Origin of the sequence: Paenibacillus cymbidii, assembly GCF_004764705.1 — a bacterium.
GTDB classification, from domain to species: Bacteria; Bacillota; Bacilli; order Paenibacillales; family NBRC-103111; genus Paenibacillus_AN; species Paenibacillus_AN cymbidii.
In genome coordinates this window covers 1-51145 of the sequence record NZ_SHLX01000051.1, presented here as the reverse complement: position 1 = coordinate 51145, position 51145 = coordinate 1, and the positions used below count along the sequence as shown (strand labels likewise).

The 51145-nt window shown below is 58.1% G+C and carries 47 protein-coding genes and 1 riboswitch; of the genes, 35 read left to right on the top strand and 12 right to left on the bottom strand.

All coding sequences use genetic code 11. The features are described 5' to 3' along the window. The 3 genes from EXY20_RS39625 to EXY20_RS36970 form a co-directional block, all read left to right on the top strand. Positions 1 to 187: hypothetical protein (locus EXY20_RS39625; RefSeq protein WP_207671399.1), on the top strand; the 187-nt coding region annotated here is incomplete at its 5' end. 347 nt (positions 188 to 534) lie between these two features. Then, the gene (gene rpoD, locus EXY20_RS36975; protein ID WP_135557461.1) at positions 535 to 1644 is read left to right on the top strand and encodes an RNA polymerase sigma factor RpoD; all 1110 of its coding nucleotides are present in this window, start codon (positions 535 to 537) and stop codon (positions 1642 to 1644) included. A gap of 130 nt (positions 1645 to 1774) precedes the next feature. Beyond that, positions 1775 to 2407 (top strand): nucleotidyltransferase family protein, encoded by a 633-nt coding sequence (locus tag EXY20_RS36970; RefSeq protein WP_135557460.1) that lies wholly within the window; start codon positions 1775 to 1777, stop codon positions 2405 to 2407. Here the strand turns inward: EXY20_RS36970 and EXY20_RS36965 are convergent. Continuing rightward, positions 2404 to 3411, bottom strand: a complete 1008-nt coding sequence (locus EXY20_RS36965) for a ParB/RepB/Spo0J family partition protein (RefSeq protein WP_135557463.1) — start codon at positions 3409 to 3411, stop codon at positions 2404 to 2406. The two genes, EXY20_RS36970 and EXY20_RS36965, sit on opposite strands and share 4 nt — an antisense overlap. Before the next feature lie 168 nt (positions 3412 to 3579). Next, on the bottom strand, positions 3580 to 4809 hold the full coding sequence (locus EXY20_RS36960; RefSeq protein ID WP_135557459.1) for a KamA family radical SAM protein: 1230 nt from the start codon (positions 4807 to 4809) through the stop codon (positions 3580 to 3582). 172 nt (positions 4810 to 4981) lie between these two features. Beyond that, a riboswitch (cyclic di-AMP (ydaO/yuaA leader) is annotated at positions 4982 to 5124 on the bottom strand. 110 nt (positions 5125 to 5234) lie between these two features. On the opposite strand from EXY20_RS36960, the gene EXY20_RS36955 reads away from it, so the two are divergent. The 5 genes from EXY20_RS36955 (at position 5235) to EXY20_RS36935 (ending at position 11098) form a co-directional block, all read left to right on the top strand. Beyond that, positions 5235 to 5924 (top strand): NAD-dependent epimerase/dehydratase family protein, encoded by a 690-nt coding sequence (locus EXY20_RS36955; protein ID WP_135557458.1) that lies wholly within the window; start codon positions 5235 to 5237, stop codon positions 5922 to 5924. 652 nt (positions 5925 to 6576) lie between these two features. Then, positions 6577 to 8319, top strand: coding sequence for an alkaline phosphatase (locus EXY20_RS36950; RefSeq protein ID WP_135557457.1), 1743 nt, complete (start codon positions 6577 to 6579; stop codon positions 8317 to 8319). 80 nt (positions 8320 to 8399) lie between these two features. After that, positions 8400 to 9113, top strand: a complete 714-nt coding sequence (locus EXY20_RS36945) for an ABC transporter ATP-binding protein (protein WP_135557456.1) — start codon at positions 8400 to 8402, stop codon at positions 9111 to 9113. Next, positions 9110 to 10309: an ABC transporter permease gene (locus EXY20_RS36940; protein ID WP_135557455.1), complete on the top strand. Its 1200-nt coding sequence runs from the start codon at positions 9110 to 9112 to the stop codon at positions 10307 to 10309. The genes EXY20_RS36945 and EXY20_RS36940 overlap by 4 nt, the downstream gene beginning before the upstream one ends. Positions 10310 to 10321: 12 nt before the next feature. Continuing rightward, on the top strand, positions 10322 to 11098 hold the full coding sequence (locus EXY20_RS36935; protein WP_135557454.1) for a hypothetical protein: 777 nt from the start codon (positions 10322 to 10324) through the stop codon (positions 11096 to 11098). Positions 11099 to 11147: 49 nt separating this feature from the next. On the opposite strand, the gene EXY20_RS36930 is transcribed toward EXY20_RS36935, so the two are convergent. The 3 genes from EXY20_RS36930 to EXY20_RS36920 are packed head-to-tail and all read right to left on the bottom strand — an operon-like array spanning position 11148 to position 14691. Then, on the bottom strand, positions 11148 to 12242 hold the full coding sequence (locus EXY20_RS36930) for a Ger(x)C family spore germination protein (RefSeq protein ID WP_135557453.1): 1095 nt from the start codon (positions 12240 to 12242) through the stop codon (positions 11148 to 11150). Continuing rightward, positions 12239 to 13351, bottom strand: coding sequence for a hypothetical protein (locus tag EXY20_RS36925; protein WP_135557452.1), 1113 nt, complete (start codon positions 13349 to 13351; stop codon positions 12239 to 12241). The genes EXY20_RS36930 and EXY20_RS36925 overlap by 4 nt, the downstream gene beginning before the upstream one ends. Next, positions 13351 to 14691 (bottom strand): spore germination protein, encoded by a 1341-nt coding sequence (locus EXY20_RS36920; protein WP_135557451.1) that lies wholly within the window; start codon positions 14689 to 14691, stop codon positions 13351 to 13353. Before EXY20_RS36920 ends, EXY20_RS36925 begins: the two co-directional genes overlap by 1 nt. Positions 14692 to 14841: 150 nt before the next feature. Between EXY20_RS36920 and EXY20_RS39390 the strand changes: the two genes are divergently transcribed. The 10 genes from EXY20_RS39390 (at position 14842) to EXY20_RS36875 (ending at position 25652) form a co-directional block, all read left to right on the top strand. After that, positions 14842 to 14982, top strand: coding sequence for a hypothetical protein (locus tag EXY20_RS39390; RefSeq protein WP_167859783.1), 141 nt, complete (start codon positions 14842 to 14844; stop codon positions 14980 to 14982). A 192-nt stretch (positions 14983 to 15174) separates the two neighbouring features. Beyond that, positions 15175 to 15552: a BlaI/MecI/CopY family transcriptional regulator gene (locus EXY20_RS36915; protein ID WP_135557450.1), complete on the top strand. Its 378-nt coding sequence runs from the start codon at positions 15175 to 15177 to the stop codon at positions 15550 to 15552. Between the two features lie 55 nt (positions 15553 to 15607). Then, complete coding sequence (locus EXY20_RS36910; RefSeq protein ID WP_135557449.1) at positions 15608 to 17104, top strand: M56 family metallopeptidase; 1497 nt, start codon at positions 15608 to 15610, stop codon at positions 17102 to 17104. 105 nt (positions 17105 to 17209) lie between these two features. Then, complete coding sequence (locus EXY20_RS36905; protein WP_135557448.1) at positions 17210 to 18211, top strand: phytanoyl-CoA dioxygenase family protein; 1002 nt, start codon at positions 17210 to 17212, stop codon at positions 18209 to 18211. 133 nt (positions 18212 to 18344) lie between these two features. After that, complete coding sequence (locus EXY20_RS36900) at positions 18345 to 19184, top strand: helix-turn-helix domain-containing protein (RefSeq protein ID WP_135557447.1); 840 nt, start codon at positions 18345 to 18347, stop codon at positions 19182 to 19184. Positions 19185 to 19365: 181 nt separating this feature from the next. Then, entirely contained in the window at positions 19366 to 20232 is an 867-nt protein-coding gene (locus EXY20_RS36895; protein WP_167859782.1) for a MurR/RpiR family transcriptional regulator, read from the top strand. An 18-nt stretch (positions 20233 to 20250) separates the two neighbouring features. Further along, positions 20251 to 21078: a GNAT family N-acetyltransferase gene (locus tag EXY20_RS36890; RefSeq protein ID WP_135557445.1), complete on the top strand. Its 828-nt coding sequence runs from the start codon at positions 20251 to 20253 to the stop codon at positions 21076 to 21078. 4 nt (positions 21079 to 21082) lie between these two features. Continuing rightward, positions 21083 to 22294, top strand: coding sequence for an amidohydrolase (locus EXY20_RS36885; RefSeq protein ID WP_135557444.1), 1212 nt, complete (start codon positions 21083 to 21085; stop codon positions 22292 to 22294). Then, positions 22284 to 23393 carry an o-succinylbenzoate synthase gene (gene menC, locus EXY20_RS36880; protein ID WP_135557443.1) on the top strand — a complete coding sequence of 370 codons (1110 nt, stop codon included), beginning with the start codon at positions 22284 to 22286 and terminating at the stop codon, positions 23391 to 23393. The genes EXY20_RS36885 and menC overlap by 11 nt, the downstream gene beginning before the upstream one ends. A gap of 39 nt (positions 23394 to 23432) precedes the next feature. Beyond that, positions 23433 to 25652, top strand: a complete 2220-nt coding sequence (locus EXY20_RS36875; protein ID WP_135557442.1) for an alpha/beta fold hydrolase — start codon at positions 23433 to 23435, stop codon at positions 25650 to 25652. A gap of 69 nt (positions 25653 to 25721) precedes the next feature. Here the strand turns inward: EXY20_RS36875 and EXY20_RS36870 are convergent, their stop codons facing one another. Next, positions 25722 to 26642 carry a DMT family transporter gene (locus EXY20_RS36870; RefSeq protein WP_135557441.1) on the bottom strand — a complete coding sequence of 307 codons (921 nt, stop codon included), beginning with the start codon at positions 26640 to 26642 and terminating at the stop codon, positions 25722 to 25724. A 198-nt stretch (positions 26643 to 26840) separates the two neighbouring features. On the opposite strand from EXY20_RS36870, the gene EXY20_RS36865 reads away from it, so the two are divergent. After that, a complete protein-coding gene (locus EXY20_RS36865; RefSeq protein WP_135557440.1) occupies positions 26841 to 27839 on the top strand; it encodes a cation diffusion facilitator family transporter in 999 nt (332 codons plus the stop codon). Between the two features lies 1 nt (position 27840). On the opposite strand, the gene EXY20_RS36860 is transcribed toward EXY20_RS36865, so the two are convergent. After that, positions 27841 to 28665 (bottom strand): helix-turn-helix transcriptional regulator, encoded by an 825-nt coding sequence (locus EXY20_RS36860; RefSeq protein WP_135557439.1) that lies wholly within the window; start codon positions 28663 to 28665, stop codon positions 27841 to 27843. A gap of 134 nt (positions 28666 to 28799) precedes the next feature. On the opposite strand from EXY20_RS36860, the gene EXY20_RS36855 reads away from it, so the two are divergent. From EXY20_RS36855 to EXY20_RS36830, 6 genes are all read left to right on the top strand, one after another. Then, positions 28800 to 29099 carry a hypothetical protein gene (locus EXY20_RS36855; protein WP_135557438.1) on the top strand — a complete coding sequence of 100 codons (300 nt, stop codon included), beginning with the start codon at positions 28800 to 28802 and terminating at the stop codon, positions 29097 to 29099. Beyond that, on the top strand, positions 29092 to 29904 hold the full coding sequence (locus tag EXY20_RS36850; RefSeq protein WP_167859781.1) for a phytanoyl-CoA dioxygenase family protein: 813 nt from the start codon (positions 29092 to 29094) through the stop codon (positions 29902 to 29904). Before EXY20_RS36855 ends, EXY20_RS36850 begins: the two co-directional genes overlap by 8 nt. A gap of 32 nt (positions 29905 to 29936) precedes the next feature. Then, complete coding sequence (locus EXY20_RS36845) at positions 29937 to 30902, top strand: MBL fold metallo-hydrolase (RefSeq protein WP_135557436.1); 966 nt, start codon at positions 29937 to 29939, stop codon at positions 30900 to 30902. A 642-nt stretch (positions 30903 to 31544) separates the two neighbouring features. Further along, positions 31545 to 32456 (top strand): helix-turn-helix domain-containing protein, encoded by a 912-nt coding sequence (locus EXY20_RS36840; protein WP_167859780.1) that lies wholly within the window; start codon positions 31545 to 31547, stop codon positions 32454 to 32456. A gap of 110 nt (positions 32457 to 32566) precedes the next feature. Then, the gene (locus tag EXY20_RS36835; protein WP_135557434.1) at positions 32567 to 33922 is read left to right on the top strand and encodes a DUF455 family protein; all 1356 of its coding nucleotides are present in this window, start codon (positions 32567 to 32569) and stop codon (positions 33920 to 33922) included. A 104-nt stretch (positions 33923 to 34026) separates the two neighbouring features. Further along, positions 34027 to 35703 (top strand): hypothetical protein, encoded by a 1677-nt coding sequence (locus EXY20_RS36830; RefSeq protein ID WP_135557433.1) that lies wholly within the window; start codon positions 34027 to 34029, stop codon positions 35701 to 35703. A gap of 272 nt (positions 35704 to 35975) precedes the next feature. Here EXY20_RS36830 and EXY20_RS36825 read toward each other — a convergent pair whose 3' ends face one another. Continuing rightward, positions 35976 to 36869, bottom strand: coding sequence for a LysR family transcriptional regulator (locus EXY20_RS36825; protein WP_135557462.1), 894 nt, complete (start codon positions 36867 to 36869; stop codon positions 35976 to 35978). Between the two features lie 219 nt (positions 36870 to 37088). On the opposite strand from EXY20_RS36825, the gene EXY20_RS36820 reads away from it, so the two are divergent. From EXY20_RS36820 to EXY20_RS36810, 3 genes are all read left to right on the top strand, one after another. Next, entirely contained in the window at positions 37089 to 38135 is a 1047-nt protein-coding gene (locus tag EXY20_RS36820; RefSeq protein WP_135557432.1) for a YeiH family protein, read from the top strand. A gap of 99 nt (positions 38136 to 38234) precedes the next feature. Next, the gene (locus EXY20_RS36815; RefSeq protein ID WP_135557431.1) at positions 38235 to 39245 is read left to right on the top strand and encodes a hypothetical protein; all 1011 of its coding nucleotides are present in this window, start codon (positions 38235 to 38237) and stop codon (positions 39243 to 39245) included. A 74-nt stretch (positions 39246 to 39319) separates the two neighbouring features. After that, the gene (locus tag EXY20_RS36810) at positions 39320 to 39562 is read left to right on the top strand and encodes an NHLP leader peptide family RiPP precursor (protein WP_135557430.1); all 243 of its coding nucleotides are present in this window, start codon (positions 39320 to 39322) and stop codon (positions 39560 to 39562) included. On the opposite strand, the gene EXY20_RS36805 is transcribed toward EXY20_RS36810, so the two are convergent. Beyond that, positions 39547 to 41418 carry a sensor histidine kinase gene (locus EXY20_RS36805; RefSeq protein WP_167859779.1) on the bottom strand — a complete coding sequence of 624 codons (1872 nt, stop codon included), beginning with the start codon at positions 41416 to 41418 and terminating at the stop codon, positions 39547 to 39549. The genes EXY20_RS36810 and EXY20_RS36805 overlap by 16 nt on opposite strands. Positions 41419 to 41587: 169 nt before the next feature. Further along, positions 41588 to 42937: a sensor histidine kinase gene (locus EXY20_RS36800; protein ID WP_135557428.1), complete on the bottom strand. Its 1350-nt coding sequence runs from the start codon at positions 42935 to 42937 to the stop codon at positions 41588 to 41590. Between EXY20_RS36800 and EXY20_RS39385 the strand changes: the two genes are divergently transcribed. Beyond that, positions 42936 to 43295, top strand: a complete 360-nt coding sequence (locus EXY20_RS39385; protein WP_167859778.1) for a hypothetical protein — start codon at positions 42936 to 42938, stop codon at positions 43293 to 43295. The genes EXY20_RS36800 and EXY20_RS39385 overlap by 2 nt on opposite strands. Positions 43296 to 43387: 92 nt before the next feature. Here the strand turns inward: EXY20_RS39385 and EXY20_RS36795 are convergent, their stop codons facing one another. After that, positions 43388 to 44023, bottom strand: coding sequence for a response regulator transcription factor (locus EXY20_RS36795; RefSeq protein ID WP_135557427.1), 636 nt, complete (start codon positions 44021 to 44023; stop codon positions 43388 to 43390). A gap of 212 nt (positions 44024 to 44235) precedes the next feature. Here EXY20_RS36795 and EXY20_RS36790 point away from each other — a divergent pair, with 212 nt between their 5' ends. The 5 genes from EXY20_RS36790 (at position 44236) to EXY20_RS36770 (ending at position 49112) form a co-directional block, all read left to right on the top strand. Next, positions 44236 to 44727 (top strand): Rrf2 family transcriptional regulator, encoded by a 492-nt coding sequence (locus EXY20_RS36790; RefSeq protein ID WP_135557426.1) that lies wholly within the window; start codon positions 44236 to 44238, stop codon positions 44725 to 44727. A 55-nt stretch (positions 44728 to 44782) separates the two neighbouring features. Then, positions 44783 to 45706, top strand: a complete 924-nt coding sequence (locus EXY20_RS36785; RefSeq protein WP_135557425.1) for an NAD(P)/FAD-dependent oxidoreductase — start codon at positions 44783 to 44785, stop codon at positions 45704 to 45706. 122 nt (positions 45707 to 45828) lie between these two features. Next, entirely contained in the window at positions 45829 to 47091 is a 1263-nt protein-coding gene (locus tag EXY20_RS36780; RefSeq protein ID WP_135557424.1) for a sulfurtransferase TusA family protein, read from the top strand. A 33-nt stretch (positions 47092 to 47124) separates the two neighbouring features. Continuing rightward, positions 47125 to 48252 (top strand): acyl-CoA dehydrogenase family protein, encoded by a 1128-nt coding sequence (locus EXY20_RS36775; RefSeq protein WP_135557423.1) that lies wholly within the window; start codon positions 47125 to 47127, stop codon positions 48250 to 48252. Between the two features lie 35 nt (positions 48253 to 48287). Beyond that, positions 48288 to 49112 carry a phosphate/phosphite/phosphonate ABC transporter substrate-binding protein gene (locus tag EXY20_RS36770; RefSeq protein WP_135557422.1) on the top strand — a complete coding sequence of 275 codons (825 nt, stop codon included), beginning with the start codon at positions 48288 to 48290 and terminating at the stop codon, positions 49110 to 49112. Positions 49113 to 49154: 42 nt separating this feature from the next. On the opposite strand, the gene EXY20_RS36765 is transcribed toward EXY20_RS36770, so the two are convergent. Beyond that, positions 49155 to 50036: an AraC family transcriptional regulator gene (locus EXY20_RS36765; protein ID WP_135557421.1), complete on the bottom strand. Its 882-nt coding sequence runs from the start codon at positions 50034 to 50036 to the stop codon at positions 49155 to 49157. A 164-nt stretch (positions 50037 to 50200) separates the two neighbouring features. Here EXY20_RS36765 and EXY20_RS36760 point away from each other — a divergent pair, with 164 nt between their 5' ends. Then, on the top strand, positions 50201 to 50905 hold the full coding sequence (locus EXY20_RS36760; RefSeq protein ID WP_135557420.1) for a phytanoyl-CoA dioxygenase family protein: 705 nt from the start codon (positions 50201 to 50203) through the stop codon (positions 50903 to 50905). Positions 50906 to 51145 lie beyond the last annotated feature (240 nt).

Sequence of the window (51145 nt, the reverse complement as noted above, 5' to 3'; positions counted from 1 at the left end):
TTTGATTACAATCGCACTCGCATCCATTCGTCAATTGGTTACCTCACCCCGCATTTATGCGAAAAAAGGTACTACGAGCAACAGCAGATCGCTTAAATTGTGTGTCTACTTTCTTGACAAAGGTACAGGACTGCCCGTTTTTGGAGAAATAGGCAATAAAACATGGCCTATTTTTCAGGACGTTTGATCGGAGCGGCACGAAAGCAAATTTGTAGTTGGCGGAGAGGAGAATGCGGCGCTTTGTGCAACGTTTCTGCTTTGCGATGTTGAAAACAGGCGATGGAGCGGGGGTGAAGTGAACGTATAATAAAGTAGAGATTCATAGATTTGGAAACGAAAAAAATCGCCCGAAGGCGATCGTTTAGGTTGAAAGTTATTCGACTGTGTGATACAATGATATGAGGTTCTTATCACTTATTGCTACCTCGTTCCCTTACTTCCATTATCGTATCACAACTAGGGCAGAATGTCAACGTTTACGCATAAGTTGGGCCGCATGGCGTCAGATCGTCAGGTTGAAGGGGGAGCCGGGTATTGAACAACGACCGACATACGGAGACAGATAAGCAGCAATCTCTGGAGCAAGTGAAACGGCACATTACGGATTCGGTGAAGGAAGGCTCCCTGCTGTCGTATAAAGAAATTGTCGAGAAGCTGGCCCCTTTTGATCAAGATCCCGAACAAGTCCACCAGTTTATCGAGCGGCTCGTTGCACTGGGTGCGGAATTGCGCACCGATCGCGCACCGGACGAGCCAAGCGAACATGAGCTGGAGACGACGCTGGTCGAAGACGATATCTCGCTGCCGGCGGGAATCAAGATGGATGATCCGGTACGCATGTACCTGAAAGAAATCGGCCGCGTCCAATTGCTGTCCGCGTCCGACGAGATGGATCTGGCGAAACGAATCGAGCAGGGCGACGAAGCGGCGCGCCGTAGACTGGCGGAAGCGAACCTGCGGCTTGTCGTCAGTATCGCCCGAAGATACGTCGGCCGCGGCATGCTGTTTCTCGATCTGATTCAGGAAGGCAATATGGGGCTGCTCAAGGCGGTCGAGAAATTCGACTACACCAAGGGGTTCAAATTCAGCACTTACGCCACATGGTGGATCCGGCAAGCGATCACGCGGGCGATTGCCGACCAGGCGCGGACGATTCGCATCCCGGTGCATATGGTCGAGACGATCAACAAGCTGGTGCGCATTTCCCGCCAGCTGCAGCAAGCGCAAGGACGCGAGCCGTCCGCCGAAGAAATTGCCGAGCTGATGGAGCTTAGCGTCGACAAGGTGCGGGAAGTGATGAAGATCGCCCAGGAGCCGGTATCGCTCGAAACGCCGATCGGGGAAGAGAACGACTCCAATCTCGGCGACTTCATCGAAGACCACGACGCGCTTGCTCCTGCCGACGCGGCGGCTTACGAACTGCTGAAGGAGCAGCTCGAAGATGTGCTCGACACGCTCACGGAACGCGAGGAGAATGTGCTGCGGCTGCGTTTCGGCCTGGACGACGGCAGAACGCGCACGCTGGAGGAAGTTGGCCAGGCATTCGGCGTCACCCGCGAGCGCATTCGCCAAATCGAAGCAAAAGCGCTGCGCAAGCTCCGTCATCCGAGCCGCAGCAAACGATTGAAGGATTTTCTGGAATAGAACGCCGGCCCGACGCACTCGTTCGGGAATAAGCGGTTCCTTTCGCGCATAAGCGATAAGGAGCCGCTTCTTTGCGTTCATTTGCAGGGTGCAGCGGATCGGAAACCGGTTGAAGGCAGGGAGGATACACATGTTGGCTGGTTTGTATGTAGCGGCGGGAGAATCGAAACCGATAGGGGAGCGAAAGATGGACCGCAAGCTGCCGTCCGGCGCCAGTCTGGGCAGCGTCGGTCTGGGAGTGCTGCTCGCAAGCGGTTGCGACCGGATCGCGGTTGCGGTTCGTTTCGGCGATCCGCTGCACTGGTTGACCGAAGGACAGCGGCTGGCCGCCATTACCGGCAAAATCAACATTGTCCCTTGTCCGGACACGGCAACCGGCTTGTCCCGTATCGTCAAGCGCGGCGTGCGGGCGTTGCTGCCGGACGTTCCCGACGCACTGCTGATCGTTTCGGCCGACCAACCGTTCATTACACCGGCATTGCTCGGCCAATTGCGCGCCGCCTTCGCCGCGAATCCGGGAATCGATTATTCGGTATGCGGCTGCGGCGATACGCTATGGACACCGGCTATTTTATCCGCTCCGATGTTCACTGCCATGTTCCGGTTCGAAGGGGAGATCGAGGCGAAACGACTGTTCCATTATCCGCAATTTCAGCGGACTGTCGTTCGTTTGCCAACGGCGGCGCCGTTAGCCGGCGTCGAAACGGAGGAAGATATGCTCGCTGCGGACCGGCACTCGGAAACATACGGAAAAATCGTTTAACGTTTCGCTTGCACCGCATCACGCAGCCGGACCCAGACGTCCGCTTGCCGCTGCATGTTGGCCAGCAACTGATTAATGTCGTTAACGAATTGCTCGCGCTCGACAATCGCGTCCGCTTCCAGCTCGGTCCACGTTTCGTCTGCCGGAGGGATCGCCGCGAGCAGCTTCTGCAAGGCGCGCTCGACCCGATTCGTCTCCGCTTGCGGCGGCTGTTCGGCAGCCGGCTGCTCGGCTTTACCCGTTGTTTTGGCCGGTTTTGCCGGCTTCGGCTCGGCCTGTGCTTTGGCCCGCTCCGCTTTGTTCAGCTCAAATACCGACCACGTTTCCAGCAGTTCCCGGCCCGATTTGAACAACAGCTTGTCTTTGGTGCTCGCGGAAATGCTCGCGTCTTTGAAGAGGCGGGCAATTTTTTTTACGTCGCTGACCGGCAGCTCGTCCTTCGCGGCGATGAGCGCGAGCGAATCGCGATGCTCCAGCGGCAAATCTTTAAGCGGCAGCAGTTGGTCTTCCGTCAGCTTGTCCTTGCGGATTTCCGCACCGGCGACGATGCGCTTCCGCACGGCGACGCCGAATTTGAGCAGCTCGCACTTGTTTTTGATATAGGATTCCGGTTTGCCGAGCTTGCTGGAAAGAAATTTGATCGAGCTGGCGAACCGCGGATCGTTCAGCAGCTTGTCGAACGCTTCGGCTTCTTCAATCGGGGAAAAACCTTCGCGGGTCAAATTTTCCGCGATTTGTTCCAGATAAATGTCCCGTTCGTCGGTCGCCGTCGACACGATACAAGGTATGGTCGGCCGACCCAGCGTTTTGCACGCTTTGTAGCGGCGGTTGCCGTAAATGATTTTGTACCGGCCGCCGGCAATTGTGCGGACCTTGATCGGGGAGAGCAGGCCAAGCTCCTCGATGCTGCGCATCAGCTCCTGCAGCGCCTCTTCGTCAAACTGGTAGCGCGGTTGATCGGTGTCCTCGTCGATCAGGTGGGTCGGAATATCGATCATGTCCATGTGCAACTTTCGATCGCTCCATTCTCGCAAGTTATCGCCACGCAATAGATTAGCCTCATTATACCTTACGGGCCGGGGCCATGGGAATGCCGGATTGCGCGCGGCGCATGTGGGCTTCGGGCAAAGGCCGGGCAAAAGAAAAGACGGCCTGCGCCGCCTTCTTCGCGATTAATCCGGAATAAAATGAGTGCGGATTCGTACATACTCGGCATCGTCGTCATGCGAGCCGAAGTCGATTTCAAAATCGATTTCGTCCAGGGCGTTTCGGTCGGTTTGGTCGAATAGCGCCCGTTCCCTGTCTCCGGGTTCGCCGTTGCCTGCCGGCAGCTCGTCAATCCACAGCTGGCCCGGGGCGCACGCCACAGAAACAAAGGACGGCAAATGCTGCTCCCGCGACTGGTGATACTTGAGGTAGGCGCGCCCGTTTTCAACGGCGAGCAGCTCCATCTTGCCCGAAGCGTGATACATCGACAAGCGGGCGCGTTTGCCGAGCCCGGTCGACTGCCGTTTGGCCTGTTCGGCCAAGCGGTACGCATCGGCAAGCGGCAGCGCAAAATGGTGTCTGTCCGGCTGCGGCTTGACGACGAACAAGGAATAAGGCAGCACGCCGGCGAGCGGCAGCCGATCGAGCAGTTCGCTCAGCAACCCGGCATCGTCGTTGACGCCTTTCCAGATGGGTGTTTGGCTGACGACTGTCGCACCCGCCTCGCGCAGCGAACGAATCGCCTGCAGCGCTTCCGGCGTCAGCTCGCGCGGGTGATGAATTTGCACGCTGATGTGAATTTTGCGTTCGGGAGACGAATACGACCGAATCAGCTCCAGCAGCGCTTCGTCTTCGTAAATGCGCATCGGCTGGAACACGGGCATCATCGAGCCGAAGCGAATCACTTTCACATGCGGCATGCTCCGCAACCGTTCGATCACGTGGCGCAGGGCTGACGTTTCCAGCATCAGGCCGTCGCCGCCGCCAAGCGTAACGTGGCTGATTTCCGGGTGGGCGGCGATATACGCGAGGCCCGGTTCCGTTTCGAGGCAAGATTCGCGGGCCCCGTCGCGAAACAACCGTTTGCCGAAGCAGTACCGGCAATAACAGGCGTTCGATACATACAGCGTTGCCGATGACGGATGGTGATGGCGGCAGCCGTCCGCCATGTCCGACGCATCGCCGTCCGACGCGTCCCAACGGACGTATTCGTGCGATTCTCCCGCAACGGGGAGGAGAAGCAGCCGGATCGGATCGTGCGGATCGTTCCATTGAATCAATCGAAGGTAATAATCGCTGGCATAAAGCGACGGAGCCGAGGCGGTGCGGGCGCGGCCGCGCGGTTGGTCAGGCCTCATGACGGGCGGCACGGCCGAACTGCGCTTATCCTGGTCGTGAAACGGTTGCTGCATCATTCGTATTCCCCCTTGTTCGGCACTCGAAACGCCGCCTTGCGGCGCCAGTTTGCGAGTTAGGCCGGAATGGTCCGAACGTTGCGCTATTCAGCAGTTGGAGGGTCGCAATCGGCGAAAAACAAAAAAGACCCCAAAATAATAGGGTCATTAGCGTACGCGAATAAGCGGGATGATGACCCATCTCCTGCTGACGAGGTTAGCTGACGGACTCGGGATAGATGGTTCCCTACGCTGCCAAGGCAGCGATTCGCCCCACAAATTGGTTCCCCCGCTTTCCGCTTGCAACAACAAACGGAAATTAAGCGTGCTTTTATTGTAGGAGAAATTGGGGAAGATGTCAAATCGAATGGCATCGACGCTTTTTGACAGATCTTTATTCATCCGATATCGTTACGAATATACAGTAGAAAAGGAGCGAGATGGCGATGCCAACAGGCGCCAAGGCCATACCATGCGTGCTTATTACGGGGACGACCGGCATGGTGGGGGAGGGAGTGCTTCATGAATGTTTGCTGCACCCGGAGATCGGACAGGTGATCGTGGTGAACCGCAAGCCTTGCGGCGTCACTCATCCGAAGCTGACGGAAATCATCCATGCCGACTTTTTCGACATTACCCCGCTCCACGAACGGTTAACCGGCGTTAACGCTTGCTTTTTTTGCCTCGGCGTTACGTCCGTCGGATTGAACGAAGCGCAGTATACGCGGCTGACCTACGAATTGACGCTGCATGTGGCCGGCAAACTGGCGGAGTGGAATCCGAGCCTGGTGCTCTGCTATGTGTCGGGGACAGGCACCGACAGCACGGAGAACGGCAGGAGCATGTGGGCAAGAGTCAAGGGACGTACGGAGAACGCCTTGCTCCGGCTGCCGCTGCACAAGGCGCACATGTTTCGCCCCGGCTACATCCACCCGACGAAGGGACTGCGCAATACGCACCGCTACTATCGCGCGCTGACCTGGCTGTATCCGCCGCTCAACAAGCTGTTTCCGCGTTACTTCGTGACGCTGCGGGAAGTGGGGCTGGCAATGATTCAGACGGCGATCGGAAACGTGGACGCAACGATTCTGGAAAGCCCGGACATCCGCCGAACGGCGCAGTTGGCGGTACGGTAGCGACAGCGAGACAGACGCCCGTTGACCGTCCCCGATAACGCCTATTGCCGCAGCCGATCCGCCATAGTGTGGGTCGGTTTTTCGCGTTTACTCCAATCCAGCATGATGCAGCTTATGCCCGGAAGGGCGGCCTGGTCGTAAGTTGGCATGTCAGCGAAGCAAGGATGAAACAGCCTTAACGCCTCCGGCTTAGACGCTTGCCAGGCGAATAACTGGGAAAACCTATCGCTATTTCTCGCCAAAATCAGGGATTTGCCAAAGTAACAGGAAAACCTCCCGTTAATTCTCGCTGTTTCGCCGAATTTCGGCAAAAGACGCCAAAATAACAGGAGGATTTCCTGTTATTTTCGATTTTTCTGGAGAAAGCGGAAAAATAACGGTAGATTTTCCTGCTACAACATCCTATTTAATACTAAAATTATAAAGTTAAGGAATTTAAGCTGTAAATTGACGGAATAGCAGCGAAATAAGGCTGATTTCAATGTTTTCAGCCTTATAGCGGCGTATTGGGGAGCGGCGGGTGAAACCGGTGTCTAAGGTTGTGTTGCCGCTTTTACAATTTCGATACCTCGGGATAACATGTCCCGCATCTTCCGCTGACAATCGCATAACAGTCGTCGGTTACGATGAGGGGGATGACAAACCATTTTGCATGGAGGGAAACGAATTGAACAAATCAGCCAAACGGGCGCTGGTATCCGGACTTGCCCTTTCCGTACTGCCGATCGCGCTGGCGGGAAATGTGATCGCAGCGGACACGAGCGTTTCGCCAACTTCCACTACGCAAGCGGCGCCTTCCAAAAATTTGATTGTGATGATCGGCGACGGCATGGGACCGGCGGAAGTGACCGCGGCACGCTATTATTCCAAAAAATTTCTCAACCAGGACCGGCTTGAACTGGATCATTATTATGTCGGCAAAGCGACGACTTATTCGCAGCAAGGCCCGTATTCGACCGAATCCGGCGCCGTTACCGACTCGGCCGCGGCAGCAACGGCGTTCGGCACCGGCAACAAAACTTATAACAACGCCATCTCGGTCTCGAACACCGATATCGCCAAACCGTTCGGTTCGGTAATCGAAGCGTCGATCAAATCGGGCAAAACGACCGGGCTCGTCACGACTGACAGCATCGTTGGCGCCACGCCTTCCGCCTTCGCTTCGCACGTACGTTTGCGCGGCAACCAAACGGCGATCGCTTCGCAATTTCTGACCAGCGGCGTCGACGTCTTTTTTGGCGGCGGCAAAGCGAGCTTCGTCACAAAGGAAGAAAAAGGGCAACGCACCGACAAAAACATCATTCCGGATTTCGAGGCGGCCGGCTACAAAACCGTGTTCGACGCTCAGGCGCTGGACGCGCTGCCGGCAACAAGCGGCAAGGCGCTCGGCCTGTTCGCCCCGATCGAAATTCCGTACAAGCTGGACCGCGACGCGTCGCAGCCGAGCTTGTCGCAAATGGCGCAGAAAGCGATCGACATTTTGTCGCAAAATAAAAACGGCTTTATGATGATGATCGAAGGCGGCCGCATCGACCATGCCGGGCATGCCAACGACCTGCCGGCCAACGTGCAGGAAATGCTCGATTTTGACGCCGCGGTCAAAACGGTGATGGATTTCGCCAAAAAGGACGGCAACACTTCCGTCGTCATTACGGCCGACCATGAAACCGGCGGCTTGTCGCTTGGCATCAACAACATTTACGAGCTGAACGTCGACTTGTTCAACAAGGAGAAGCATTCGTACGAATACTTGGACAGCTTGCTGAATGCGGCCAAAACGGCGGACGATATCCGCAAAATCGTCGCCGACAACATCGGTTTCATCGACTTGACGGATGAAGAAGTGAACCTGATTTTGGCCGGCGACGGCTCTTCGTACAAACGGGCGGGCGGCTATAACGCGGTTGTTTCGAAGCGCCTTGCCGTAGGCTGGACCGGCCACGGCCATACGGCTGTCGACGTAGGAGTGTGGGCTTACGGGCCGATTGCGGACCTGGTGAAAGGCGACGTCGACAACACCGATATCGCCAAGAGCGGAGCGAAAGTGATCGGCGTCGACCTGGCGGCGGCAACGCAAGAGCTGCAAGCGAAATACGCGTATCCGATGTTCAAAATAACCCGCGAAGGCACAGTCATGTACCCGGCCCGCGCAATGGCCGACTCGTTCGGCGCGGCGGTATCGTGGGACGAAGCGACACATCTGGCGACGCTGACGAAAGCCGGCGTTCAGGTGACCGTGGACGTAACGACAGCCGGCGTCAACGTAAACGGCGAAGCCGCATCGAAAGGCAACGTCGACAACGGCACGCTTTACCTGCCGCTGGACGTGCTGAATCAACTGCTCGGCACGAGCATGCGCTGGGATGCCCAGTCGGAACGGCTTGTTCTGAACTAATATCGGCCTTGCGAAAGACGGAAATGATGGACAGGGGGACGCGTGTTCCTCTGTCCGTTTCCCGTTGGAGGACAAACGACATGATTGAGATGAAGCAAGTGATCAAATCGTTCGTTGTGCAAGGCAGGCGGCTGCCGATCCTGAGCATTCCGCGATGGACTGTCGAAGCCGGCGAGCGCATTGCGCTGACCGGTCCGAGCGGCAGCGGCAAAAGCTCGCTGCTGCACCTGTTGAGCGGCGTTATGACCGCCGACAGCGGCGACATTTTTGTCGCGGGCCATGCATTGCACCGCTTTACCGAAGCGCAGCGGGACCGGTTTCGGGCGCGTCAGGTCGGCTATATTTTTCAGGACTTTCACTTGTTGCCCTCGTTGACGGCCAGACAGAACGTGGCGTTGACGATGCCTGGCAATTGGTCGAAGCGGGAGCGCAACGAGCAGGAGGAGGCGTGGTTCGAGCGCATCGGTCTGGCGGACCGCCGCCACCATCTGCCAGGGCAGCTGTCGCGCGGCCAGCAGCAGCGGGTCGCGATCGTCCGAGCGTTGATTGCGAAGCCGCCGCTTGTGCTGGCCGACGAGCCGACCGGCAGCCTCGATTGGGAAACGGCCCGCAGCATCATGGAGCTGCTGCTTGACTTGTGCGCGGCGGAGAAGCTGACGCTGGTGACCGTGACGCATGACCTCCATCTGGCGCAAATGTATCCGAAACAACTGCACATTGCCGATTTGAATGCCAAACGGAGGGGCGATGAAGCAACCGCCGGTTCCGGGCAGGAGGGGGAGCAGGCCGGATGAACGGATGGATGCTGTTGTGGCGCAACCTGTTGTACCGCAAAACGTTGTCGCTGTTGACGGTGCTGGCCGTCGCCGTAACGGTGGCGCTGCTCGTCTTTTTGCTGCTGTGCAGCGACGGGCTGGAGCAAGGGGCGGAGAAAGGCTACGGCCCGTTCGAAGTGACGATCGGCGCCCAGGGCAGCGAGTCACAGCTTGCGCTCAGCACGTATTACCACGTTGGCGCACCGACGGGCAATATCCCGTTCGACGTATATGAGCAAGTGCGCCGCGAGAACGACCTGGACGCCGCCTACGCCATGACGACCGGCGACAATTACAATGGGTTCCCGGTCGTCGGCATCGACACGGGTTATTTTCTGACCCGTTACGGCGATAAACAGCTGCAGGCCGGCAGACTATACGCCAAGCTGGGCGAAACGGTCGTTGGCGCCTATGTGGCCAAGTCGCTGCATCTGCGCGTAGGAGATAAGTTTTATGGCGCGCACGGGCTGGTGGAAGGGGCCGCGGACGAAGATGGCGACGAGGACGAGCACGCGTTGTTCGCCTATACGATCGTTGGCATTTTGCCGCCGCTGCGAACGCCGGACGACCGCGCCGTCTTTACGACGCTCGACTACGCCTGGGCAGTCCACCATGCCGAGCAGAGCGGCGCGGAGCGTCAGGTTACGGCGATCATGATCAAGCCGAAATCGCTGCTCGGCACGCAGGCGATCAAGCTGAAATACGACAAGCTGAACCAGGTACAGGCGATTTATTCCAGCAAAGCGGTCGCCGATGTGGTTAACGTTGTCGATAAAGGCGGGCAAGCCGTATCGGTTGTCACCGCGCTTTGCATCGTGCTGGCGGCCATCTCCGTCTTGCTGTCGCTGATCGCCGCCGTCAACGAGCGCCAAAAAGACGTCGGCTTGCTGCGGCTGCTCGGCAAGTCCGGAACGTTCATCTGGTTCGCCTTGCTCGGCGAAGGGCTGCTGCTGACCGGCATCGGCCTGGTGCTTGGCCTGATCGCCGGCCATGTCGGCGGTTACTTCAGCCGCGATGCGGTTTTCGCCTTCTCCGGCGTGCAAATCGACGCGTGGCGCGTCATGCGAGACGAATGGACAGTGGCGGCAAGTACGCTGATTGTGGGGGCGTTGTCTTCGCTCGGACCGGCGCTCAAAGCGTACCGCGTCGATCCGCTGCAACTATTTCGCGCATAAGGAGGGATTCCGATGCGGGTACTATTATCCGCCGCGTCCATATTGGCGCTGGGCGCCGTCCTGCTCGCCGGCTGCGGCCAGAAGCCGCGTGCGTATCCGGCGGCGTCGTTCGCGGCGGGCGAATCGGCGTCGACGGTAGGCGCGGAACTTGCCGCAGCGGCGACGCTGCCTGCGGCAAACGCGCCGGTCGCGTCGCCGTCGCCGGCAGTCGCTCCAGCCGCAAGCGTGCAGCTGGCGGCGGTTTCCCCGTCGCAGGCGGCGCAAGCGGCCGCTTCGCCCGCCGCGACGTCATCGCCGCTGCCGAGATCATCGCCGGCAGCCGCTCCAACCGCAAGCGCGCCGGCGAAGCCGGCTGCGGAGCAGCCGTCTCCGGCCGGGTCCGCCGCGCCAAGCACTCCGCCGGCAAACAAACCGGCCGGATCGTCCAACACGATCGACTGGTCGCAGTTTTTCGACGACGACAAGCAGGCAACGCCATCCAACCGGTTCTGGGACCTCAGCGGGCAGAAAGTGCAAATCAAAGGCTTCATGGGCGAAGTGCTTTCCTTCGAGAAGCATTGGTTTCTGCTCATTCCGTCGCCCGGCTCGGAATGCCCTTTCGATAACGGCGACGCCACATATTGGAACAAAATTATGATCGTTTTCGTCCCGGACGACGTAAAGCTGCGATATACGGAAGGTCCGCTGCTCATTACAGGCAGGCTCGATGTCGGCATCAAGCTTGACCAGTCCGGTTATAAAACGATGTTTCGTCTGTACGACGCATCCTTCGAGCGGATCAAGGAGTAACGGACGGACCGGAGCAAGCCGCTGCGGCGGCAGCCATGCGGCTTGCCGGTCAACGGATCAGTCCTGTACTTTCAATCGTGACATGCGCGTCCACCTCGAACTTGACTTGCGGATACACCTCCTGCCAATGCTGCCAATCCCGCTCACTGCCGAAATATTGCGCCAAATAATGCAAGCCGAATCCGTACGGATCGACGCCTGCATCGCGTATTTTTGTCAGCAGCGCCATCGTATTCTCATTAACGCTTTTTTCCAGCGCCCGCTGCGCTTCTTTTAATGTACTCGGGTTAAACGTGGTATCGCTTTGTTCGATCATTCCTGAAATGCGCAATTTCAGCTTGATCGTCGGGATATTCTCTTTCGTGATCGAGACGTTTCTTGAGGCGTGGGCCACGTAGAGCACAATACGTTTCCCCCTGAAGTCCGCCGGGATGCCGGATCGGGCGAAAGCATTGGCACTCAGGTTGTACAGCTTCGTTTCTTCCGCGTCCAGCTCTAGCCGCTCCGACTTCTTGTCGAGCAGAGACAAGCGCTCCACGACATAAGAATTGCCGTCGAACGTAACGATCGGCAAGATCGGATCGAGCCCCGTTTCCTTGAATCGACGCACGCTGTCGAACAAATATTCCGTCACCGTATAAGGCGATACGGTGCCTTCCTTGCCGAACATAAGCAAAAACGAGTTGCCCGCAATCCGCTCCGTCGTCGGGTTGTCTTTCAGCATTTTGTTGGCGCTTGGCCGGGCGACCGCCATGTAGCTAATCAGCTGGATATCGCGCCTGCGGCTAAGCCAGGACAACGGAACGAGCATCGAATGATTGACCATTTCGTCACCGAACAGAAATACTTTGCAGTGCCCGAAATCCAGCTCTTTGTCGACATGAGCTTTCAAATTGCGGACGGCTTCCGCTATGGTTGGCGCTTCCAACTGCTCGATTTGGCTCTCGGCCAACCCTTCGCCGAATTTGGTCGTCGGAACGGCGATTCGCAGCGTCACCAGATAAGGCGTGTCCGTTTTGCCTGTCCAATCGATGCCCATGGCAACGACAAAGAACCGTTTGTCGATGTCTTTGAAGCTGCATCCTGCGACCATGGCGCATATGCCGATCAACAGTACCGCAAGCAGCGGTTTTCTCATTCTCATGGCGTCGCCTTCTCCGAACTCATCTTTTTCCTCGCGCAATAAATCATCACGAACGAAAACACAATTTCCGTAAAGAAACGGATGTATATCCACCACTCGGAAACTTTCTGGTTCCGCTCCGTATTGGTGAAATACATATAAACGAAAGCAATAACGCCAAGAGCGATCGCCACCCAGGCGTTGAAACCGGAATTTTGCGTTTCTTCGACATCGGTAAACCGTGTCAGCGTATGGCGGAACAGCATAATTGCGATATGCCACGTGTTCATCACAAAGAGCAGCGACAGCCCGACGAACAGCAGCAGAAAAAAGTAAAGCACCCGATCAATGAACCCGTATTGCAGCGCCATCGAATCGGCCGTCATGGACCACAAATAAACGTAATCCTGTACGGCAACCGTACCGTGAAAGCCGATCGGCACGAAAAAAGTAATCGCCAAAAAACAGAGGCCGAACATCGGTACAATCCATTTGAAACGGAAACGAAACCCCTTGACATGCAAGCGGTTGAACACAACAAGGCTCAAGTAGCCGGAAAACAAAAAGGTAGCCGCCGCGATCGAAACGAACGAAGGCGGCTTTCGCACGTAACCGGCGACATAACGAATGGCATGCCAATCCATGTGTTCGTTGAACACCGCTTTGAACAAAAACAGCAAAAGAAGCGGTGCGCTCGTCAAAATCACAATTTCTTGAATGAATTGCACCGTTCGCGTCGAACGACTGCTCGCCCAGACAGCGGCACCGACGAGCAGCAGCAAATTGAGGAATTTGTTCATATCGGGATAAAAAAACATTCGCGCCGTTTCGGCGTACGAATAAATGACGATCACGCCAGCCGGGACCCATACGAACAGGGCGGCATAACAGTTGAGCACGTTGGTCAGCCAACGCGGCATGAAACAGTCGCAAATTTCCGGAAAGCCCAGTCCGGGAAAACGCTCGAAACATACAATGGCCGTCAGCGACAGCGCCGAAGCGACAACGACCGCTACCAGCATGCCCGATACGGCGCCGTTGAACCGGTCGCGAATGAGCAGGTACGGAACGAACATCATGATGTTGATCATGCCGACATAAAGTACATGGTAATACGTATAGCGGGACATCAGCCCGTTCCTCCATTGCCTTGATGATGAGCCGTCGCCTCGCGCTTCGGGATGAACAGGGCAAGATAAGGTTGGCCGAAGCTGCGCATGCTGCACCAATAGACGATCAAGCTGTGGAACAGCACCACGACGCCCATCAGTCCGAAAAAGATCGAAACGAACACGAATATGTATTTGACGAACCGGATCGAATAGCCGAAGCCGTTGTTCGGGATGACAAAATTCGAAATGGCGACAACGGAGGTGACGATAATCATGATGCTGCTGACGAGTCCCGCTTGCTGGATCGATTGGCCGAGGATCAAACCGCCGACCGTTGTGGCAGTGGAACCGATCGAACGAGGCAGCCGCAAGCTTGCCTCGTTAAGCGCTTCAATCATGAACAGCATCAGAATGACTTCGATAAACGACGGGTATGGCACCACGACTCTGCTGCCGGCAATCGACAGCGTGAGCTGTACGCGCAGCACCTCCGGGTTATAGGAAACGATGGAAATGTAGGCGGCAGGCAGCGTAATCGTCAGCACCATGGCCAAATAACGCAGGACGAGCAGAAACCGGCTCATCCAGTGCGACTCGTAGTCGTCGTCCATCGCATGCATGAAATCGAACAGGCGTACCGGCAATATCAGCCCGAAGCGGCTGCCGTCGAGCAGGATCGCAATTTTGCCGCGCTTCAGCATGACGGCGATCCGGTCGGGTCTTTCCGTTTGCAGGATGATCGGGAACATTTTGTGCTTGCGGCCCGAAAGCACCTTCAGCAGCTGCCCGGTGGCGCTGAGCAATTTTAATTGCACCTCAGCGATCTTGTCGTTCACTCGCTTCAGCACATCCTGGTTCACCAGCTCGCGATCGTATATCATCATAATGCGAGTTTTGGAAGCTTCGCCGAGTACGTGTTGAACCACGTTTAGCGACGGCTCGTTGTAACGCAGACGCACGAGGCTGACGTTCATGTCCAGATCTTCCGTCAACGCCGATTGCGGACCTTGCAGCGAGTTCTCGATTTGCACCTCGTCCGGCTTGTCGAACAGCTTCCGCTGCACGTCGAACTTGTACACTTGATCTTCGATGCGAAAGAGCAGCGAACCTTTGAGCAATTGTTTCGTCCATTCGTCGGGATTATCCGCCGGACTGAACTTGGGGTTCGTATGGATCAGGCGATCGAACTCTTCCGGGATAAAGCGATAGGAATAAGGAATCAACAGCCCGTCTTTGATGATGGCCGGGTCGCACAGCGAAGGGAAGTAACCGATCTCCATCTGCATGTACCCGTTGTCGAGCAGTTCGGTCACCAAATCGGAAGGATGCTGCAATTCCTCAAGAATGCGATCGATCATTAGAATCCCCCCGGCTCCTTGATTTGCAAGTAAGTTTGCCCAGGAAACCAGGGAAGCATACCCAATTGTTCGGCGGGGAATATTCCGGCGGCCGGTCAGTCAAACTATACCGCAGACACAATCTCGAGCGATAAGGAGTCGGTGCCGGCAATGGCCAAGAAGAGGAAGCAGAACGAAGGCAACAAATACAGTACGAACCCGAACTACGCGGCGAAGGTGCTGAAAAATCACGAGACGCATCCGGCGCAAAACAGTCCCCGCGAAGGCGACGACTCGCCGCGGCATACGTAACGCGAAAGGAGCATGGCCAATGGCCGTGCTTCTTTTTGCTTCCATAAGGAACGTCGGGGCGAAGCCCGGCACGTTTACTGGATGGCGGAGCGGATAGCGGCCAAAAAAGAACGGTATTTGACTTTGCTGGATTACATGTGTAATATGGAATATGTATTACACGTGTAATCCGAGATTCGAGGAGGCAAAGCTGTGGCCACAGTTCCCCAAATATCCGATGCCGAATGGGAAGTCATGAAAGTGCTTTGGGCAAAGCAGACCCCCACCACGGCGAATGAGGTGATCGAGGTGCTGGCGGAGCGGACGGATTGGAATCCGAAGACGGTCCGCACGCTGCTCAACCGGCTGGTGCAGAAGCAGGCCGCCGCCTACCGGCAGGACAACAAGCTGTATGCGTATTACCCGCTGGTCACCGAAAACGAATGCGTGCTGTCCGAAACCGAAACGTTCCTGAAGCGAATTTATGGCGGCGCGTTCAAGCCGCTGCTCGCCCACTTTTTGAACAACGACCGACTATCCGCGGAAGAGATCAAGGAATTGAAGCATCTCCTCGACGACAAAACGAAATGAAAACGCCCCGTACCGTTTCGCATCGACAGTCGAAAGGAACAGGAGGGGAGAGAGGATGATGCGATTGGCTCACCTCGGTTTGCTGTTCGACCGGGTTTGTGGCGTTTCGCTCAAGGCCGGCATTCTCGTAGGGCTGATTGTCGCCTTGCACCTGCTTTTGCGGCAGCGCCTGCAGCCGAAATGGCTTTATTGGTTATGGCTGCTCGTTTTTGCCCGGTTGGCGCTGCCCTGGGGACCGGAGAGCGAGTTCAGCCTGTATCGGTGGCTCGGCTTTGCGGGGGACTCTTCGCTGGAAGCCGTTCAGGCTTCGCCCGATCCCATGGCGGCGCTGGCTGCCGCCCCGGCGTCGCCGCACCAGCTATGGAATCGGGTGCTGCCGATCGTTTGGCTTATCGGCGCTTGTACGCTGGGCGTGAACACGCTCCGCATCAACCTCAGCTTCGCCCGGCGCATCCGGCGCCATTCGACTGTAGTCGCGGATGCGCGCATTCTGAACTTGTTGCGGCGCTGTCAAGAGACGATCGGCGTCCGGCGGTCGGTAACGCTGGTAGAAACCCGCGCGGTAGCGACGCCGACGCTGTTCGGCCTGGCGAAGCCGCGGCTGCTGATGCCAAACGGGCTGCTGGACCGCCTCGGCGACGACGAACTGCGGCACGTGTTTCTGCACGAGCTGGCGCATTGCAAACGTCGCGATATCGGCGTCAATTGGATCATGCAGGCGCTGCTGATCGTTCATTGGTTCAACCCGCTTCTTTGGTATGCGGCTCGCCGCATGCGCGAAGACCAGGAGCTCTCTTGCGATGCGCTGGCGCTTCGATGCTTGCCGGAAGGCTCAAGCCGTGAGTATGGCCATACCCTGATCAAGCTGCTGGAGCAGCTGTCGCTGCCTGCCCCGATCGCGGGAAATGTGCAGCTGGCGGGTCACAAATCCCATTTGCAACGGAGAATTCAGATGATTAAACAATACCAATCAAGGTCGTACCTCTGGTCGATTATCGGCATTACGCTCCTGCTCGTCTTGGGCGGTTGCGTGCTGACAAACCCGAAGTCGGACGACCGTGCTTCGCAAGCATCCCAGTCGCCTTCGGCGTCGCCGACACCAACGGGAAGCGGCTCGTCGGCCAGTCCGACGCCCAGTCCGTCGTCGAGCCCGACGCCGACGCCATCGTCAAACGCATCCGCCGGCGGAGCGCCGGTTTCGCCTGCGGACAACCCATCGCCGGCGATTACCGGCGAACGTTCGGCCGCTTCCGGGCAATCGCCGGCACCGGCGCAGTTGACCGCCGACAATGAAACGGTTCGGCCGTTGCCAACCGCAGCTCCGCGCGCCGACACGGAGCAATCGTCGGTGTCATTGCGCCGCGAAGCGGCTGCTGCAGCCATGACGGAATCGGCGGCCGCAACCGACGCCAGCGTTCGCGCTCCCTCCGCACAGCCGGTCCCGTCTTCGCGGAGGGACGCAGCCGTTTCGCAGCAGGCGCCGAAGCCAGAACCTCTTGCGCCCGAAGCGACAAGTGCACCGGAGGCGCCTCGCCTCGAGGAGCGGAAGTAGCCGCGATATTCGTTTCGCGACATCCGCTTCGCGACTTGCGCCATTGGCCGGCCAGCCGCCTCTTGGTAAGATGAACTTATCCGATCAGGAGGTGGCACACGGAACATGACAACGGTAAAAGGTATGATACAAGGCTTCGAAGGCGACCGCATGAAAGTGGTGAGCGATTACAATGTATGGTACGAGTTTCCGGTACCGGACAAACCGCCGGTTGTGGGCGAGCGGGTCAACATTGTCCTTCGTTCGGGAGAGGAACCGGAGCTCCAGTTAACGGGGGCGAATCCGTTGTCTCAGCAGGAGGCGGCGGCGAAGCTGTACCGGTACGACCAAATCGAGTCGGAACGGCATGCGACTGCGGCGGATGTGGACGATGCCGCTATTGCCCGGTTCTGGGAGCGCGGCTACATGGTCGTCGACAAGCTGCTGGGCGAGGACGAAGTGGCTGCCGCTCTTGCCGGCGTCACTGACATCGTGCAGGGCCGGATCGTCGGACCGCGGGTGCAGCGGATGAAAAACGCGGCTTGGCAGACGGAAGAGGAAAGGGAACTCGTTACGCGCAAACTGCACAAGTTTGTTGATTTTTCGCCGGCGCTTCATCACGCTTGTTTCCATCCGGACAGCATGTCGCTTCTCGCGCGCGTATTTGGCGAATCCGCCAAATTCCTCGAAGACCAGGCGATTTTGAAACCGCCGTCACCCGATGCGGGGCTCGAGAAGCCGTGGCACCAGGACATGGCGTATGGCAATTTGTCGCAGTCCAAGATGGTGTGCGGCATTTGGATCGCCCTCGACGAGGCGCGGCTCGACAACGGCTGCATGCACGTCATTCCGGGCAGCCACAAGGATGGCCCGCTGCCTCACTTTGCCATTCGCGACTGGCAGCTGTGCGATTCGCACGTTCATGTCGAGCAGGATGTTGCCGTGCCGCTCAAGCCGGGCGGGGCGCTGTTTTTCGCCGGCTTGCTGCATCACGGGACGCCGCCGAATTTTTCGACCGCACGCCGTCGTGCGCTGCAGTTCCATTATTGCCCCGAGTCGTCACAGAAACTGACGCCGCAGCAGTTCAAGGAAATGTTCACCTGCGAGCTGTCGGGCGCCGAATGCTGAACCGGCCAGCTCGGAAAAAAGCAAAGGAAGAGGCGCGCTAATCGCGCCTCTTTTTTTAACGCCCGGCAGCAGGAAGCGCAGATCAGGTCGCGAATCATACAGGGATAACCGATCGTATGGCGAGAAGGGGAAGATGCTTGTGGAGACTGGCGATTTGCGCGATATTGCCGATGTTGTCCGGACGGTTCGATTTTGCAGCTCATTCGGAAGCGGCAAGGTAGCCTGTGTTCCCGGCTGGCGATGGGATCATCCGGTGTCGTTTATCGATTTCGATCTGTGGTATGTCGTATCGGGAGAAGGAACGATGACGCTGCAGGGAACCGCATACGCCGTCAGTCCGGGCAGCCTGATCGTCATGCGGCCGGGCGATCGTCCGGTTGCGAGGCAGAACGAAAACGATCGACTGACCATCATTTTCGCCCATTTTCATATCAACGGCGCAACGGATTGCTGCTTGCTGCCTCCTCGTCATACGAAGTTCGACAAACGCAGCGAAGTCGAGTGGATGCTGCACCGCATCCTGGAGGCGGACGAACGCGGAGACAGTCTGGCCGAGGTCCGGTTCGACGCCTGGATGAGACTGCTGCTGCTGGAGCTGTTTGCAAACGCCGAACAGACGGAGCCAAACGGGCTCAATCCGGATCAGAAGGCAGCGATGCAGCGTGCGGAGCGGTATGTGCGCGCGTGCTGCGGTCAAACGACCGTTCACGAGGTGGCAGCCGAGCTGGAGTTGTCGCCGGCCTATTTGGCGCGGCTGTTCAAGCGCCACGCGTCGATTTCGCTCAAGGAATATTTGGTGCGAATCAAGCTGGAGCAAGCCCGGCTGCTGCTGACCGAATCGTCGATGTCGCCGACCCAGGTCGCCTTGTCGCTTCATTATGCCGACGTATATGTGTTCAGCAAGCTGTTTCGCAAGTATTACGGCCTGCCGCCGACGCAATACGTCCGGGCATTCCGGCTGTCGCGCGGTTGACAGGCTTATTCAGTTTATAGGCAGCCATTTTGGGGATGGCTGTCTTTTTGCTATGCAATCTTTCGCCGGAATCGTGCTTGCCAGTTGCGCCGTGCCGGGCTATACTGGGAATGAAGTTTACACACCATTTATCCATTGTAATTGACGCATTTCCTTCATGACGAAAAGAAAGGGGATTCCCGTGCACTCGATCAATGAGCGGATTCGCAGCCGTTATCAGGCGCTGACGTCCGGCCAGAAGGCTGTCGCCGCATTGGCGCTGAAGGAACCGCAGCAGCTTGCCATACATACGGCGAAGGAAATCGGCGCCGCCACGGGAACGAGTGAAGCGACGGTCATCCGTTTCTGTTCGGCGATCGGTTACGCCGGATACAGCGCCCTGCAGGACGCGGTGCGCAAGAGCCTGCTCGCCGCGAAGCGCACGGACCACACGCTCCGTTCGATCGCCGAACTGCCGCAATCGACCGATCAGCGGCAATTGCCGCTCCAGATCGCGAAACAGGATGCCGGCTATATGGAGCTGACGGCCAAGGAACTCGATCACGAATCGTTGTCCCGGGCGGTCGAGTTGATCGGCGCCGCCGCACAAATCGTCGTCGTCGGCTTGCGAGCCGCCTATGCTCCGGCCCACTGGCTGGCGTACTCGCTGAATGTCCTGCGCGGGAATACGACGCTGTATCGCGGCGAAATGGAGGATGCATACGCGCTCATCTCGCAAATGAACGAATCGACGCTCGTCATCGCCTTGTCGTTTCCGCGTTACACGAGCGAGACGGTTCATTTTGTCGAAGCGGCGCGCCGCATGAAGGCGCATGTGCTGGCCATTACCGACAACGAGCTGTCGCCGATCGGGCGCCATGCCGACGCGCTGCTAAAAGTGGTCGCTCCGCCGCCGGTGACGCTGAGCGGGATCACCGTCGTTTTTTCGCTGCTGCATATGCTGATCGGCAGTTTGATCGCCCGCGACGGCGAGCGGGTGCAGCGCCGTATTGACGATTACGAAGCGGCCGGCCAACATTTTTATTCCTTTTACAAGGAACCCGAGTAGGGCGGAGGATGATAACGGATGCAAGAAGCGAAGGAAATCAAGTATCGCTCCCTCGAGCAAGCGGAGGAATTGCGGGAAGCGGTTGCGCTGCAGCTGACCGCCTGGCCGCAGGAAAGCGTCACGTCGATGCCGCAGATGGCGGCGGCGATTCTGAACGGCGGCATGGTGATGGGCGCTTACGACGACGGCCGGCTGGTCGGCTTCAACTACGCTTTCCCTGGCTATGACGGCAAAGAAACGTACCTGGCCTCGCACATGATGGCGATTCATCCGGACTACCGCGATCACGGCATCGGCAGGCGGCTGAAGCTGGAGCAGAGGCTGTGGGCTTTGCAAGCGGGGTATGGCACCATCGTGTGGACGTTCGATCCTTTCGAGCCGCGCAACGGCTATTTGAATGTGGTCAAGCTTGGCGGCATCGTGCGCCGGTATATTCCGTCCTTCTACGGGAACGGCGCGCTGAACATTCCGTCGGATCGTTTTTTGGTCGAATGGTTGCTTCGATCGGATCGGGTGCAGGGAGCGCTGGAGGGCAATACGCCTGAGTACGACGGTTGGTCCGGTTGCCCCTGCTTGTTTGTAGTCGAAACTCGGGATGGCGCGCCTGTTGCCGTTCGTGTCGACGAGTCGGTGGCCGACTCGCTTGCAACGGAGCCAGCGGGCGTTCTGCTGCCGGTTCCGTGCCGTCCCGGGGAGATGAAGACGACGGACCTGGCGTTGTTTCTGAGTTGGCAGGAGCTGCTGCGGCAATGGTGCGCGGCGCTGTTCGCGCGCGGCTACCGTGTCGTGTCGCTGCTGCGCGGCGACGGGCCGGTGAATTATTATGTGCTGGAGCCGGAGGAGTGAGCCGATGAAAACGCAAATTGTCGAATGGCTCGATAGTCAGAAGGAAACGATCGAAACGACTTACCGCACGTTGCACGCGATGGCGGAAACAAGCTGGAACGAGCGCAACACGACCGCTTTTGTCCTGCGGGAGCTGGAGCAGGCGGGCATCGATTGTGCGCCTTTCGAGCGGCATACGGGGCTGACGGCCGAATGGACGCACGCGCCCGAAGCGGCTGCAGCGAATGCGCCGGTACAACCGCAAGCCGGCGTTGTCGCCCTGCGCGCCGACCTCGATGCGCTGTGGCAGCGCGTGGACGGCGAGTGGAAAGCGAACCATTCCTGCGGGCACGATGCGCACGCGACGATGGTGCTGTACGCGCTGAAATGTTTGCAGGCGATCGGCTACCGTCCGCCCGCCGGGGGCAAGCTGCTGGCCGTCTTCCAGCCGGCCGAGGAGACGGGCGAGGGAGCCCGGGCCGTCATCGACACCGGAGCGCTGGCCGAAGCCGATTATTTGCTCGGCATTCACCTGCGCCCCGCGAAGGAAATGCCGTTCGGCCGAGCTTCGAGCGGCATTTACCATGGGGCGACCGCCTTTCTGCGCGGCGAACTGACCGGGCGTCAAGCCCACGCATCGCGGCCGAATGAAGGCATCAACGTCATCGACGCGCTTGCCGCTATTGTTGCGGCCATTAATGCAATCAAGCTCGATCCCACCGTGCCTTCCTCCTGCAAAGTGACTCGGGCCGAGGTGCCGAATGCGCAGGTGAACGTGATTCCGGACACGGCAACGTTCGACGTCGATGTAAGAGCGCAGACGAACGCGGCGATGGAAGAGCTGCTGGTCCGCGTCGAAACGGCGATTCGCGCGGCAGGTTGCGCGAACGGCGCGGAAGTGGCGGTAGCGCGCGGAGCGCAGATGGCGGCGGCGACGCCCAATCCGGAGATGGAACGAATCGTCGGCAAGGCGATTCGAAGCCTGCTCGGGAACGAGGGCTTCGCTTTGCCGCCGGTCACGCCGGGAGGCGAAGATTTTCATTTTTATCCGCTGTTCATTCCGGGCGTTCAGGCGACCATGGTCGGCCTCGGGGCCGGGTTGGCGCCGGGCCTGCATCATCCGAATATGACGTTCAACACGGATTGCCTGCGCACCGGCAGCGCCATACTTGCGCTGGCCGCCGTCGAATGTTTTGCAGCGCATCTAGCTAAAGGAGAACTGCCTCATGCGAATTAAAAAGGTGATTTTGCGGCAGATGTGTATGCCGTTGCTCCGGCCGTTTACGACCAGCTTCGGTACGATGCGGGACAAACGGTTCGTGCTCGTCGAAGCGATTGACGCGAACGGCGCTTCCGGCTGGGCGGAGTCGACCGCGTTCCCGGAGCCGTCTTACAACGAAGAAACCGCCGCCACCAACTGGCACATTCTGAAAGATTATTTGATCCCGCTCGTGCTGGAACGGGACTTCTCGCATCCGGAGGAAATCGGCGACTGGTTCCGCCGCATCCGCGGCAACCGGATGGCCAAGTCCGCGTTCGAAGGCGCCTGCTGGGATTTGTATGCCCAGTCGCAAGGCGTATCGCTGGCGAAGGCGATCGGCGGCACCAAACAGGCAATCGAGGTCGGCGTGAGCATCGGAATCAAAGATTCGGTCGGCGAGTTGCTGGCAACGATAGAGGACAATATCGGCAAAGGGTATAAACGGATCAAGCTGAAAATTCAGCCGGGTTGGGACGTCGCCGTGATAGCGGCCGTACGGGAACGTTTCCCGGACGTTGCCCTGATGGTCGACGCCAATTCGGCGTATACGCTTGCGGACGCGGAGCATTTGCGGCAACTGGACGCCTATGCGCTGACGATGATCGAGCAGCCGCTCGCCCACGACGATTTGGTCGATCACCGGCTGCTTCAGCAGCGGCTGGCGACGCCGATCTGCCTGGACGAAAGCATCCATTCCGCCGAGGACGCGCGCAAAGCGATCGAGCTGGGCAGCTGCCGCATCGTCAACCTCAAAATCGGCCGCGTCGGCGGCATCGCGGAAGCGATCCGGGTGCATGAAACGTGCCGGGCCGGCGGCATTCCGGTCTGGTGCGGCGGCATGCTGGAATCGGGCGTCGGGCGCGCGCACAACATCGCGATTTCCAGTCTGCCGCAATTTACGCTTCCCGGCGACACCGCCGCATCGGCCAACTATTGGGAGGAAGACATCATCGATCCCGAAGTGACCGTAACGGACGGCAACATCGCCGTGCCGAGCTCACCGGGCCTTGGCTTCGAGCCGAACCGGCGCAAAATCGACGCCCGCACCACCTATATGGAAGCATTCGCAAAATAAAGCGGCGCAAACCAAATAGAATCGAAAGAGGCGAACAACATGAAAAACGGTATGATGCCTTACACGATCCCGCCGAGCGAAGCGTTCGACAATTGGCTGGCCGAAACGGGGGAGACGGCGCCGGATATGGCGTCGCTGCGCGCGTTCCCCGATCTGCCGCCGCTGCTGTCGTTCTACGACGGCACGCCGGTCGCGTCGGCCGACGACTGGGAGCGGCGCAAGGCAGAAATCAAACAGCTGCTTTGCCATTACTTTCTGGGGACGTTCCCGGAAACGGTGCCGGCCCTGATCGAACTTGAGACGTTGGCGGAGGGGGAAGAGAGGGGCGCCGTCAGACGGGAACTGCGATTGACCTTCGATACGGTCAATCGGGCGTCATTCCGGATCGAGTTGTGGATTCCGGAAGGGGAGGGACCGTTCCCGGTGTTCCTGACGCAAGCGAATCATCGTCGCTGGGCGTTGTCGCTGCTGAGCCGGGGCTACATCGTTTGCGTGTATCCCGGCGCCGATGCCGACGACCAGACGGCGGCGTTCGCCGAGGCGTATCCTGCATGCGACTGGCGGCTCATCGCCCGCCGGGCGTGGCTGGCCAGCCGGGCGCTTGACTACGTGCTGACGCTGCCGGAAGCGGATGGCGACAAGGTCGCCATCGCCGGTCATTCCCGCAACGGCAAACAGTCGCTGATCGCGGCGGCGTTCGACGAGCGTATCCGCGCTGTCGTTTCCGGCAGTTCCGGTTCGGCCGGCATCTGCCCGTACCGGTTCGTGTCGGAGTCTACCTTCCAGGAAAGCCTCGAGTTTACGACGCGCGTCTGTCCGACCTGGTTCCATCCGCGGCTGCGCTGGTTTACCGGCCGCGAGCATTATTTGCCGATCGACATTCACGGCTTGCTCGGCCTGATCGCGCCGCGAAGCTGCCTGCTGTCGGTCGCCTTGAACGACGGCTGCGAAAGCCCGTACGCCGTCGAACGCAGCTATGCGGCCGGGAAGGAAGTATACGCGTATCTGGGCGAGCCGGACGCGCTGCGTATGTTGTGGCGTACCGGCGGCCACGAAATATCCGGCGAAGACGTGCAGAAGTACGCCGATTGGTTCGATCGCGCATTCGCCAGGGGAGCCGCCGATTTTCCGGAGCGTTGGTTGTACCGGTTCGATTGGAGTCGGTGGCGGTCGTCGCCTGCCGGCCAGGCATCGTTGCCCGCGTCGGCAGGCGGAGACGATGCGTCGGCGGGCAAGGACGACCGGGAACGCCGCAGGGAGCGGGTCCGCTGGGGGCTCGGGCAAGCGCCTCCCGGCGGTTTCGAAAGAGGCGGCCGGTTTCATGGGTCGGCGTTCTGCAGCGAACCGGCGCACAAGCATCTGCTGCTGCGCCATGACGAAGGCTGCCCGGATAGCGTAGCCCGCCTGTCGGTCAACTTCGGCGACAGCATCGGCGGCAATTTGTACTTCCGCCGCGACCGAACGGCACCGGCGCCTGTCGTCATCTGGCTGCATCCGTATTCGCACGCGACCGGTTATTTCGGCGCTTACCTGGACCAGCCGCGCGTGTTTCATTTTCTTGCGGAGCAAGGGTGTGTCGTATTGGCGTTCGACCAGATCGGCTTCGGCGGCAGGTGGGAAGAAGGGGAGCGTTTCTACGAGCGTTACCCGAACTGGTCGCGGCTGGGCAAGATGGTGCGCGACGTGCAGGAAGCGGTCGATTTCCTGACGGCGGAGCCGACGTTCGGCAGCATGCAGCGGCAGTTCGGAGTGGAGGTGCCGGCGATCGACCCGCAGCGCATTTATTGCCTCGGCTATTCGCTCGGCGGTGCGATCGGCCTGCATGCCGCCGCCCTCGACGAGCGGATCGCCGGTGTCGCTTCCTTCAGCGGCTTTACGCCTATGCGAACCGATACGGACGTCAAGCCGACCGGCGGTATCCGCCGGCTGTGGGAATGGCATTCGCTGCAGCCGCGGCTCGGCTTGTATCATGGCCGCGAAAGCGAGCTGCCTTACGACTACGACGATCTCCTGACGCTGGTGGCGCCGCGCCCATGTTTGCTCGTATCGCCGCTCCATGACCGCGAGGCCGATACGGCCGATGTTACGGCATGTGTCGAACGCGTGCGGCCGGCTTGGGAACAAGCGGGGGCGAACCCGTCGCTGACGCACGTCGTTCCGAACGATTACAACCGCTTCACACTCGAGCAGCAGCAGCAGTTCCTGCACTGGCTGCGCGGCGTAGACGCTGCGGCTGGAGCGGACAAGCCGGGAAAATAGGGACCGTTCTCAAACAGGAGGGGATTCGAAACAGCCGATCAACAGGGCTGATTTCGAATCCCCTCCGTGTTATCTTGCCAATCGGCTTGCGCCGCCATTTTTGACCGCTGCGGTTGCCTGTTTGCTTCTGCGGTTGACCATAAACACGCTGCCGCCGATGCAAACGATGCCCGCCAGCAAATTCACTGTAAAAGGTTCATGCAGCAGGACCGTTCCGCTGCAAACGGCGATCAGCGGCACGAGGAACGTATACGAGGCCACTTCGCTGGCGCTGCGCCACTCGACGAGCACAAAATAAACGATCCAGGAAACGGCAATGCCGATCGTCGTTCCGAACGCCAGCCCGGTAATGGAAGCGGCGTTCCACACAATGGCCGGCCACGATTCGGCGACCGATCCGGCGCTGGTGAGCACGATGCCGCCCAGCAACGATTGCAGCGCGGCCAGCCAAACCGGATCGACACGATGGCCGACGCGTTTGATGTAGACGGCGCCGAACGCCCAACTGAGCGCGGTGATGAGCGCCAGCGCGATCCCGGCGGCGGACGCATGGCCGTGCAAACCGCCGGCGCTGACGACAAGCACTCCGCAGAAGCCGAGCGCGAAGCCGATCAATTTGACCGCCGACATCGACTCCTTCAGCCAGATCCAGGCCAGAATGCCGACAAGCACCGGCTGGACGTACGTGATGACGGAGAACAGCCCCGAAGGCATCAGCGTCAGTCCGATCGTCTGCAGTCCGTAGAACAGCGCGATGTTCAACAGCGCGGAGTTGATGTAGATGAATTTGTTCTCCCGCCAGCGGATGAGCGAACGACGGCGCCAGAACAGCGCGGTCAGGAGCGCCCCGCCGAACAGGGTGCGCATGCCGGCGAACAGCAGCGGAGGAACGTAAGGAATAGCGTTTTTGTAGATGGGCCAGGAAATGCCCCACATGATGACCAGAGCGGCCATCAACAAACCGACGCGCCATGGCGGTTGCGATTGCATGCGAATCCCTCCGAAGCAAGAAACATAGATGATCGCAATCAATCCTACGCCACTTGCTTTCGTTTGGCAAATGATTCGCGCGAGAATATTTTTTGAAACGCAACCCGGAGTTTTTCGTATGAAATCGTTAATGCCGGTAACTAATCGCCAGGCGGCGAACCGCGCATAATACCAGGATCGATAACCTGAGGAGGAACAATGGACCCCGAACCGGAACGAGAGAGCATCATCGATTTGATCAAAAAAGGCAATAAATCTTCTGCGCTGGCGATGATCGGCAACGCCTTCATTGCCGTCGCCAAAGGAGCGGGAGCCGCCATGAGCGGGAGCGGCGCGATGTTCGCGTCCGCGATGCACTCGCTTGCAGACAGCATCAACCAGGGCTTCGTGTTCGTCGGCAGCGTGCTGGCCGAAAAGCAGCCGACCCGCCGGTTTCCGACCGGATTCGGCCGGGTGATCAACATTTTCTGCATGGTTGCGGTCATCGTCGTCAGCATCATGGCCTATGAAACGGTGCGCGAAGGCTGGCATTTGCTTCACCATCCGGCCCAGGCGGGTCACGCGTTCTGGCTGAACATGGCGGCATTGATTTTCAACCTGGCCGTCGATGGCGCCATTCTGGTCAAAGCGATGAAAGAGATTGCAAAAGAAGCCCGCGTGCAAACGAAGGGTTGGGGCTTCATCCCCGCTTCCTTCAAACACGTCGGACGTTCGGCCCCGCCGACCCGGCTCGTGTTTTACGAGGACTTGGTCGCGGTTACCGGCGCCTTGCTGGCGATGATCGCCGTGTTGTTAACCTCGTTAATGGCTTTCGATGCACTTGACGGCGTCGTTACCATATTGATCGGTTTGCTGATGGTGGCGGTTGCGTTCCGGGTGGGCTACGACAACATGGTCGGTTTGATCGGCGTGGCGGCGCCGCGGGACGTCGCGGAGAAAGTGTCGATGATGATCCTTGCTGACAAAGACGTGACCGACATCAACAAGCTGCGTATTACGCAGGAAGGGCGCTATTACCATGTGGACGCGATGATCGAATTGCGCAAAGGCCTGACCTTGGCCGATGCCGACGACATCAAGTTCCGTGTGCAGGATAAATTGATGGCCGACCCGGACATTACGGACGTGGTGCTCGGCATCATCGAAGATAACGGCGTCCGGAACTGGACGCCGGAAGTATTGAACGAATACACGTAAGTTAGCGGATTCCCGCATGCGAACGGTAGTCGCTTGGGCTGTAGCCGGTGTAGCTTTTGAAGCTCTTCGAGAACGGATACAAGGAGCTGCCGACTCGTTCCGCAATTTCCGACACGGACAGGCCCGACTCGATCAACAGCTGCTTGGCCGTCTCCATTCGTTTGCGCTTCACGTATTGCATCGGCGTCAGCCCGAACAGCGACTTGAAATACGGAATGAAATAACCCGGATGAAAATGCAGCAATTTCGCCAAATCGTCCAATCGAATATCGTCCGCCAGATGCTCGTCCAGGTACGCCAGGACGAGCTTCGTTTTTTCCATGGCCGCCGAAGCTTTCCAGTTCAAACGCACTGTATCGTTATGCTCGATGAAATAACACAGCAGCTCCTGAAGCGCCAGCTTCGCCCGCAGCGCCGAAGTGATGCCGCTGCCGTTCGCGTGCTGCGTCAATTCGGCGAAACGGGAGGCGACCGCATCGAGATCGTGCGCCATCACGGCATCGTTCATCGTCAGCAGCTTGAACAGGTTCATTTCGCCGACGGTGGCAGTGAAGTGGCAATAGTATTTGTAGAAGGTCCGGTCATCGAGCGCAAGCACGGTCAGCTTCGTTGCGGCCGGCAGCACGACAAGATGACCGGCGGCAGGGTACAGCTCGCGGTCGCCGATGCGCAAATACGCCCCTTCGCCCAGAAAATAATAAAGCCGGTTGTAATCCGAAATAAAATTCGGATGCCGCCAATTGGAGGTGCAATAGTAATATTGCGCCGTTGTAATATCGATTTGCATATGGGCCAAATAACTGCCCGCCGCATCGCGCTGTGCCACCGTGTTTCCTCCGTCCGCTTCACAATCTGCTGAATTTCGGATAAATGCGCCTTAGCTTTATCCATCCCGCGATTTGCTTTTCTTTCTTACAATAGAGCCGAGAACAGACATTTTGCAAGCAGGAGGAACAAAAAATGTGCGTCCAATCCCATGCGCAGCGCCAGCAAATCCTGATTTTGTGCCTGGCCATGCCCGACCTGAAATCGAAAACGATCGCCTGGTCGCTCTACGATGCAACCAAACCGGAGGAAGAGCAGATGAACGCGGGGGACGAGTCGACGCCGCCGTACCATTCCGTATTCGCCGCCATGCGGGACGGATGGAACGTCATCCAGTTTGCGCCGCTGCCGCAGGTGATTCCCGGTCACGAGCACGACACCGGCCATTTGGCTTATGAATACATGTTGGAAAGGAAGGTGGCTGTCCATGGCTAACGGAGAAACGGTTGTGCTGCAGGAAGCGGCGCAAGAGCATTTGCTGGATGCCAAACAGATGGCGCGGTTCGTGACGGACGGCTACTTGACGTTCGACGAAATCGTTCCGCGGGAAATCAACGAAGCGGTGCTGGCGGAACAAATCGCCTTCGGTTCGGGTTCGGATTTCTGGAACCATTCGAAGCACATTCGCCGGATGGTCGAGTTGCCCGAAGTGCGCGGCATCATTCAAAGCCTGGTCGGCCGCAGCCCCGGATACGACCACTCGCACCAGCATATCGTCGGCCCGCACAATTACGCCGCGCAAGACTGGCATGCCGATTCGATCATCGATACGCGTCCGTACGGGTTTGATGTCCAGCTGTTTTATTTTACTCACGATGCGCCGACGGAGATGGGGCCGACGCTCATTTTGCCCGGCTCGCATCTGCGCAAGGTGAATACGTTCAGCATCGCCCGCTATAAAAACATCGTCGGCCAAAAGCAGCTCGCCTGCAAAGCCGGCACGCTTGCAGTGCTGCATCATGGCATGTGGCATTGCGCGCAGCCGAACCGCACGGATCGCACCCGCTACGTGTTCAAGCTGCGGCTTCGTCCCGGCCAGGAGCAGCGAGGTCTGTTCCGCACGGAAGGCAGCGATTCGCCGGAAGTGGCGCGCATCTTGAGCGGCGGCTACCAGCCGTGGCAGGGCAACGAAGCGCGGCTCGACCACGTGCAGCGCGCCAAGCTGTGGCGTTATGTAACGGGCGATGACAGCATCGACTTTTCTTTCGAAGGCGCGCTTACCCGCATGGGCATTTCATAAGCCGGGGTTTGCCGGCAAAAGGAGCGATTGCGATGGCTTCGCGTTTTCCCGCGCGCATCGAAACGATCGAATGCCCGTTTGCGGGCGCGCCGCTGTATTTGTACCTGATTCGCGGCGACACCGGCCGGATGGCGCTGATCGACTCCGGCATTGCCGACACGCCGTCGCGTTATGTGCTGCCTTATTTGGCCGGCAGGGGCCGGTCGGTGTCCGATCTGCATACGGTCATCGTCACCCATGCCCATCACGACCATTTCGGCGGCAACGGCGAATTGTTCCGGGCGAACCCGAACATCGCCTTTATGGCGCCCGCGGCCGAGATGGAGTGGGTGGAGGACGGCAGGCGCCATTTCAACGAAATGTATCGTTCGTTTCCGGGAGAATGGGAGCCGGACGACGCCTACGAGCAGACCGTGATCGCCTGGTGCGGCGAAGGAGTGCCGGTCGCCCGCGGGCTCAGCGGGGGCGATACCGCTATTCTCGACGATTCGGTGTCGCTGGCTGTGCATGATATCCCGGCCCACTCCAAAGGGCATCTGATGCTTGCCCTGGAGCAGGAGGGCGTCATCTTCGTCGGCGATGCGCTGCAAGGCGAAGGAACGAGGTTGAGCTCGGGAACCACCGTGTTTCCGTTGTATGACGATGTAGCGAATTATTTGCATTCGCTTGAGCTTGTTCGCCGCTCGAACGCCGAATGGGTCTGCACCGGCCATCACGGCGTGCTTGACCGGCAAGCGGCCGAAGCGCTGCTGTGCCAATCGGAGCGGCATGCGCTCCGCCACGGCGAATACGTGTTGCGGCAGCTGCAAGACGCGTCCGGCGCGCTTTCGCTGCGCGAGCTGGTCGGGCGGCTGCATGAGGCGCATTATCCCGAATACGAAAGCGCGTATCAACTGCACGCAACGACGTATGCGTTTTGCCGCCACCTGCAGCGGCAAGGCCAAGCGAAGCGTATCGCCGAAGGCGGCAGGCTGCTGTGGGCGGCTGCGGCGAATTGACCGTCGCGCGATGAGGTTTTCACAACAATCGGAGGTTGCCCTGAACGAGGCGGCCTCCGATTTTTTCAGCCTGTTATGCCGGCTGGATAACAAAATAGCCCATGAAAAATGGCTTATTTGACTGAATTGAGGTTCCTCGTCGGAAATAGCCTGTGAAAACATGGTTTATTTGCTCCGCCTGGCCCCAAATCAGGCCTTTTGGCCGAAATAGTCAGTGATTTCACTGGTTATTTTGGAGCAGATACCTGTTTTTGGTGAAATAAGCAATAAAACATGGCCTCTTTTTCAAGACGCTTGATCGGAATGGCACGAAAGTAAATTTGTTAGTTGGCGGAGGGGAGATTGTCGCGCTTTGAGCAACAGTGTCTGCTAGGCGAGGGAGTTGGTTTCGAGCTTTTCTTAATGCGCAGCGAAGGAGGCTTCGTTCTTTTTCCCAGTCGCCTCTTGGAAGATTTGTATGGTAATATGGGATCGACGCAGCTTCATTTTACGCGACCATATTCACCGGCATCCCCGGGAAGACCTTTCCCTGCTGGCGCTGAGCGGCTTGACCCGATTCACGCCTTCTCATTTTTACCGGCTGTTTAAACAGACCCGATGGCAATCGGTTTCATGTATGCACGTTCTAGAGGTGATAGGAAGATGGAGGAGCGGCTGCAGCAGCGGGTCGACGACGCGTTCAACCGGTCGTTGACCGAATTTCCCGTTTACTGCAAGACGAAGCAGGACACCGACAACATGCAGTTCATGCATGCGCATGACGGATACGAATTCCACTTTTCTTATTCGTCCGGCGGCACTTGTCTGGTGGAGGAGCAGGAATATGCGTTCCATCCCGGCAAAGTGACGATCATCCGTCCGCACACGTTTCACTTCATCCGACCGGCGCGCGTGGATGCGTACAAACGCGTCATTTTGTCGGTGGAGGAGGCGTATCTGGCTGCGCTTATCCGGCAGGAGCCGGAGCTGGCGGCCCTGTTCGGCGGCTGGTTTCGCGCGGACGGCGACGGTGCCGAAGATGATCGCCAGCCTGCCGCGCTCATGCAATTGGCCTTTCGCAGCCGGGAGGACGCGGCGGCGATGGAGTTTATTTTGCAGCAGATCGAAAAGGAACTGGGTTTGCGCAAAGCCAATTACGAGCTGATGGTCAAGTCGGCGCTGATTGGGCTGCTGGTTGCGCTCGGCAGGCAAAATGACGAGGCGGAGGCCGTTCCTTCGCTGCCCGAGACGCATCGCGAAGCGATGGAGCAAGCGGCCGCTCATATTACCGCCTATTGCGGCGAAAATTTGTCGGTTGCGGAATTGGCGCGGCGGTTTCACCTGTCCGTGTCGTATTTCAACAAGCTGTTCAAGCTGCATTCCGGCTGCACGCCGCATCAATTCCAGACGCTGCAGCGGATCAATGCGGCGAAGGAGCTGCTCGGCGAAGGGACGTTGCCGATTACGGAAATTTCGCTGCGGCTCGGCTACGGCGAACTGGCCACGTTCAGCCGAACGTTCCGCTCCGTCGCCGGCGTGTCGCCGAGCGCTTACCGGGCCGGCCAACGCCCCTGAACAATTGAATCGTTTTCCCCAACATTTGAAGTGAAACGAACAAGCGCGGACGTCGCTTCGCAAGCTATGCTAGTGCCATGGCATGCAAAAAGCGACCGAGGTGAAGGCATATGGCGTCGAAGCAAGACGAGCCGATTATGGTGGATGCGAACGATTTTGGATTTCTCGACAACGAGCTGGATACGAAAGGAAACTGGTTGCGGCCGCTCGATACGGCCAAGCTGCTCAAAGGGTTGTTCTGGATCGAGTTCGAGCTGTCGCGCATGGCGATGGGCTGGATGTCCGCGGCCGACGATTGGGACGTCAAAGGCGAACTGGTGCGATTGGCGTACTTGCACACGGAACATATGAAGCAGCTGCAGGAACGCATCGAGGAGCTGCCGGGCGGAGGACTGAACGAGAAAGCGTGGACGCCGCAGGCGGTGCAGGAAACGTTCCTGAGGCTCGCGATGGCGCCGTCGTTTGCGTCGTTTGCGGCTTCGTACCGGCTTGCCGTCGGCAAGCTGTACGACCGGTATGCGTCGCTTCGCGAAACGCTCGACCCGATTCTCGAAGCGCCTACGCTCGACAAGCTGAATTACGTCTGGATGCATCGCGAGCAGATGACGGCCTGGGGATCGCCGCATGCCCGTTATGCGCATGCCGAAGACGCGGCCGAGCAGGATCTGTTGGGCGAATGGGGCCGTTACATCAAGCGGTTGTGGCACGTGGCCTTCGAGCAGGCGGATGCCAGGCCGGAAGAATGGCCGGAGCATCCGGCTTCGCAACCCGCCGGCCCCGTGCCGGAGCAGCCGGGACACGATCCGCGCTACCCGCACGTCGATTTGACCCGGTACAAAAGCGCGATGTTCGATCCGAAATCGCCGACGCACAACAGCGTCAAGCATATGATCTTCATCAATGCCAGCGAAATGTCCGCCGCCGAAAGCCTGACGTATCTGTACTACGGCGTGCAGCGGATGCCGCTTGAGTTCTACTATGACATCGCCCGCCATACGTGGGACGAAGTGCGCCACAGCCAGATGGGCGTTCGCCGCTTGCGGCAGATGGGCTATCGTACCGAGGATTTCTCCTGGCAGCCGTCCAAAGGCTTGACGCCGGACCAACTGGCGACGACGTTTCCCGAATTTTACGCCAGCCTGACGATGGTTATGGAGCCGTGCTCCTTCATCAAGAAGCGCAAGTCGATCGACGCGTTCAAGCGGCACGGGGACATGCTTTCTTCGCTCCAGTCGGAATACGACATCGCGGACGAGCGGCTGCACATCGGCTTCGGCAAAAAGTGGGGCGCCAAGCTGTTCGAGCACATCAACGATTTTGTTTCGGCAGGCGTCGTGGCGGAGAAGGCCAAACGGATGCATTTGCAAAAAATGGGCTACGCGCAGGAGGAAATCGACCGGGTGCTGGGCAGCTTCCCCGAATTTTGCGGCTTTGCGACGATGGATTTGACGTACGACAAGTACTGACGTCAAAATAACGCTCATAATGTAAAAATCGTGCCGTACGAAACCGTTTGCGCAGCCAGTATACTATTCCTATGCATGCAGCAGGAGAGGGGAATGGGAACGGAATGAAGACAATGCCGCACGATACGCTCCAGTCTGTCGTTCACCTGCAGGAGACGAGCTTGCGGGACTATTTGGCCAAACGGGAAACGGAATTGCGCGAGGGAATCGCTCCGGCTCCGCTCGGTCTCGGTTCGCTCGCGCTGATGGTGCCGCTGTTTTGTCAGCCGCAATCGGTGTATTACGAAAGCGCCGCGTTGACGCCGCTGCTGGACGAGGGGGTAGCCGGGCTGCTTGCGACACAGCTTGCAAGCGGTTGCATCTCGCTGGTCAACTGCAACATCGATTCGCCGCCAGACACGGCGTTTACTTCGCACCTGGTTGCCTTGTTGTACCAGGTTGCCGAACGATCGGAGCTGGCTTCGATTCAAGCGGTCCAAGCGGGCTTGCGCACGTTCCTCGAACGCGCGCGGCCGTGCTTGTTGACCGGCGGCATCCATACGCCGAACCATCGCTGGGTTATGTCGGGCGCTCTGGCCAAATGTTATGAAATTTTCGGCGACGAAGCGTACAAACGGCGGGCGTTTCAATTTCTCGACGAAGGCTTCGATCTGACCGACGACGGGGAATGGACGGAGCGCAGCAACGCGATCTACAACGGCGCTTGCGCCATTCACCTCTACGACGTGGGCATCGCGTTCGGTTATGAGCCTGCATTGGATGCCGTTCGCAAAAACCTGACGATGATGCAGTACATGCTGCATCCGGGCGATACGGTGGCGACCGAATATTCCGGCCGACAGGATCTGGGCCAGACGCTTCCGATGAACGATTGGTATTACGTGAGTTATCATCTGATGGCTTCCCTGGACCGCAATCCGCTGTTTGTGTCGATGGCGCAAATAACGGAGCAAACGTCGCCCAAAGGATCCAGCGTGCTGATCCACTGGATGCTGTATCCGGATGCGATGCCGCTGCCCGCCGAAGTGGAGCCGCTGCCGGACCGCTATACCGCCATGCTCGGGGAACATCACGAGGCTGTTGTCCCCAAGACGGTTCCTTATCTCGGCGCGCTGGCGAAACATCCGCACGGCGCAACGGTTGTGCGCCATCGCAGCGGCAAGCTGAGCGTCACCTTGATGGCCGCCCAGCATCATGCGATGTACTTGCAATACGGCAAAGCCCGGATGTTCGGCTTCAAATTGGCCGCCGGCTGGTTCGGTGTGGCCGGCGTTGCGTTCCCGACGATTCGGCGGCTTTCCGAGCAGTCGTTTGCGATGGACATCGCCTTGGAGGGCTGCTATTTTAACCCGCTGCCAAAAGACGCGGTTGCCGCGTACAACGGCCGGTATGTCGATTTTCCGAACCGGGAGCGCGAGAAGACCCATGTGCAGCACTTGCCGCTGCGGGTTACGTTTACTTTGCTGGAGGATGGCGTCGATGTTCGTCTGGAATCGCAGGCGATCCCCAACATCTATTTGCAAACGATCTGTGTGTTTGATCCCGAAGGCGAGTTGACCGGCGACGGGCTTGACGAGCGTTGTGCCTATCACAGCCAGCTCAAGAGCGGGGATGCGACGTATTCGTATGAAGGGGACACGATCCGGATCTCGTCCGGCGCTCATGAGCACCACGATCCGACAATGCGCAACGATGTGTTGAATCGCGATTTGCAGACCATGACGATGAACTACGTGACGCCAACCGATGTAACGATTCGGTTCCGCGTTTCGGAGCAATAGCACCAAAAACAGAGGCGACCGCATCATGCCGGGTCAGGTAACCAGAATAGCCAATGAAAAATGGCTTATTTGCCCGATTTGTTCCGCCTCGTCGTAAATAGCCAGTGAAAACACTGGTTATTTGGGCCAAACTGACGCAATCCAGGCAGATTGACTCGAATAGCCAGCGAAAACACTGGCTATTTTGTGGCGACTGCCCATTTTTAGTGAAATAGGCAATAAAAAATGGCCTATTTGGCGCTGCACCCTGCTGCAGCCCTCCGCTTAGCCCGTCAAAACGACGGGAACCCCCGTTTTTCCCGCAATTGCGCAATGAACAACGTCGCCGCTTTCGTATGAAACGGGTCGGCATGAGCAACAAGCGAAAAGCGGCGGATAATCGGGAATCCTTCCACATGCAATCGCTGCAGTGTGCCGAGTTTCAACTCCTTGCGCACCGTCCAGTGCGACAGCAGCGTGACGCCGAGACCCGCTTCGACCGCCTCCTTGATAAGTTGCGTGCTCCCGAACTCCATCACGGATTCCGGACGGCCGCCATGGCGGGCGAACATCAGCTCCGCGGCTTCTCGCGTGCCGGATCCCGATTCGCGCACAATCCAGGGTTCCTTCCACAGCTCCCGTATGGCAACGGCGTCATCCACCCGGTGGCGATAAGCGGCCGCCGCCATAATATACAGGCTGTCCTCGGCAATCGTTTCGACGGTTATTTTCTCCTGGCTGACCCCGCCTTCCACAACCCCGACATCAAGCTCGCGAGCGGCGACCCGCGCGGCGATTTCGGCGGTATTGCCGATGGTGATCGCCGGCTTGATAAGCGGATAACGAGCCTGAAGATCCGCGACGACATGGGGCAAAATATACTCGCCGAACGTATAGCTGGCGCCGATCGCCAATTCGCCGCCGGCCGAATGGGTCAAATCGTCGAGCGCCGCCTGCATGTGCCCGTACAGCGCGCGAATTTCCTTGGCATGGCGGTAAACGATCCGGCCCGCTTTACTCAGCCGGACTTGTTTGTTGTTTCGCTCCAGCAACTTTGCTCCCAAAGAAAGCTCCAACGCCCGAATATGCTGGCTCACCGCGGGCTGGGTCATATGCAGCGCCTCCCCCGCGCGGGTGAAGCTCAATTTATCGGCAACGGTCATAAAGACATGCAGCATCGGTTCCAACCCGATCCCTCTTTCCGCCAGTAGTTTGGCATTAAAGCGGCCGTTCATCCTCGGAAGCCGCCACAGCCTCGACAGCGTTTTCTAATCATAAGCAATCACTAATGATATTCATTCTAATGATTTATTTTACTTATTTCAACAACGGCAGTAAGCTGAGGGCAACAACATGAGCGAATCGGCGGCGATCCGCTCGATTCCCGGTACTGGAGATGAACGATCATGCACCCAAACCACCATCGCAGCAATATCCGCCCAAGGGGAGTTGGCAAAAGCGTTGCCGATCGCGACGCTGTACGCAAGTTGACCGGCATCCTGTTTACCGGCGTCATCGCGTTGCTCGGATATGGCGTCTCCGCGTTGCCCGGCTTGAACCGGCTGGCGCCGCTTGCTTGCGCCATCTTGCTTGCCGCCGTTTACCGGCAGCTCTTCGGATACCCGGAGCCGCTCCGCGAAGGCATTCAATTCGCCGCACGCAAGCTCCTGCGGTTCGGCATCGTCCTGTTCGGCCTGAAGCTGAACATCGATGTTGTGCTGCATCAAGGTTTGGGGCTGCTCGTCCGCGACGCAGGTACGATCGTGGCGGCGATCGGGCTCACGCTCGTGCTGGCCAAATGGCTGAAAGCCGACGCTTCGCTTTCGCTGCTGCTCGGCATCGGCACCGGCGTATGCGGCGCGGCGGCGATCGCCGCTGTTTCGCCGATTCTGCGTGCGCGCGACGAGGATACCGCGGCCGGAGCCGGCATGATCGCCTTGCTCGGCACAGGATTTGCCGTCGGCTACACGCTGCTTCGCCCCTGGCTGCCGATCGACAACGCGGCATACGGGCTGTGGTCCGGCGTCAGCTTGCACGAAATCGCGCACGTTGCGCTCGCCGCCGCGCCGGCCGGGCAAGACGCGCTGGCCGTCGGGCTGCTGGCCAAGCTGGGCCGGGTGTTTCTGCTGCTGCCGCTCAGCTTGCTGCTGCTCGTTGTCATGAAGCGGAAAGGGAAAACGGCGGGGGAGAGGAGAGTGGAAATGCCGTGGTTTCTCGCCGGCTTTCTGGTCATGAGCTTGCTCGGCAGCTACGTATTGGGCAGCCGTATCGTACTGCCCGAATCGTGGATGAACGGTTTTTCGGCGCTGGCTTCGTTTCTGTTGACGATGGCCATGGTCGGCCTCGGCCTGTGCGTTGACTTTCGTCTGCTGCGCGCGAAGGCGCTGCGCCCCTTCGCCGTACTGACAGTCGTTTCCATCCTGCTTTCGGTAGGGACCTATGGCGCGTTGTGAGCAGCAGGGAAAAACAGCATCCCTTTTAATGGCACGTTTTCCTTGCTATGATGAGAATGGAATGGATCAGGGGAGACGGAAAGAGGGGGGCGGTCCACAATGGAGAAGCCGGATACGCAGGTTATGCAGGAGATGCAGGCCAATAACGATTTGCCGGCCGATGGCCTGGAGCTTTACCGGGATGAAATCGATCGCGTTTTCGCCGAGGCGCTGCGGGAGATCCAGGAGCTGCCTGAACCGATGCGTGCCGTCGGACATACATTGCTGTCGCGCAGCCATCCGCATCGGAACGGCGGCGGAACGAATGCTGTTTGCTTCTTGCTGCCGTATTGGCTGCGGGAAACGTCGGGAGTACCGATCGAACTTTGCCGGGATATGGCGGTCGGCAACCTGTATGCGATGCTTCATTATTTTGTGCTGGACGATGCGATGGACGCAGGTACGGACCGGATGCCCGCAGGCTTGCGGCGATCGCTGGCGCTGGGGCAGCTGCTGTCCGGGTTGTTCCGGCAGCGGTACGCCAAACATTTTCCCCAGGATTCGGCACTCTGGTCATACGAACGCAGCTACACGGAGCAATGGGCGATTGCCGTAAACCGCGAAGCGGCGGAACCGGTCGATCCGCACGACTTCGCGCAATTGGCGGGCAAGGCGGCCCCGGTCAAGCTGTGCGTTGCCGGGCAGCTGATCTGGTCGGGGCAGCTGGAACGCATTCCCGATTGGGAGCTGGCGACGGAGCTGGCGCTTGCCGCGCTGCAGCTGTCCGACGATCGGGCGGACTGGCGCGAGGACCTCGCCGAACCGAACCGCAACGCCTTGCTGACGCTGGTGCGCGACGAACTCGCCTTATCCGCGGGCGAACCGCTGGACGAACGAACCGTCAAGCGGGCCATCTTCCGTCACGGGGTCCTCGACCGGCTGGCCGCCATCGCTGCGGAATACCTCGACCGGCTGCAGCGCCTGCCGAACGTTCCGCACGGGTTGACCGCTTTCCAACGCACGATCGTGCAAACACTGCACAAGGATGCACAACAGACCAGGGAAACAATACATAATTTCGCAAAAAACGGTGCATTTTCGCAAATTTTGATGAAATCCGATAAAAGTTAACAAATTAGGCACAACGTCATGGTATGATAGACATGTAGTTCATACATACCATTTTCCGAAAGGTTGTGTGTCCCGTGTCCGCAGAAACGTTAAAGGTTCAGATCATCCAGAAAGCTTGGGCAGATCCCGCATTCAAGCAGCAATTGCTGCAAGACCCGAAAGCCGCGATCTCGCAAGCGTTCGGCATCGAACTGCCGGAGGCAATCGAACTGAATGTCGTCGAGGAAACGCCAACCAGCTACGTGCTCGTCATTCCGCCGAATCCGGAAGACGTAACCGTTCCGGACGGCAGTATTCCGAACTACGTTTGGGCTTGATTGTGTCGAACCAGAGGGAATCGGGCGATCGCTTCGGTTCCTTTTCCTTTTTCACTGCGGAATTCAAGCGTTCCATTCATCACTTCAATGATGCGGAACGTCACCATCAAGCCGAGCCCGGTGCCCTTCGTTTTGGTCGAGTAGTAGGGCTCCCCGAGCTTGGCGATTTGATCGTAATCCATCCCCTCGCCGTTGTCCGAAATACGGATGACCGCCGTGTCGTTGTCGGCGTAAACGCTCCATTCGATCGTTCCGTTCTCACGCGATGCTTCAATGCTGTTTTTGATAATGTTCATAAAAGCTTGTTTGAATTTGGACGGATTTCCCCGCACATACAGGTTCTCCATCTTCAGTACCGAAATATTGGCCCCCTGATAAGCCGCCATCGGACTGATGATCGTATGAATATGAGTCATTTCCTGGCAGATGTCGATCGTGACGATCGTGTCCATTTCGGGCTTGGCAAACGTCAGGAAGTCGGTAATGATCGTGGAAGCTCTGTCCAGTTCGTTGACCGCGATATTGAAATAGGACTGGGAAGCTTCGTCCGACTTGCCGGCCATGAGCTGCAGAAACCCTCTTGTCACTTGCAGCGGATTACGCACCTCATGGGCGATGGAGGCGGCAAGGTCGCTGACGAACTTCATTTTTTCCGCGCGTTGCACTTGATGGTTGTACAACTCCAGCTCCTTGGCATAAGACGACAGCTTCCGGTAATCCGCCGAAATGCGCCGCGCCAGTGTGATGACAAGCGAACCGATCAACAGGACAACGCCGATTTTCCACAGAAAGGGAACTTTCGTTGCCTTGTTGACGTAGAGCAGCATCAAATCGGCTACCCCGGAACCGGCCAGGGCAAGGAAGCCGGCAGCCAGAATCATGCTGTTCCTGTTGCCCCGGGTCGCCTGAACGACCGATACGATCAACACCATGAGCAGGTGGACGAGAATGAACGGAGCCAGCAGCCAGTATGTAAACAACCTGTAGAAGAAAAAGAACGAATCGCCGATCAACTGATTCAAGACCAGAATCAAGAGGCAGAACGCGGCGTAACCTGCGAACCAGCGGCCAAACCGCTTGAAGAACACAAGCTTGCCGCGGAAGATCGACGCCACATAGAAGTGGAGCGACGGGAACAGCACGAGCATCGAAGCGTCGAACAGAAAGAGCAGCAAATTCCCGTATTTCGCAAAAATGATGTACATCAACGTGGAGTACGTCGTAATCAGTATGCTGATCGTCAAGGCGATCAGGCTGAGCGCAATCCAGGGACCGCGCTGCTGGGCGTTCAGGTAACCGGAAATGAGCAGCATCAGCAGCCCGAGAAAAGCGATGGCGGCGCCGAGCAGCAGGCTCGGCACTTCCTCGCGCATATACGATTCCGACAGCGTATGCAAGTCCCCGACCCGCACGATGCCGCTCAGTCCCGCGCGATCGATTGAACGGATGTGAATATACAGATCGCTCGGCGTCGAACGGGACGCGAGGGAGACCAGGAGCATATTCCGGTCGAAGTCGAAGTCCCTCGTCGAGCGGTAGATCAGTCGGTCATCTTCGTAAACGCCGATGTCGAGGCCGTACATATAATTGATCAGCAATCCCGGCGTAAGCCAATTCTGGGTCGGCGGAACGGTAATCCGCACCCAGGCTCCGTTGTATCCGCTTGGGAGTGACGTAACCGGCTTGCCGACCTCCACGGCGAACCAGTCGTCGGTAAACGCCGGCGGTTGATCCGGACTTGTTCCTTCATTGATCCATTGCATCCGCCATTGGTTGATCTGCACTTCATCGGACCTGGGCTTGGCAAACCCGAGCTGCGGGCAGGCGGCCGCAAGGACAATCAAGGAGACAACCAATAAGAAAACCGCCCTGAAGCGGAATGAAATCATCCCTTCACCCCATGAAATTGGCTGTTGTAGATATCCAATTCGACATGATTTGTCATAGTCCTGTTCAAAAATGTGCAGAATTTTGTAATTTCGTGTCTTTTTGAAGGACTTGGCGACTATAAAGCGGGAAGCAATTTCAGGCGCCTGACGCCGACGTTGGGTGAATCGGAAACTCGAGCGTCACACAGGTGCCTTTGCCGATTTGGCTGGCGACGTACAGTTTGCCGTTGTGGGCGTCCATCACTTTTTTGACATAATACATGCCGAGCCCGAAGTTTCGCCCGGATTTGGCTTTGGTGGAGTAGAACGGTTCCGCGATCATGGCGAGCTGCTCCGGATTCATTCCTTTGCCTGAATCGGCAATGGACAAGGCGAGCCGCGATTTTTTGCGCTGCAGCCCGATCTCGATCGTGCCGGCGTCGTCCATCGCTTCGAGCGCATTGTCGATGATGTTCGTCAAACATTCGACGACGAGCGCTTTATCGATCGGGACCGACACCGGCGACGAAGGGAGCAGGAACACAATTTCCGTATGGGAGCTGAGCGGGGCCGTAACCTCTTTCGCCACCGTCAGCAAGTCGTGAGGCACCAGCGAGAGCATGATTTTGTTCCGCGTCATATAGGAAAGCTTGTCCATCATGCCAATCAGATGCTCGTTCGTTGCGAGCAAATAGTCGAGCTGTCTGGAGGCGTCGTCGTAATTTTGGCGGTTCAGGCTTTGCCGAATGTTGAGCGCGTTCAGCTTGATTTTGCCGGCGGCGTTTTTGATCGCATGCTGCATCATTTTAGTGCCGACATGAATTTTCCCGATGACAGTCTTGCGATTGACGTTCAGGAACGCGTTTTGCAGGTACAGGACAATGACCAGAGAGATGCTGAACAGGAGCAGGAAGGAGACGGCAATCAACAGATTCGATTGAAAATTTAAAATCCAGCCGTCGCTTTGATACAAAATCAAGGCGGTTTCGGGCGCCAAAAAAATGGCGGCTGTCGCCAGATGGCGGGGGATCTGGGCGCGCTGCTTCTCCTTGATCAAGACGTAGAACAGGAGCAAATAAGAACAAATCGCATACGGAATTCCCCATGCCAAAATAAACGGGTAATTTACCGTCAGCACGAGGCCGATTTTTTTGTTCCAGATGGAAATCCATACCGGAATGGGCAGGATCGTATTGAAATATTTGTTCGAGAAACCGGCATAATGCAGGAAGAACAGGAGAATGGACCAGTAGGGGACGGAATGAATCGTGCTGTTCAGCTTGTCGGAGACCCAGATGAACTTCTCCAGCCAGAACATCGACATCCCGTGCTGCCGGAAAAAGGGGATCGCGTAATGTTCAAACGCCACTTGAAGCCCGCTTAGTCCGGCGAACAACAAGGTGATCGCTCCCCAGAACACGAGGTTGCTGCGGCGATGCTTGACGAGCAAATAGACGCTTGTTGGCACCATGGTGCAAAACACAAGCAAAAAGATGGCATCGCTCATGGGTGTGTTTCCCTCCGCAGCAGTCCGGCGCCTTGAAGCACGGATCGTTTCCGATGCGGGCCCGTCTTTCTTGTTTTACCATGAAAGAGCCGCAAAAGGCAACCTGCCAGTGCCGGATCGCCGGGATCGCTCGGCAAACAAAAATGGCCGCCCGGTCCCACAATGCCGTGGTCCGGACAGCCAGAAGACGAAAGCCCGATGGAGGCGTATTTTACAGCTGTCTGCGCTTGAAACGAAATATTTTGTACCAGATCCGATTCTCTTCATCTTTAAAAATGCTGATTCCGATCAATTTAAGCGGCGTCCATATTTCTTTATAGTAGTAGTATGGCATGTCGATCGCATCACGCTCCGGTAGGGCTAAAGTTCCTTGTCGTTTGCCCTGATAGGTATATCCTACCGCCTGAGACTCGAGTTCGGCTAGTGGACAATATTTTGTCTACCGGCACTTCATTTTTTTTCGATCAGGCCCCACTTCAGGCATTTGTCGGCCAACTCCTTGCTTGATCCGGACCAATCGAACTTCTCCAGCAGTCTGCCGACCTGCTTCTTCACGGCAGCCAAGCTGACGTTGTTCAGGAGCGAAATTTCCTGCTGGGTTCGTCCCTGCGCTATGTGCCGCAACAGCTCGACATCGCCCGCGGTAAGCAGATCTTTTTTCCTGTCGAATACAAGCTTGCGCAAGCGGCTCCCGTACTTGGACGTTTCGTTCTCTACCGATTCGACGATGACTCGGGGCAACTGTTCGAAATCGTTCTTGTAAACGAAGTCGTACGCACCGCCCAGGAACGCTTCGTAGAACAGCTCATCGTCATTGTCGATCGAGCTGAGGATGATGACTTGGACCGCGGGATGCTCGCCTGCAATGTCCAGGGCGGCATCCAGCCCGTTGCCGGACTGTTCGCCAAGCATAATGTCCATCAGGACGACGTCGATTGCAACGCGTTGCAGCGCAGCCCGGCATTCCTTGCGGCTGGCGACGCAGCATACGAAGTCGATCCGCGGATGATCGCCCAGGTAATCGGCAATGCCGCGCTGCCATTCGATATCGTCTTCCACCAGCATGACTTTGATTTTGTCGATCACGATCACCTCCGACTACTTTCCATCATAAAGCAACCGCACCGGAATACAAAGCGGAATCTGCTTCTGCAAATAGCGTGCATATCGTTGCGCAAGGCGGCTTCGTTTCTTCGAAACGCAGGGATCCCGGCTTGCCATTGCAAAGCGGCGGCGAATCGTTTAATATGGATACTACAGATCCGCAATATGTCCATTAAGGAGCGGGGGAGAGGCGTTTGCAATTTTCCAAAAGCACCGATTACGCCCTGCACGCTTTGCTTCACTTGGGCCTTGCGGAGCGTCGCAACAATGTCGGCATCAAGGAATTGGCCGCAACGCTCGGCGTATCCGAAAGTTATTTGTCCAAAATCATGTCCAAGCTGCGCCAGGATGGCATCGTCCGCGCCATGCCCGGGGTAAACGGCGGCTACGAGCTTGCGCGGCCGGCCGAACAAATTACGTTTCTCGATGTGATTCAGGCGATTGAAGGCAGACAAACGATGTTCGTATGCTCGAATACGGAGTCGCAGCAGCACCACATGCTGACCGAACCGGCGAAGGAGCAACACGAGCGGCAACGGCCTAGACGGGGCAACGGCGAATGTTTGATCGAAAAGGTGATGTTCGGCGCGGAGCGGCAATTGCATCGCTACTTGCAGGAACATACGATTCAGACGGTGCTCGACGAGGCAACCCAACGCTGCAGCCAGGAAGGAAACAAGAAGTGAACCGCTTCTTGCGCTTTAAATGTGGATATTATAGATCTGTGGAGGTGCTTGAGAAATGACAACAACCATTCGGTCATTCGATGTGGCGATTATCGGCGGCGGCCCGGCGGGGTTAAACGCCGCGCTTGTGCTCGGCAGGGCGAGAAAGCGGGTTGCGGTAATCGACGAAGGCCGTCCCCGCAATGCGGTAACGCACGAAACGCACGGGTTTCTTACTCGCGACGGCGTAAGCCCTTCCGAGTTTCGGCGACTGGCGCATGAGGAGCTCGGCGCGTATCCGGCGGTGACGATTGTTGCGGACGCCGCAGCAACGATTGCGGGTTCCGACGGCCATTTTCAAATCACGACCGTACAAGGCGGCACAATCGCCTGCAAAAAGCTGCTGTTCGCCGTCGGCATGAAAGATCGGCCGCTGTCGATTCCGGGACTGGCGGAGGTGTACGGGAGCAGCGCCTTCGTATGCCCGTATTGCGATGGCTGGGAACTGCGGGACGAGCCGCTGGTGATTATCAACAAAGGCGCGGAATTGGCGCATTTTGCGCCGATTATTTCCGGGTGGACGTCCCGGTTCGCCATTTGCACGAACGGTCCCGACGGGTTGACGGATGCCTATCGCGACGAACTCCGGCGCCACCGGGTGCCGCTGCACGAATCGCCGATCCGCTCGATCGACTCCGACAACGGCATCGTGCGGCAAGTGGTGCTCGAAGACGGGACGGCGATTCCGTGCCGGGGCATCTTTTTCAAGCCGGATCTTGCGCTCGGGTCGGGCTTGCCGCAAGCGCTCGGATGCCGCATCGCTGAAACCGGAACGGTTGAGGTCGACGAGCTCGGGAAAACGAGCGTCCCGGGCGTTTACAGCGCCGGAGACGCGGCATCGCGCATGCACCAGGCCATTGCCGCCGCCGCGAAAGGCTCCGTTGCCGCCGCGGCCATCAACAACGAGCTGAATCTGGAGGCCTGGCAGTCGAAACCTTGATCTCCCCGGTCGAATGTGCCGCACTGTCGTGATATAATCGTTCTGGGCATTTTCGATTCGTGTCCCCGATTTGATTGGAAACGGAGAGAGCGGCGATTAACAACAAGCCTACGGAAGACCAAGTGGACGTGCACGGCCTGACGCCAGCGAGGCAGCTCGATGTCGGCGACATTCCGGTCGGACCGGACCTGTTCCTGCTGGTGAAAAATGCGCTGCAGCGCATGAAGCAGGGGCAGTTGCTCGAGGTCATCGGCTCCGGCAGCCATATCAAACACGATCTGCAGAGCTGGTGCCGGTTGAACCGGCATACGTTCGTGATGGCGCTGGATGGGGGAGACCATTACCGCTTCCTGATCCGGAACAATCCCGTCAAGGAGCTCGAACAGCCCGACTGGGGCATCAAGCTGCCGCTGCGCAAGGACGGCCGGCTGGACATCCGCGACTGGTTCGAGGGAAGGGTCGGCGAACTGCGCGAGCAGGCGCCGGCCTATGTCGGCTTCGTGCCGCGCGGCGCGGTCGCCGAGCCGGGCGTGCCCGACTTCGGCTTCGGTCTTAACCGCAAGGACGACGTCTGGTCCGGCAATTTGCTGGATCTGTACGAACAAGCCAAAGAGAAACAGTGGAACGCCTCGACCGACATCGCCTGGAACGAACTGCCGGCGCTGCCCGAGGAGATGGAATGGGCCGTTTGCCAAATCATGACGTTTCTTGCGGAGAACGAATATTCGGCTCTGTACATCCCCGCCAAGTTCATGGCGCAGATCAGCCCGCACTATATTGAAGCGCTGATGTATTTGTCCACGCTGATCCAGGACGAGTCGCGCCACATCGAGGCGTTCACGAAGCGGGCGCTGGCGGGGGGAGGCGGACTGCAATATTCCTCCGCGCTGACCGAACGGTCGCTGCACAGCTTGTTCATCCAGGAGGACTACTTCAAATCGTCCTTTCTTCTGCATGTGCTGGGGGAAGGAACTTTCCTCGATTTGCTGACGTTCATCGAAGAGCATGCCCCGGACCCGGTCACCCGTCAAATCGTCGCCCTGGCCAAAATCGACGAGGGCCGTCATGTCGCCTACGGCATCGGCCATGTCCGCCACATCATCGAATGCCATTCCGGCATGGTTCAAGCGCTTGTCGACGCGGCGAACGAACGCAACGAATATTTGGACGCGGCCGGCGCGGGGGAAAACTCGCATCTGATGGAAGCGCTGGCGATCTTGGCCGGCGGCGGCCGCAAGCCGGAGCAGCTTAAGCGCGGCTTTGCCCTTGTGCGCAAGCTGAAGGTCGTCATGCACGAGCACCGCATGCAGCGGCTGCTGCAGATCGGGCTGGAGCGGGATACCGCCGAAACGATTTCCCGCACGCATACCCCGAATTTTATGTGATTGGCCCCATTCGTACATAGAGGAGGATTTTTCATGTCCGTTATTTTGGAACTGACTCGTCAAATTACAGCCGAGGTAATCGCCCCGGCGGCCGCAGCCGTCGATGCCGAACGCCGCTACCCCAAGGAATCGATGCAGGCGCTCGGCAAGGCGGGGCTGTTTGGCCTGCTGGTGCCGAAGGAGTTGGGCGGGCTTGGCGGCAATCTGGCGGATTTGTCCGCGGTTACCGAAACGATCGCCGCCGCTTGCGGTTCGACTGCGATGTGTTTTCTCATGCATAACTGCGCGACGGCGGTCGTAGCCGCCAAAGCAACGCCCGAGCAGCAGGAGCGGTACTTGCGGCCGATCGCCCGCGGCGAGAAGCTGGGGACGCTGGCGTTCAGCGAAACCGGCACCGGCGCTCACTTCTATGCGCCGGAGATCAAGGCCGAGCCGGAAGCCGGCCAGTTCGTGCTGAACGGCAAGAAGAGCTTCGTGACGAACGGCGACGAGGCGGATTTTGTCATCGTCATTGCCAATGCGTCGTCTCCCGGGCTTGGGACCGACATGTTCATTGTCGACACCGATGCGCCCGGGCTTCGTTTCGATGGCGTATGGGACGGCATCGGCCTGAGCGGCAACAACAGTATCGCGTTGTTCCTTGAGCGGGTCAAGGTGTCCGCGGGGCAACTGGTTGGCGCGGAAGGCGACGGCATGGGTCTCGTGTTCCAGGTCGTTGCGCCTACGTTCATTCTCGGCGTGGCCGGCGTCAATGCCGGGATCGCCCGCGGCGCGTACGAAACGGCGCTGCGCCACGCTCAGACCCGCAAGTATGCGGACGGTCGCGGCCTGGCGGAGCTGCAGGCGATCCAGTTCTACTTGTCCGACATGTTCGGCGGCGTCGAGTCGGCCTCGTTGTTCGTCAGCAACGCGGCGGCAAAGGCGGTGCGCGGCGACGCAGACGCCATTCTGCACGTGATGCAGTCCAAGGTGCAGGCATCCGAGCAGGCGATCCGGGTGACCAATATTGCCATGCAAGTGTGCGGCGGCCAAGGTTATACGAAGGCGCTGCCGACGGAACGGTATTTGCGCGACGCCCGTGCCGGCGCGGTTATGGCTCCGACGACGGAAGTGCTCAAGGAATGGATCGGCAAGTCGGTTGCCGGCGTGCCGTTGTTTTAATTTGAAGCCCACTGAGGAGAGGAGAATGACTTGTTATGCCGACGAACAGAAAGGTGCTCATGATCGGAGCGGTCGCCTACGATCCGAAAGTCATCCCGATTTGGGACATCATCCGCGACTACTACCGCAGCCATGATTTTCCGCTCGACTATGTGCTGTTCTCCAATTACGAAGCGCAAGTCGAATCGCTGCTGAACGGGTTTATCGACATTGCCTGGAACACCAATATCGCTTATGTACGCATCCAGCGGCTGCTGGAGGGCAAAGCCAAAGTGCTGGCCATGCGCGACACGGACATCGGCTTCACGTCGAAAATTATCGCCCGCACGGACAAAGGCATCGAAACGCTTGCCGATCTCAAGGGGAAACGGCTCGCCCTCGGCAGCGCGGATTCCGGCCAGGCCGCCATTCTGCCGTATCACTACGTGAAGGCGAGCGGCGTCGATCCGGAAACCGACCTGACGCTGCTGCGATACAATCTCGACGTAGGCAAACACGGCGATACCGGCACGAGCGAGTTGGAGGTCGTCCGCGCGCTGAAGACGGGCGAAGCGGATGCCGGGGCGATCGGCGAGTCGACGTGGATTCGACTGCTCGAGCAGGGGCAAGTGAATACGGACGACATTCGGGCCACCTGGACTTCGCCGGGATACAGCCACTGCAACTTCACCGCCATGCCCGACTTCGACGAAGACAAGGCGCGGCGGTTTGCGGACCTGCTGTTCGCGATGGATCCGACCGTACCGGATATTCGCAGGATGATGGAGATGGAAGGCTTAAACGAATGGGTGCGCGCCGAAGGCGCCGGGCTCGACGGCTACCGGGTGCTGTTCGAAGCGCTCGAAGACCAGAAGCTTTAAGCAGCGATAGGGGCTGTTTCCCCAATAAGGCAATTGACGGTGTTAACGATAGGTCGCGTCGTTGATTTGCTCGCGGTATTCGCGCGGCGTAACGTCCATTTGCCGTTTGAACAAGGTGGAGAAGTAGGAAGTGCTGAATCGGCCAATCTGATAGGCGATCCGGTTGATCGGCAGATCGGTCGAAGTCAGCAGCAAACAAGCCTCCTTCATTCGGCGCGCCGTCACGTAGTCCGAGATGGTGGAGCCGGTGCTTTCTTTGAACAGGTGGGAGAGGTGGTAAGTGGTGAGATGAAGCTCCGCGGCCAGCCGTTCCAGGTCGAACGGCTCGCGGAAATGCCGCTCCACCCATTCCATCGCCGCTTCGATATGGCCCAATTTGCGGCCGGAAGCGGGCGGCAGCGTGCCCGGGGCTTGCTGCATATACACTTTGCGGAACGAGGAAAACAACTCAAGCAGAAACAAAATGTAATTTTCCAGCAGGTTCGGTTCGGTTTCGGTTTGCAGGCTTTTGGCAAATTGGCCGTACAGCTCATTGAAGCGCTCCGCGAATGCTCCCAGCTCGAACGTCTGGACGGGCAGCTGTTCTTTCCAAATATGATGGTAAAACTGCTCGAGCTGCGGAAACGGTTTTATATATCGATCCAGCAAATGTGGATCAAATACGGTCATACTGCGTACATACGTGACGGAAGATGCTTGCATGCGGACGCGGTGGAGCTGAAACGGCTGAAAGACGACCAAGGTGCCGGCACACAGCGGAATCAGCTGTTGATTAAGGATGAGCTGTCCCACCCCTTCTTGAATGAGCAGCAGCTCCAGCCCCTGATGGGCGTGGAAAAAGTCCAGGTCGACCGCTTCCGATTTGGCCCGGTAATGAAATTCGAACGAGCGCCCTCCGAAGTTCAGCATGGCGATTCTTTTCATATGCCCTCCCGGAAACCGCAATATAGAGCAAGTTTATCACAACCAAACAAAAACCAAAACCGCTAGTATGGTGGAGAAGATCGGCACAACCGAAAGCGGTTGGCAAGCCGTTGCCGGCAGCAAACGCCGGTTGGAACAGTTGAAACCATGCAGGAGGGCGCACAATGGACAAGGTCTCGCAGTTTGTCGTTACGGAAACGATGGTGGAACAATTTTATCGCGAAGGTTATTTTTATGCCCGCCAATTTCTGACGCAGGAAGCGGTCGACGCCATCAACGCGGAATATGTGAGCTATGCCAATGAACGCGGCGACGGCAAGTGGAAAAGCCAAGGCATCACCGACATCGCGAAGGAACAGGCGAATTATCCGCAAACCACGCAATTTTTGACGGATCCGACAGTCGTGCGCGTATTCGAATCGGTGCTGGGCGGACAAGTCAAGCTGTGGCTCGGCATGTATGCGGTAGTTGCGCCTCACGGCAAAGGATTGGAATGGCACCAGGACAACCAGTACACCCACATTTTGGGCCACATGCTGAACGGATTCATTGCCCTTGATCATATTTCCCAGGAAAATGCCGGCTTGTGGATCGCACCCGGTTCTCACTTGAACGGCAGACAGCCGGATATCGGCGGCGAGGACGGACACCGCCGCGCGGCGGAACCGGCGAACGGTATCCCTTGCGACCCGATGGCGCCGGGCGACGCCGTTTTCTTCCATCGCGAGACGCTGCATCACAGCAAACAGAATCATACCGACAACCCGCGTCGGGCGTACGCGTTTCAAGTGGCTTCGGCCAGCTGCCGCTACGCCAAAACGGGCAAATTGCTGGAAGATCGCGTGTTGTTGTCCGGTTACGGTCAATAGGCAATCATAGGAAGCTTGAGGGAACACAGAAGCTCGCGGAACTCGCGGGCTTTTTTGCATGGCTACCAAAATAGCCCATGAAAAATGGCCTATTTGCCCCCTATCGCCCGGCCCGCCGATGACGTACAATAGTGTGTGTAACCAAGATTTGGAGCCTAGCCAGGCAACAAAAAAGTAGGGTATTCTCGGGATGGTCAAAGTCACCAAGAAAGGAACCCTACTCGATGACTACTATAGCGG

Coding starts and splice junctions, on each gene's coding strand:
- EXY20_RS39390 (WP_167859783.1), top strand. CDS start 14,842: ATGGCCAAGAAGAGGAAGCAGAACGAAGGCAACAAATACAGTACGAAC.
- EXY20_RS36970 (WP_135557460.1), top strand. CDS start 1,775: ATGTTGGCTGGTTTGTATGTAGCGGCGGGAGAATCGAAACCGATAGGG.
- EXY20_RS36765 (WP_135557421.1), bottom strand. CDS start 50,036: ATGAAAAGAATCGCCATGCTGAACTTCGGAGGGCGCTCGTTCGAATTT.
- EXY20_RS36840 (WP_167859780.1), top strand. CDS start 31,545: ATGGAGGAGCGGCTGCAGCAGCGGGTCGACGACGCGTTCAACCGGTCG.
- EXY20_RS36830 (WP_135557433.1), top strand. CDS start 34,027: ATGAAGACAATGCCGCACGATACGCTCCAGTCTGTCGTTCACCTGCAG.
- EXY20_RS36910 (WP_135557449.1), top strand. CDS start 15,608: ATGATGCGATTGGCTCACCTCGGTTTGCTGTTCGACCGGGTTTGTGGC.
- EXY20_RS36890 (WP_135557445.1), top strand. CDS start 20,251: ATGCAAGAAGCGAAGGAAATCAAGTATCGCTCCCTCGAGCAAGCGGAG.
- EXY20_RS36800 (WP_135557428.1), bottom strand. CDS start 42,937: ATGAGCGATGCCATCTTTTTGCTTGTGTTTTGCACCATGGTGCCAACA.
- EXY20_RS36960 (WP_135557459.1), bottom strand. CDS start 4,809: ATGATGCAGCAACCGTTTCACGACCAGGATAAGCGCAGTTCGGCCGTG.
- EXY20_RS36835 (WP_135557434.1), top strand. CDS start 32,567: ATGGCGTCGAAGCAAGACGAGCCGATTATGGTGGATGCGAACGATTTT.
- EXY20_RS36950 (WP_135557457.1), top strand. CDS start 6,577: ATGGAGGGAAACGAATTGAACAAATCAGCCAAACGGGCGCTGGTATCC.
- EXY20_RS36930 (WP_135557453.1), bottom strand. CDS start 12,242: ATGAGAATGAGAAAACCGCTGCTTGCGGTACTGTTGATCGGCATATGC.
- EXY20_RS36885 (WP_135557444.1), top strand. CDS start 21,083: ATGAAAACGCAAATTGTCGAATGGCTCGATAGTCAGAAGGAAACGATC.
- EXY20_RS36775 (WP_135557423.1), top strand. CDS start 47,125: ATGTCCGTTATTTTGGAACTGACTCGTCAAATTACAGCCGAGGTAATC.
- EXY20_RS36815 (WP_135557431.1), top strand. CDS start 38,235: ATGGAGAAGCCGGATACGCAGGTTATGCAGGAGATGCAGGCCAATAAC.
- EXY20_RS36865 (WP_135557440.1), top strand. CDS start 26,841: ATGGACCCCGAACCGGAACGAGAGAGCATCATCGATTTGATCAAAAAA.
- EXY20_RS36940 (WP_135557455.1), top strand. CDS start 9,110: ATGAACGGATGGATGCTGTTGTGGCGCAACCTGTTGTACCGCAAAACG.
- EXY20_RS36870 (WP_135557441.1), bottom strand. CDS start 26,642: ATGCAATCGCAACCGCCATGGCGCGTCGGTTTGTTGATGGCCGCTCTG.
- EXY20_RS36855 (WP_135557438.1), top strand. CDS start 28,800: ATGTGCGTCCAATCCCATGCGCAGCGCCAGCAAATCCTGATTTTGTGC.
- EXY20_RS36965 (WP_135557463.1), bottom strand. CDS start 3,411: ATGGACATGATCGATATTCCGACCCACCTGATCGACGAGGACACCGAT.
- EXY20_RS36905 (WP_135557448.1), top strand. CDS start 17,210: ATGACAACGGTAAAAGGTATGATACAAGGCTTCGAAGGCGACCGCATG.
- EXY20_RS36770 (WP_135557422.1), top strand. CDS start 48,288: ATGCCGACGAACAGAAAGGTGCTCATGATCGGAGCGGTCGCCTACGAT.
- EXY20_RS36875 (WP_135557442.1), top strand. CDS start 23,433: ATGAAAAACGGTATGATGCCTTACACGATCCCGCCGAGCGAAGCGTTC.
- EXY20_RS36785 (WP_135557425.1), top strand. CDS start 44,783: ATGACAACAACCATTCGGTCATTCGATGTGGCGATTATCGGCGGCGGC.
- EXY20_RS36935 (WP_135557454.1), top strand. CDS start 10,322: ATGCGGGTACTATTATCCGCCGCGTCCATATTGGCGCTGGGCGCCGTC.
- menC (WP_135557443.1), top strand. CDS start 22,284: ATGCGAATTAAAAAGGTGATTTTGCGGCAGATGTGTATGCCGTTGCTC.
- EXY20_RS36955 (WP_135557458.1), top strand. CDS start 5,235: ATGCCAACAGGCGCCAAGGCCATACCATGCGTGCTTATTACGGGGACG.
- EXY20_RS36925 (WP_135557452.1), bottom strand. CDS start 13,351: ATGTCCCGCTATACGTATTACCATGTACTTTATGTCGGCATGATCAAC.
- EXY20_RS39385 (WP_167859778.1), top strand. CDS start 42,936: ATGGGTGTGTTTCCCTCCGCAGCAGTCCGGCGCCTTGAAGCACGGATC.
- EXY20_RS36850 (WP_167859781.1), top strand. CDS start 29,092: ATGGCTAACGGAGAAACGGTTGTGCTGCAGGAAGCGGCGCAAGAGCAT.
- EXY20_RS36920 (WP_135557451.1), bottom strand. CDS start 14,691: ATGATCGATCGCATTCTTGAGGAATTGCAGCATCCTTCCGATTTGGTG.
- EXY20_RS36820 (WP_135557432.1), top strand. CDS start 37,089: ATGCACCCAAACCACCATCGCAGCAATATCCGCCCAAGGGGAGTTGGC.
- EXY20_RS36945 (WP_135557456.1), top strand. CDS start 8,400: ATGATTGAGATGAAGCAAGTGATCAAATCGTTCGTTGTGCAAGGCAGG.
- EXY20_RS36900 (WP_135557447.1), top strand. CDS start 18,345: ATGCTTGTGGAGACTGGCGATTTGCGCGATATTGCCGATGTTGTCCGG.
- EXY20_RS36760 (WP_135557420.1), top strand. CDS start 50,201: ATGGACAAGGTCTCGCAGTTTGTCGTTACGGAAACGATGGTGGAACAA.
- EXY20_RS36845 (WP_135557436.1), top strand. CDS start 29,937: ATGGCTTCGCGTTTTCCCGCGCGCATCGAAACGATCGAATGCCCGTTT.